The 57671-nt window shown below is 72.4% G+C and carries 51 protein-coding genes and 1 tRNA gene (1 of these 52 running past the window's edge); 33 read left to right on the top strand and 19 right to left on the bottom strand.

Going from position 1 to position 57671, the window contains the following annotated elements; genetic code table 11:
• The 8 genes from dmpG to ACFYU9_RS00225 form a co-directional block, all read left to right on the top strand.
• Positions 1-837: the 3' portion of a 4-hydroxy-2-oxovalerate aldolase gene (gene dmpG, locus ACFYU9_RS00260; RefSeq protein WP_389209350.1), read on the top strand. 177 nt of this gene lie to the left of the window's left edge; only the last 837 of its 1014 coding nucleotides appear in the window; the start codon falls outside the window, past its left edge; its stop codon occupies positions 835-837.
• 80 nt (positions 838-917) lie between these two features.
• Positions 918-1784 carry a cupin-like domain-containing protein gene (locus ACFYU9_RS00255; protein WP_389209348.1) on the top strand — a complete coding sequence of 289 codons (867 nt, stop codon included), beginning with the start codon at positions 918-920 and terminating at the stop codon, positions 1782-1784.
• Entirely contained in the window at positions 1784-3037 is a 1254-nt protein-coding gene (locus tag ACFYU9_RS00250; protein WP_389340852.1) for an aminotransferase class I/II-fold pyridoxal phosphate-dependent enzyme, read from the top strand. Before ACFYU9_RS00255 ends, ACFYU9_RS00250 begins: the two co-directional genes overlap by 1 nt.
• Positions 3034-3915 (top strand): HpcH/HpaI aldolase/citrate lyase family protein, encoded by an 882-nt coding sequence (locus ACFYU9_RS00245; RefSeq protein WP_389340849.1) that lies wholly within the window; start codon positions 3034-3036, stop codon positions 3913-3915. Before ACFYU9_RS00250 ends, ACFYU9_RS00245 begins: the two co-directional genes overlap by 4 nt.
• Positions 3912-4877, top strand: a complete 966-nt coding sequence (locus ACFYU9_RS00240) for an ornithine cyclodeaminase family protein (RefSeq protein WP_389340845.1) — start codon at positions 3912-3914, stop codon at positions 4875-4877. The genes ACFYU9_RS00245 and ACFYU9_RS00240 overlap by 4 nt, the downstream gene beginning before the upstream one ends.
• Positions 4864-6240, top strand: coding sequence for a hypothetical protein (locus ACFYU9_RS00235; RefSeq protein WP_389340842.1), 1377 nt, complete (start codon positions 4864-4866; stop codon positions 6238-6240). The genes ACFYU9_RS00240 and ACFYU9_RS00235 overlap by 14 nt, the downstream gene beginning before the upstream one ends.
• Before the next feature lie 52 nt (positions 6241-6292).
• Positions 6293-6781 carry a MaoC family dehydratase gene (locus tag ACFYU9_RS00230; protein ID WP_389209339.1) on the top strand — a complete coding sequence of 163 codons (489 nt, stop codon included), beginning with the start codon at positions 6293-6295 and terminating at the stop codon, positions 6779-6781.
• Between the two features lie 86 nt (positions 6782-6867).
• Positions 6868-8367: an aminopeptidase P family protein gene (locus ACFYU9_RS00225; protein ID WP_389209337.1), complete on the top strand. Its 1500-nt coding sequence runs from the start codon at positions 6868-6870 to the stop codon at positions 8365-8367.
• A gap of 67 nt (positions 8368-8434) precedes the next feature.
• Here ACFYU9_RS00225 and ACFYU9_RS00220 read toward each other — a convergent pair whose 3' ends face one another.
• The 9 genes from ACFYU9_RS00220 to ACFYU9_RS00180 all read right to left on the bottom strand — a co-directional run bounded on the left by ACFYU9_RS00220 (position 8435) and on the right by ACFYU9_RS00180 (position 21300).
• Positions 8435-10534, bottom strand: coding sequence for a BTAD domain-containing putative transcriptional regulator (locus ACFYU9_RS00220; protein WP_389209335.1), 2100 nt, complete (start codon positions 10532-10534; stop codon positions 8435-8437).
• Between the two features lie 81 nt (positions 10535-10615).
• The gene (locus ACFYU9_RS00215; protein WP_389209333.1) at positions 10616-11386 is read right to left on the bottom strand and encodes an SDR family NAD(P)-dependent oxidoreductase; all 771 of its coding nucleotides are present in this window, start codon (positions 11384-11386) and stop codon (positions 10616-10618) included.
• A 61-nt stretch (positions 11387-11447) separates the two neighbouring features.
• The gene (locus ACFYU9_RS00210) at positions 11448-12842 is read right to left on the bottom strand and encodes a cation:proton antiporter (protein ID WP_389209331.1); all 1395 of its coding nucleotides are present in this window, start codon (positions 12840-12842) and stop codon (positions 11448-11450) included.
• Positions 12839-14332, bottom strand: a complete 1494-nt coding sequence (locus ACFYU9_RS00205) for an adenylosuccinate lyase family protein (RefSeq protein WP_389209329.1) — start codon at positions 14330-14332, stop codon at positions 12839-12841. The genes ACFYU9_RS00210 and ACFYU9_RS00205 overlap by 4 nt, the downstream gene beginning before the upstream one ends.
• A gap of 73 nt (positions 14333-14405) precedes the next feature.
• The gene (locus ACFYU9_RS00200) at positions 14406-15590 is read right to left on the bottom strand and encodes a Glu/Leu/Phe/Val dehydrogenase dimerization domain-containing protein (RefSeq protein ID WP_389209327.1); all 1185 of its coding nucleotides are present in this window, start codon (positions 15588-15590) and stop codon (positions 14406-14408) included.
• Complete coding sequence (locus tag ACFYU9_RS00195) at positions 15583-17010, bottom strand: pyridoxal-phosphate dependent enzyme (protein WP_389209325.1); 1428 nt, start codon at positions 17008-17010, stop codon at positions 15583-15585. Before ACFYU9_RS00195 ends, ACFYU9_RS00200 begins: the two co-directional genes overlap by 8 nt.
• Positions 16997-18760, bottom strand: a complete 1764-nt coding sequence (locus ACFYU9_RS00190; protein WP_389209323.1) for a thiamine pyrophosphate-dependent enzyme — start codon at positions 18758-18760, stop codon at positions 16997-16999. The genes ACFYU9_RS00195 and ACFYU9_RS00190 overlap by 14 nt, the downstream gene beginning before the upstream one ends.
• A gap of 29 nt (positions 18761-18789) precedes the next feature.
• The gene (locus tag ACFYU9_RS00185) at positions 18790-20019 is read right to left on the bottom strand and encodes an ABC transporter substrate-binding protein (RefSeq protein ID WP_389209321.1); all 1230 of its coding nucleotides are present in this window, start codon (positions 20017-20019) and stop codon (positions 18790-18792) included.
• Positions 20020-20118: 99 nt separating this feature from the next.
• Entirely contained in the window at positions 20119-21300 is a 1182-nt protein-coding gene (locus ACFYU9_RS00180; protein ID WP_389340839.1) for a sulfotransferase family protein, read from the bottom strand.
• A gap of 448 nt (positions 21301-21748) precedes the next feature.
• Here ACFYU9_RS00180 and ACFYU9_RS00175 point away from each other — a divergent pair, with 448 nt between their 5' ends.
• The 17 genes from ACFYU9_RS00175 to ACFYU9_RS00095 all read left to right on the top strand — a co-directional run bounded on the left by ACFYU9_RS00175 (position 21749) and on the right by ACFYU9_RS00095 (position 40932).
• On the top strand, positions 21749-22000 hold the full coding sequence (locus ACFYU9_RS00175) for a phosphopantetheine-binding protein (protein ID WP_389340836.1): 252 nt from the start codon (positions 21749-21751) through the stop codon (positions 21998-22000).
• Complete coding sequence (locus ACFYU9_RS00170) at positions 21997-25179, top strand: amino acid adenylation domain-containing protein (protein ID WP_389340833.1); 3183 nt, start codon at positions 21997-21999, stop codon at positions 25177-25179. The genes ACFYU9_RS00175 and ACFYU9_RS00170 overlap by 4 nt, the downstream gene beginning before the upstream one ends.
• A complete protein-coding gene (locus ACFYU9_RS00165) occupies positions 25176-25907 on the top strand; it encodes an alpha/beta fold hydrolase (RefSeq protein WP_389340830.1) in 732 nt (243 codons plus the stop codon). Before ACFYU9_RS00170 ends, ACFYU9_RS00165 begins: the two co-directional genes overlap by 4 nt.
• Positions 25904-26644: an SDR family NAD(P)-dependent oxidoreductase gene (locus tag ACFYU9_RS00160; protein WP_389209311.1), complete on the top strand. Its 741-nt coding sequence runs from the start codon at positions 25904-25906 to the stop codon at positions 26642-26644. Before ACFYU9_RS00165 ends, ACFYU9_RS00160 begins: the two co-directional genes overlap by 4 nt.
• 7 nt (positions 26645-26651) lie before the next feature.
• Positions 26652-27938, top strand: coding sequence for a glutamate-5-semialdehyde dehydrogenase (locus ACFYU9_RS00155; protein WP_389209309.1), 1287 nt, complete (start codon positions 26652-26654; stop codon positions 27936-27938).
• Entirely contained in the window at positions 27935-28219 is a 285-nt protein-coding gene (locus tag ACFYU9_RS00150; protein ID WP_389340827.1) for an acyl carrier protein, read from the top strand. Before ACFYU9_RS00155 ends, ACFYU9_RS00150 begins: the two co-directional genes overlap by 4 nt.
• On the top strand, positions 28216-29571 hold the full coding sequence (locus ACFYU9_RS00145; protein WP_389340824.1) for a TrpB-like pyridoxal phosphate-dependent enzyme: 1356 nt from the start codon (positions 28216-28218) through the stop codon (positions 29569-29571). The genes ACFYU9_RS00150 and ACFYU9_RS00145 overlap by 4 nt, the downstream gene beginning before the upstream one ends.
• Complete coding sequence (locus ACFYU9_RS00140) at positions 29568-30788, top strand: acyl carrier protein (protein ID WP_389340821.1); 1221 nt, start codon at positions 29568-29570, stop codon at positions 30786-30788. Before ACFYU9_RS00145 ends, ACFYU9_RS00140 begins: the two co-directional genes overlap by 4 nt.
• Positions 30785-32281, top strand: a complete 1497-nt coding sequence (locus tag ACFYU9_RS00135) for a class I adenylate-forming enzyme family protein (protein WP_389340818.1) — start codon at positions 30785-30787, stop codon at positions 32279-32281. The genes ACFYU9_RS00140 and ACFYU9_RS00135 overlap by 4 nt, the downstream gene beginning before the upstream one ends.
• A complete protein-coding gene (locus ACFYU9_RS00130; RefSeq protein WP_389340815.1) occupies positions 32274-33503 on the top strand; it encodes a type III PLP-dependent enzyme in 1230 nt (409 codons plus the stop codon). The genes ACFYU9_RS00135 and ACFYU9_RS00130 overlap by 8 nt, the downstream gene beginning before the upstream one ends.
• A 59-nt stretch (positions 33504-33562) precedes the next feature.
• Positions 33563-33817 carry a phosphopantetheine-binding protein gene (locus ACFYU9_RS00125; protein WP_389209297.1) on the top strand — a complete coding sequence of 85 codons (255 nt, stop codon included), beginning with the start codon at positions 33563-33565 and terminating at the stop codon, positions 33815-33817.
• Complete coding sequence (locus ACFYU9_RS00120) at positions 33814-34974, top strand: acyl-CoA dehydrogenase family protein (RefSeq protein ID WP_389209295.1); 1161 nt, start codon at positions 33814-33816, stop codon at positions 34972-34974. The genes ACFYU9_RS00125 and ACFYU9_RS00120 overlap by 4 nt, the downstream gene beginning before the upstream one ends.
• Complete coding sequence (locus ACFYU9_RS00115; protein ID WP_389340812.1) at positions 34967-36112, top strand: acyl-CoA dehydrogenase family protein; 1146 nt, start codon at positions 34967-34969, stop codon at positions 36110-36112. Before ACFYU9_RS00120 ends, ACFYU9_RS00115 begins: the two co-directional genes overlap by 8 nt.
• Complete coding sequence (locus tag ACFYU9_RS00110; protein ID WP_389340809.1) at positions 36109-36741, top strand: 4'-phosphopantetheinyl transferase family protein; 633 nt, start codon at positions 36109-36111, stop codon at positions 36739-36741. Before ACFYU9_RS00115 ends, ACFYU9_RS00110 begins: the two co-directional genes overlap by 4 nt.
• On the top strand, positions 36738-37718 hold the full coding sequence (locus ACFYU9_RS00105) for a hypothetical protein (RefSeq protein WP_389340805.1): 981 nt from the start codon (positions 36738-36740) through the stop codon (positions 37716-37718). The genes ACFYU9_RS00110 and ACFYU9_RS00105 overlap by 4 nt, the downstream gene beginning before the upstream one ends.
• A 17-nt stretch (positions 37719-37735) precedes the next feature.
• Positions 37736-39292: an AMP-binding protein gene (locus ACFYU9_RS00100; RefSeq protein ID WP_389209287.1), complete on the top strand. Its 1557-nt coding sequence runs from the start codon at positions 37736-37738 to the stop codon at positions 39290-39292.
• Between the two features lie 89 nt (positions 39293-39381).
• Positions 39382-40932, top strand: coding sequence for an amino acid adenylation domain-containing protein (locus ACFYU9_RS00095; protein ID WP_389340802.1), 1551 nt, complete (start codon positions 39382-39384; stop codon positions 40930-40932).
• Positions 40933-40934: 2 nt separating this feature from the next.
• Here the strand turns inward: ACFYU9_RS00095 and ACFYU9_RS00090 are convergent, their stop codons facing one another.
• Positions 40935-41510 (bottom strand): GNAT family N-acetyltransferase, encoded by a 576-nt coding sequence (locus ACFYU9_RS00090; protein WP_389340799.1) that lies wholly within the window; start codon positions 41508-41510, stop codon positions 40935-40937.
• 35 nt (positions 41511-41545) lie between these two features.
• Here ACFYU9_RS00090 and ACFYU9_RS00085 point away from each other — a divergent pair, with 35 nt between their 5' ends.
• Complete coding sequence (locus ACFYU9_RS00085) at positions 41546-42142, top strand: flavin reductase family protein (RefSeq protein ID WP_389209281.1); 597 nt, start codon at positions 41546-41548, stop codon at positions 42140-42142.
• On the opposite strand, the gene ACFYU9_RS00080 is transcribed toward ACFYU9_RS00085, so the two are convergent.
• Positions 42064-43284: an MFS transporter gene (locus ACFYU9_RS00080; RefSeq protein ID WP_389340796.1), complete on the bottom strand. Its 1221-nt coding sequence runs from the start codon at positions 43282-43284 to the stop codon at positions 42064-42066. The two genes, ACFYU9_RS00085 and ACFYU9_RS00080, sit on opposite strands and share 79 nt — an antisense overlap.
• Between ACFYU9_RS00080 and ACFYU9_RS00075 the strand changes: the two genes are divergently transcribed.
• The 6 genes from ACFYU9_RS00075 (at position 43283) to ACFYU9_RS00050 (ending at position 49495) form a co-directional block, all read left to right on the top strand.
• On the top strand, positions 43283-43450 hold the full coding sequence (locus ACFYU9_RS00075; RefSeq protein WP_389209277.1) for a hypothetical protein: 168 nt from the start codon (positions 43283-43285) through the stop codon (positions 43448-43450). The two genes, ACFYU9_RS00080 and ACFYU9_RS00075, sit on opposite strands and share 2 nt — an antisense overlap.
• A 92-nt stretch (positions 43451-43542) precedes the next feature.
• Complete coding sequence (locus tag ACFYU9_RS00070) at positions 43543-44808, top strand: DUF1015 family protein (RefSeq protein WP_389340793.1); 1266 nt, start codon at positions 43543-43545, stop codon at positions 44806-44808.
• Positions 44801-45361, top strand: a complete 561-nt coding sequence (gene cysC, locus ACFYU9_RS00065) for an adenylyl-sulfate kinase (protein WP_389209274.1) — start codon at positions 44801-44803, stop codon at positions 45359-45361. Before ACFYU9_RS00070 ends, cysC begins: the two co-directional genes overlap by 8 nt.
• Positions 45358-46296: a sulfate adenylyltransferase subunit CysD gene (cysD, locus tag ACFYU9_RS00060; protein ID WP_389209272.1), complete on the top strand. Its 939-nt coding sequence runs from the start codon at positions 45358-45360 to the stop codon at positions 46294-46296. The genes cysC and cysD overlap by 4 nt, the downstream gene beginning before the upstream one ends.
• Positions 46297-47616 (top strand): sulfate adenylyltransferase subunit 1, encoded by a 1320-nt coding sequence (locus ACFYU9_RS00055; RefSeq protein ID WP_389340790.1) that lies wholly within the window; start codon positions 46297-46299, stop codon positions 47614-47616.
• 88 nt (positions 47617-47704) lie between these two features.
• On the top strand, positions 47705-49495 hold the full coding sequence (locus ACFYU9_RS00050; RefSeq protein WP_389340787.1) for an asparagine synthetase B family protein: 1791 nt from the start codon (positions 47705-47707) through the stop codon (positions 49493-49495).
• Positions 49496-49579: 84 nt separating this feature from the next.
• Here the strand turns inward: ACFYU9_RS00050 and ACFYU9_RS00045 are convergent.
• Positions 49580-49653 (bottom strand) — tRNA-Pro (locus tag ACFYU9_RS00045).
• Between the two features lie 595 nt (positions 49654-50248).
• Between ACFYU9_RS00045 and ACFYU9_RS00040 the strand changes: the two genes are divergently transcribed.
• A complete protein-coding gene (locus ACFYU9_RS00040; RefSeq protein ID WP_389209266.1) occupies positions 50249-51457 on the top strand; it encodes an acyl-CoA dehydrogenase family protein in 1209 nt (402 codons plus the stop codon).
• A gap of 102 nt (positions 51458-51559) precedes the next feature.
• Here the strand turns inward: ACFYU9_RS00040 and ACFYU9_RS00035 are convergent, their stop codons facing one another.
• The 7 genes from ACFYU9_RS00035 to ACFYU9_RS00005 all read right to left on the bottom strand — a co-directional run.
• A complete protein-coding gene (locus ACFYU9_RS00035; protein WP_389209264.1) occupies positions 51560-52129 on the bottom strand; it encodes a GAF domain-containing protein in 570 nt (189 codons plus the stop codon).
• Positions 52126-52770, bottom strand: coding sequence for an ATP/GTP-binding protein (locus ACFYU9_RS00030; RefSeq protein WP_389209262.1), 645 nt, complete (start codon positions 52768-52770; stop codon positions 52126-52128). The genes ACFYU9_RS00035 and ACFYU9_RS00030 overlap by 4 nt, the downstream gene beginning before the upstream one ends.
• On the bottom strand, positions 52748-53119 hold the full coding sequence (locus ACFYU9_RS00025) for a DUF742 domain-containing protein (protein WP_389210360.1): 372 nt from the start codon (positions 53117-53119) through the stop codon (positions 52748-52750). Before ACFYU9_RS00025 ends, ACFYU9_RS00030 begins: the two co-directional genes overlap by 23 nt.
• 2 nt (positions 53120-53121) lie before the next feature.
• Complete coding sequence (locus ACFYU9_RS00020; RefSeq protein ID WP_389209260.1) at positions 53122-53556, bottom strand: roadblock/LC7 domain-containing protein; 435 nt, start codon at positions 53554-53556, stop codon at positions 53122-53124.
• Between the two features lie 7 nt (positions 53557-53563).
• Positions 53564-55525, bottom strand: coding sequence for an ATP-binding protein (locus ACFYU9_RS00015; RefSeq protein ID WP_389340784.1), 1962 nt, complete (start codon positions 55523-55525; stop codon positions 53564-53566).
• Between the two features lie 438 nt (positions 55526-55963).
• Positions 55964-57136 (bottom strand): prephenate dehydrogenase, encoded by a 1173-nt coding sequence (locus ACFYU9_RS00010; RefSeq protein ID WP_389340781.1) that lies wholly within the window; start codon positions 57134-57136, stop codon positions 55964-55966.
• A gap of 49 nt (positions 57137-57185) precedes the next feature.
• Positions 57186-57671 (bottom strand): 3-deoxy-7-phosphoheptulonate synthase (locus ACFYU9_RS00005; protein WP_389340778.1); only part of this gene is annotated, 486 nt, incomplete at its 5' end.

The raw sequence follows: 57671 nt of genomic DNA, 5'->3' as shown, positions 1-57671 counted from the left end.
GCCGCCGCGAGCGACGACGAGATGCTCTCGACCGTCCGCGAGGCGCTCGCCCACAGCCGGATGGGCGTCTTCATGCTGCCGGGCTGGGGCACCTCCGACGACCTGCGCAAGGCGATCGCGCACGGCGCCGACGTCGTCCGCATCGGCGTGCACGCCACCGAGACGTCCCTGGCCGAGCGCCATCTGGGCTTCCTGCGGGAGGCCGGTGCCGAGGCCCATTGCGTGCTGATGATGAGCCACATGGCCACCCCGGACGAGCTGGCCGAGGAGGCGGCCCGGGCCGTCGGCTACGGCGCGCAGGCCGTGGGCATCATGGACTCCGCGGGCCACTTCCTGCCGGCCGACGTCACCGCGCGGATCGCCGCCATGGCCAAGGCGGTCGGCACCGTGCCGGTGATCTTCCACGGGCACAACAACCTCGGCATGGCCGTCGCCAACTCGGTGGCCGCGGCCGACGCCGGCGCCACGATCATCGACGGCTGCGCGCGCGGCTTCGGCGCGGGCGCGGGCAACACCCAGCTGGAGGTGCTGGTGCCGGTCCTCGAACGAAGCGGCTTCAGCACCGGCATCGACCTGTACGGGCTCCTCGACGCCGCCGACCTGGCCGAGCGCGAGCTCATGCCCGCGCCGCCGGTGACCGCCTCGATGAGCATCGTCAGCGGCCTGGCGGGCGTGTTCTCCGGCTTCAAGCACCGGGTCGTCGAACTCTCCGCCGCCGCCGGCGTGGACCCGCGCGACGTCTTCTTCGAGCTCGGCCGGCGCCAGGCCATCGCCGGCCAGGAGGACCTGATCGTCGACGTGGTGGCGGAGCTGAGCGGCCGCGGCACGACCGCCTGACCGGCACCTGACCCGGCCCTTTCCGAAGGGCCCAGCGATTTTCCGAAGGGCCCAGCCTTTCCGAAGGGAGGACAGACGACATGGCAGTTCCGGACGCTGTGACCGGGTCGAACGGGTCGGCGGGCGTGGAGGTCGCCCGCATGTCGTTCGACGAATTCCTGGCCGCCGGCCCGCAGGGGCTGTACAAGGCCGACCGACCCGTGGTGATCGAGCTGCCGAAGAGCGTGCAGGGGCTCGGCCGCGACGAAGTGGCCGCGCGGCTCGCCGAGATGACCGTGACGCTGTTCACCGAGCCGGGCGACAAGAACCACCCGGGGCGCTGGGAGACGCGGGACATCAAGCTCCGCGACTTCTTCGCCGACGAGCAGCTGCTGAGCGGCGGCGACACCTGGCACCGGGTGGTCTCCAACATCCGCAGCAGCCCGGCCGACGTGAACGCCGTCATCGGCTTCGACGCCGAGGAGTTCTTCGGCTACGGCAACAGCCTGTACGCGGCCAACCTGTGGATCAGCCACCGCGGCGTGTTCACCAAGAACCACTTCGACGAGTTCGAGAACTTCAACATCGCCCTGGAGGGCCGCAAGCGCTTCATCATCGCGCCGCCCGGCGTGCGGGACTACTACCCGCGGTCCGTGCTGCAGGGATTCGGCGACAAGTCGCAGGTGGTCGACCTCGACGACGTCGACCTGAAGCGCTACCCGAAGCTCGCGGCCAAGCTCGCCCAGCGCCGTGACTTCGTCCTCGAACCCGGCCACATGCTCTACCTGCCGCTCGGCTGGTGGCACCAGGCCGAGTCGCTGGACGAGATGAACATCAACGTCAACTTCTGGCTCAAGTCGAAGAAGATCCTCCGCAGGCCGCACGTGCTCGGCGTCGCGCTGTACACGTACGCCTACCGGAGATTGAAGGGCGTCTACAGCTACCGTCCCACCGAGGTGAACTCCTGATGAGCGACCGCAAGACCATCACCCCCACGCACAAGTACCGCAACAACGACCGGCTTATCGGGATCGGCAACACCTTCTGGAACATGTCCTACGAGCACGGGGTCGCCGGCATCGTCGGCGACCTCGAGGACGGCGTGTTCCACATGCCCGACGGTCACGAGTTCGTCAACTTCACCGTCTGCTCCTACCTGGACCTGGACACCCACCCCAAGGTCATCGGCGGCGCCGTCGACTCGCTGCGCCGCTTCGGCGTGCTCGACCACTGCATCCCGCGCACCCGCGTCCAGACGCCCGTGCTCCTGGAGCTGGAGGAGTCGCTCGGCGAGCTGTTCGGCGCGATGGTGATCAGCGCGATCTCCACCGCGGCCGCCAGCACCGGCCTGCTGCCGATCATCGCGTCGGGCCACCTCGGCAACGGCACCCGGCCGCTCATGGTCTTCGACAAGAACGCCCATGTCTCGATGGCCAACGCCAAGCCGAGCTGCGCCGACGAGACCGAGGTCGTCAGCTGCCGCCACCACGACCTCGACTTCCTCGAGGACATGTGCCGCACCTACGAGCGCGTCTGCTACGTGGTCGACGGCTCGGACAGCCTCGGCGGCTACGCGCCCGTCGCCGAGCTGGCCGAACTGCAGGACAAGTACAACATGATGGTCTTCTACGACGACTCGCACTCGCTGTCCGCGTACGGCGAGCGCGGCATCGGCTACGTCCGCTCGCACTCCCCCGTCCTCGACGAGCGCACCATCACCGTGGCGACCCTGAGCAAGGGCTTCGGCGCCGGTGGCACGGCGATCCTGCTCGACGGCTATCCGGAGGAGACGCGCCGGCTGATCGAGCGCTTCGCGGGCCCGCTGGGCTACTCGCAGAAGATGAACGCCGCCGCCGTCGGCGCCGCGATCGCCTCCGCCGAGATCCACCGCACCGACGAACTCACCCACCTGCAGGGGAAGCTGCGCGCCAACATCGCGCTGTTCGACTCGCTGGTCACGACCGAGCAGGCCGCCAGCACGTACCCGATCCGGGTCGTGCCGATGAGCGACGAGACCGTCGTCGGCGCCGCCCAGCAGGTCTTCGCGGCCGGGTTCTACACCTCGCCGGTGTTCTTCCCGATCGTCGCCCGCGGCACCGCCGGACTGCGCGTGATGCTGCGGGCCGGCCAGACCGAGGACCAGATCCGCCGGCTCGCCGCCGCGCTCATCGCGGCCGGGGCGCGCCCGGCGGCCGGGGCGCCCGAGTCGGTGGCCCGGTGACCGCCGGCGTACGGGCGGTCCCGCGCAGCATCCTGTACACGCCCGCGAAGTCCCTCGACCGGGTCGTGAAGGCCTGGTCGTACGACGCGGACGTGCACCTGATCGACCTGGAGGACTCGGTCCCGCCGGCCGAGAAGCCGGCCGCCCGCAGGGTCTGCCGGGAGGCGCTGGAGAAGGCGCCGCGGCCGGCGAACGTCGGCGTGCGCATCAACGAGCTCGGCAGCATGGCGGCGGTGCACGACGTCCTGATGCTGGCCGAGAGCGCCGTGAAGCCCGGCATCGTGGTGATGACCATGGTGACCACCGGCGCCGAGATCGACCTGCTGCGGCGCATGCTGGCGTCCGGGGGCGCGCACCCGGAGATCTACGTGACGGTGGAGACGGTCGAGTCGGTCACCGCCGTCGACGAGATCGCGCGCGCCGCCGACGGCCTGGTCCTCGGCTCGGCCGACCTGGCCGCCACGCTGGGCGTCGAGATCACCTGGGAGGCCATGCAGGCCGCCCGTCAGGCGATGGCCATGGCCTGCGCCCGGTACGGCACGGCGTGCATCGACACCGCCAACTTCCGGCTCGCCGAGCCGGAGGTCCTCGCGGAGGAGACCACCCGGGTCAAGGGCCTCGGCTTCCACGGCAAGGTGACCGTGCACCCGGCCGAACTCGACGTGATCAACCGCATCCTGGGGCCCCGCCCGGACGAGCTGGCGCTGGCCCGTCGGGTCGCGGCGGCCGTGGCGGCGGCCGACGGCGGGATCGCGGTCGTCGACGGCAACATGGTCGGCCCGCCGTTCGCCCGGCGCTCCCGTGACACCGTGGCCCGCGAGGACGCCTGGACGAGCCGCTTCGGCGGCGACGGCGACACCGGTGAGGGACTCGCATGACGGCACCGCTCATGGTCAGCGCCGCCGACATGGCCGGCGTCCGGCGGATGACCCGGGTCGTCGACGCGCTCGACGAGATGTTCGCGGACCTCGCCGGCGGCCTGACCCGGTCCCCCGCCCGCACCGTCGTCGAGCACGGCGACCAGCGGGTGCTCCTGGTCAGCCCCGCCGTCTGGGAGCGGCGCGGCGTGGGCAGCGTCAAGGTCACCACGCTCACCCCGGACAACCCGGGCCGCGGGCTGCCGCTGATCCACGGGATCGTCGCGCTCACCGATCTGGAGACGGGGCGGATCACCGCCCTGCTCGACGGCGCCGAGCTCACCGCCGTGCGCACCGGCGCCGTCGCCGCCCTCGCGACCCGCCGCTGCACCGCCGAGGACGCCGAGGACCTGGCGGTCATCGGCGCGGGCGTGCAGGCGGACGCGCTGATCCGGGCCGTGTCGGCGGTACGGCCGATCCGTACCGTACGGATCCACTCGCGCACCCGCGCCGGCGCCGAGAAGCTCGCCGACCGGGTACGGGACACCGCGCCCGGGCCGCTGCGGGTGACGGTCTGCGACACCGCGAAGGACGCCGTCCGCGACGCGGCGATCATCTGCACGGCCACCTCGACCGCCGACGCCACCCCGGTGGTGGAGGCGGACTGGGTGGCCGCCGGGGCGCATGTGAACGTGATCGGCGGCACGCACCCGGACGCGATCGAGATCGAACCGGCGCTGCTCGCAGGTGCGTTGACGATCGTCGAGGACAGGGCCGCGGCCCTTGACGGCGCGGGCGAGATCCGGGCCGCGCTGGCCGGCTGTCTGCTCACGGCCGACGACCTGTACGAGCTGGGCGGCCTGGCGGGCGCCGCGGCCGATGTGACCGGCCGGACGACGGTGCTGCGCACCGTCGGCATGGCCATCGAGGACACCGCCGCCGCGGTGGCGCTGTTCGAAGGAGTGGCCGATGCAGACGCGTAGGGACACGGGCCGGGTCGAGGAGCTCGGCGCGGGCCACGGGCATCCGTGGTTCGGCCGGCACCGGCTGCGGCCGGCCGCGCCGGCGGAGACGATCCGCCGGATGCTGCGGCACGAGCTGCGCGACACCGGCTGGCCGTACCAGCGGGTGCTGCCCGCGGCTCCGATGGCGATCCCGCGCGCGTCCTACGCCGAGGTGTTCCGGGTGGGCGCGGCGCTGACCGAGCTGCTGCGCCGTACCGCCCTGGAGACCGCGCCCACCACCGCCGGCCGGCTCGCGGCCTACCGGATGCCCGGCACCGAGGACCGGCTGTGGCTGGCCGACCCGTTCACCGAGGAGCGGTACGCGACCAGTGTGGTCCGGCCGGACCTGGTCATCGGGCCGGACGGGCCGCGGTTCCTGGAGTTCAACGTCAGCGGCGCGCTCGGCGGCGTGGTCGAGACGCAGAGCCGGCTCGCGGTGTGGCGCAGGCTGCACGCCGACGAGAACGGCCGGACGCCGTTCCACTCGCCGAGCCCGTTCGCCGCACGCGCCGAGATGTTCCGCGCGCTCGGCGCGGAGCTCGGGGTGGCGCCGCGGGTGGCCGTCGTCGGCAGCGCCCGGGTGAACGGCGTGGAGCGGCGGTACTTCGAGATGGAGGCCGAGTACGCCGGCCATCACGGTCTGACCACGCGCTTCTTCGAGCCGGAGGAGCTGCACGAGGCCTGGGACTGCGCCCCGCACCTGCGCTACGGGATGGGGCTGCGGAACTTCACCATCCCGGACTGGCTGGAGGTGGGCCTCGACACCGCGCCCGTCCAGGGCGCCCTGGACCACGGCTGTGTGCTGGTGGGCACCCAGACGTCGACCTTCCTGCACAGCAAGCTCACCATGGGCCTGCTCTCGGAGGGACGGCCCTGGATGACCGAGGGCGAGCGCGCGCTCGTCGACCGGTATCTGCCGTGGACGCGGATCCTCGCGGACCGCAAGACCGAGCGCGAGGGCCGGCGGGTCGACCTGCTCGCGTTCGTCCTGGAGAACCGGGAGAGGCTCGTGCTCAAGGCAGGGCTCGGCGAGTGCGGCAAGCAGGTGGTCATCGGCCGTGAGGTCGAGCAGGCCGTCTGGGAGTCCGCGGTCGGCGAGGCCGCCGCCGACGGCACGAGCATCGTGCAGGACTTCGTGGAGCCGCGGACCACCCGGGTCACGCTGATCGCCGACGACCGGGACGAGCCGTACGAGGCCGAGGTCGCCCCGGTGCTCGGCCCGCTGCTGTTCGGCGGGCGGCCCGGCGGACTGTTCTGCCGCTTCTTCGGCGACGGTTCCGCCGGGATCGTCAGCGTCCGGGGGCACACCAGCAGCTCGGACAACGTGATGGTGGCCGTCTGACGGCCGCACCGCCCCCGCAAGCCCTTCCCTCATCTCACCGGAGTGACACCGCATGACCCTGCGCCGCGTCAAGGACAACGAGTACGTCGAGGAACACGGCGGGGACTACGAGGACTTCGAGCCCGGCATGGTGATCCGGCACTGGCCGGGCCGCACCCTCTCCGAGGCCGACAACACCTGGCTGACCCTGCTCACGATGAACCAGCACCCGCTGCACTTCGACCAGCACTACGGCGCCGGCGCCGAGTACGGGAAGGTGCTGGTCAACAGCGGCATCACGCTGTGCCTGATCGGCGGGATGACCGTGCAGGCGCTGTCGGCGCGGGCGGTGGCCAACCTGGGCTGGGACCGGGTCCGGCTGAAGGAGCCGGTCTTCGTCGGCGACACGCTCTACGCGACGAGCGAGATCCTCGGCAAGCGGCTGTCGAAGTCCCGGCCGGGGCAGGGGATCATCACGGTGGAGACGACGGGCACGAAGTCGACGGGCGAGACCGTCATCGTCTTCGAGCGGTCGTTCATGGTTCGCTGCCGCGAGGCGTAGGGCTCCGGCGAAGCGCTACGGTTTTGTGATCGTCAATCTGATCGTCAGGGGCTCGTGAAGTCGACGGGCCTGACAGGATGTTGGGCATGCCGAGCGAGAATCAACCCAAGGCCGGCCACCGCGGTATCCCCGCGAGCGCCGAGTTCCGCGAGTTCATCGCCTCCGGGTGGGCCACCGACGACCGCCCGCCCACGCCCCGTGACGAGGTCGCCGACCCCGCGGCCCGTCGCCGGGCGGCCCTCTCCGAGCGGTTCCCCGGTGAACGGCTCGTCCTCCCCGGCGGTGGACTGAAAGTACGCAGCAACGACACCGACTACACCTTCCGGCCGCACACGGCCTTCGCCCACCTGTCCGGGCTCGGCGCACAGGCCGAGCCCGACAGCGTCCTGGTCCTCGATCCCCGGCCCGAGGGCGGTCACGAGGCCGTCCTGTACATCCGCCCGCCGGCCCCGCGGGACAGCGAGGAGTTCTACGCCGACTCGCGCTACGGCGAGTTCTGGGTCGGCGCCCGCCAGACCCTCGCGGACGTCGAGTCGCAACTCGGCCTGACCGCCCGCCACATCGACTCGCTCGCCGACGACCTGGCCAAGGACGAGGCCGCCGCCCGGCTGCGGGTGGTCCGGTCGGCCGACGCGGGGCTCGCCGAGCTGGTGGACGCCACCCGCACCCAGGCCGGCTCCGCCCTGACGGCACCGGAGCGGGAGGAGGCCGACGAGGAGCTGGCCCGCCACCTGTCCGGGATGCGGATCGTCAAGGACGCGTGGGAGGTGGGCGAGATGCGCAAGGCGATCGCCGCCACCCACCAGGGCTTCGAGGCGATCATCACCACCCTGCCCGAGGCGGTGCGCAAGGGCCGCGGCGAGCGCTGGGTCGAGGGCGTCTTCGGCCTGTACGCGCGGCACGAGGGCAACGGCGTCGGCTACGAGTCGATCTGCGCGTCCGGCGACCACGCCAACACCATCCACTGGACGCGGAACACCGGCCGGGTCCGCGAGGGCGATCTGATCCTGGTCGACGCCGGCGTCGAGGTCGACTCGCTGTTCACGGCCGACATCACCCGCACCCTCCCGGTGTCCGGGCGCTTCACCGACGTCCAGCGCAAGATCTACGACGCGGTCCACGAGGCGCAGCAGGCCGGCATGGACGCGGTGAAGCCGGGCAACCGGTTCAGCGACATCCACGCGGCCGCGAACAAGGTCATCGCGCGCAAGCTGCACGAGTGGGGGCTGCTGCCCGAGGGCGTCACCCTGGAGCAGACCCTGGACCCGGAGCGCGGCGGCTGGCACCGCCGCTGGATGGTCCACGGCACCTCGCACCACCTGGGCATGGACGTGCACGACTGCCAGCTGCTGCTGCGCTCGGAGTACATGGACGGCGAGCTGAGGCCGGGCATGATCCTCACGGTCGAGCCGGGCCTGTACTTCAAGGCCGACGACCTGCTGGCGCCGGAGGAGTTCCGCGGCATCGGCGTGCGCATCGAGGACGACGTGCTGGTGACCGAGGACGGTTACGAGAACCTGTCCGCGGCGATGCCGCGCGGTTCGCACGAGGTCGAGGAGTGGATGGCGCGCGTGTCGGCGCGCTGACCCCTCGGTGACGTGTCCGTGCCCCTGCCGCGTGTTCCGGCAGGGGCACGGCCGTGTCCGGGGCCGCTCAGGCCGACCGGCGGACGGACTCGGCCAGGCCGGCGGCCGGGCTGCCGGTCAGCTTCTCGCGCAGTTCGGTGAGCCGGCCGAGCAGGCGGCCGGTCGGGTCCTGGCCGGCCAGGACCCGCAGCAGGTCGAGCTCCTGGCGGTACCAGGCCAGGGTGCTCTCGCGGATCGGGCGGTGGTCGGCGAGTTTCGTCTGCGCGACCAGGACGCCGGTGTAGTGGTCCACCAGCCGCTGGACGTCCTTGCCGGAGTCGGCCGGGTAGGGGCCGAGGACGGATTCCGGCCAGTCCTGGCAGAACAGCCGGACCAGCTGCGGGATCCGGTAGCGGTCGCCGTCCAGCGCCTCGATGAGCCCCGCGTGGATGAGCGACTCCGCGACCGTGTCGGCCTCGGCCCTGGACGCCAGGAGCCCGGACAGGGTGTCGCCGCTGACCACGGGCACGTCCAGCTCGCTGAGCACGCACAGCGCGCCGAGGGCGGCCGGTGTGCCGATGCGGCGGACCAGCCGCACCCCGGCGCAGATGCTGGCGCGCATGCTGAACCGGTCGAAGGTCAGCAGGTCGAGGCGGTCCTTGGGTTCGGCCAGGCGGGTCGCCAGGACGTCCACGGACCAGTCGGGCCGCCGGGCGAGCCGGGCGGCGGCGATGCGCAGGGCGAGCGGCAGGTACTCGCACATCCGGGCCACGGCCGCCAGGGCCGCGCGGCTTCCGGCGCGGTTCGGGCCGGCGTAACGGCGCAGCAGTTCACCGGTGTCGGCGATGCTGAGGCGGCCGAGCCAGATCTGGTTCATGCCGTCGGCGACGGCGAGCGCCGGGCGGCCCACGACGACGACCGCGCAGGTGCCGCCGCCCGGGAGCAGGGGCCGTACCTGGTCGGCGTCCACGACGTCGTCGACGAGCACGAGGATCCGGCGGCTCGCGGCGAGCGCCTGCCAGCGGGCCGCGGCGCCGTCGAGGTCCGCGGGTATCTCCCGGGCCGGCAGGCCGAGGGCCCGCAGCAGCCGGTGGAGCGTGTCGAGGGGGGTCGCGGGCGGCCGGGGCGCGCTGCCGCCGAGGTCGAGGTAGACCTGGCCGTCGGGGAAGCGGTCGGCGACCAGGTGCCCGGCGCGCAGGGCGAGCGCGGTCTTGCCGACGCCGCCCGAGCCGTGCACCGCGCAGAGCGTCTCGCCGGCGCGCAGGCGCTGCACCAGGGTGGCGAGCTCGTCGTCGCGGCCGATGAGGAAGGTGGGGTCGGGGGGCAGCCGGGGCGGTTCGGCGCCCTCGGCCCGTAGTGCGGGACCGGGCTCCGGCCGGTCCGGGAGCAGCAGCGAGGGGTCCTCCTGGAGGATGCGCTGGTGCAGGTCCCGCAGCGGTTTGCTGGGCTCGATGCCGAGTTCCTTGACGAGCAGATGGCGCAGGTCGTGGTAGGTGCCCAGGGAGTCGGCCTGCTGGCCGGTGCGGTAGAGGGCGAGCATGAGGTGCTCGTGGAGGCGCTCGCGGAGCGGGTACTGGGAGACGATCTGCTTGAGGTCGGGCAGCACGGCCTCGTGCTGCCCGAGGCCGACCTGGGCGCCGAGCCGGGCCTCCACCACGGAGAGCCGGGACTCCTCCAGGCGGGCCGTCTCCGCCATGACCGTCGGGGTCAGCGGGACGTCGAGCAGGGGGCTGCCGCGCCACAGTTCGAGGGCGGCGGTGTAGCTCTCGACCGCCGCGTCGAGGCTCTGGGCCTCCATCTGGCGGCGGCCGGCGCGCACCAGGCACTCGTACTCGTGGATGTCGACGGCGCCCGGCGACACGACCAGCTGGTAGCCCGGGGCCCGGGTGACGAGGTGTTCGCCGAGCGGGTCGCCGAGCAGCCGCCGCAGCCGCCACACGTATCCGGCGAGCAGCCGGTTGGCGCTGCCGGGTGGGTTGTTGCCCCAGAGTTCGGAGATGAGCTGCTCGGAGGGGACCACCCGGTTGCCGTTGAGTACGAGCAGGGTCAGGAGGGTGCGCTGCTTCGCGGCGCCGATGCCCGTCCATTCCCCGTCGGTGTACACCTCGAAGGGTCCGAGGACCCGGAAGCGGTGTCCGGTGGTGCCGTTGTCGGTGCGGGTGCTGCTGTGGGGGGTTGGAGCACTCATCGACTTCTGCCTTCAGTGGCGTGCTTCAGTGGTTTCGTGGGGAACGGGACGGGCGGGTCGGATCGTCGCCTGGTGCGGGGGTCATCGGCCGAGCATCGCCCCGCCGTTGATGTGCAGGATCTGGCCGGTGACGTACGCGGCCTCGGGCGAGGCCAGGTAGCGGATGGCGGCGGAGACCTCCTGCGGGGTTCCGCCCTGCTTGGTGAGGGTGGCGTCCACCCGGGAGGCGACGAACGCGGGCGTCGCGCGCTCCCCGAAGAACTCGGTGTCGGCGACGTAGCCGGGTGCCACGGCGTTGACGGTGATGCCCTCGGCGCCGACGCGCTGGGCCAGTTCGTAGACGTGGGCGTGCAGGGCGGCCTTGGATCCGCCGTAGGAGCCGGGGCCGCGTACGGCGGCGATCGAGGAGAGGTGGACGATGCGGCCGCCGGGGCGGCGCATCGCGGGCAGCAGGGCCTCGGTGAGCAGGACGGCGGTGAGCGTGTTGGCCTTGAAGTTGCGCAGGTAGCCCTCGGCGATCTGCTCCAGGCTGCCGCCGGCGTCCGGGGCGACGTTCCCGCCGGCGTTGGTGACGATGACGTCGACGGGGCCGTCGGCACGGATCCGCGCGGCGGCCTCGGCGGTGTCGGCCGGGAGGGACAGGTCGGCCCTGATCCAGCCGACCCGGTCGGTGTCGTAGCGCTTGTTCACCGCGGCGGCGGCGTCGCGCAGGACGTCCTCGCGCCGGCCGATGATGATCACCTGGTCGCCGGCGGCGGCGAAGTCCTCGGCCGTCACCAGGCCGATGCCGGTGCCGCCGCCGGAGATCACCACGCGGCGGGGGGTTCGGCCGGTGTCGTTCAGAGTGTTCACGTCTGCTCCTCGAAGGGGCCCGGTCCGTTGTCCCGGACCGGGCCCTTGTGGTCTTTCCGGGTCATTCGGCGGCGCGGCCGGCCGCGAGCGGTTCCGCCCGTTCGCGCAGCGGCGGCGTGTCCTCGATGTGCCAGGCGGCCAGTTCGCGTTCCCGGCCCAGTTCCAGCTCGGTGGGTACGGTGCGGCGCATCGCCGCCCGCAGCATGGGCGCGGCCATGATCGAGGTGACGACGGCGACCAGCACGAGCAGGGTGTAGACGGCGGGGCTGAGGATGCCGCTGCGCAGGCCCACGTTGGCGACGATGATCTGCACCACGCCGCGCGCGTTGAGTCCGGCGCCGATGGCGAAGGCGTCCCAGCGCGGGACACCGCTCAGCCGGGCCCCGAGGTACGCGCCGCCGAGCTTGCCGACGATGGCGATCGCGAGGACGGCGAGCCCGGCGAGCAGCACGGTGGGCCGGGCCAGCGCGGTGAGGTCGATGCGCAGGCCTGCGGTGGCGAAGTACAGCGGGGCGAACACGGACATGACGATGGTCCGCAGCGGTGCGAGGCTGGCGGCGGGCAGCAGCGAGATGGTGGCGAGGCCGACGACGAAGGCGCCGAACACCGCCTCCAGGTGCAGCGACACGGCCGCCGCGGCGCCCAGGAGCAGGAGGATCACCAGGATGGCGCAGTTCCGGCCGGTGGTCCCGCCGGCGCCGGCGTCGCGGGCCGGCAGCCGCTTGAGCAGGGGCGCGATCAGGAGCTTGACGGCCAGTGCGACGCCGCCGGTGAACAGGACCAGCGACAGGGCGGAGTTGCCGAGGGCGGCCGCCATGCTGCCGCCGGTGCCCATGGCCACGATCGCCGAGAGCGCGAACCACGCGGCGGCGTCGTCCACCATGCCGGCGGCCAGGGTGAGCTGGCTGGTGTTGCGGTGCAGCAGCTTCATGTCGGCGAGGGTCTTGGCGATGACCGGCAGGGCGCTCACGGCCAGCGCCACGCCGATCATCAGGGCGAACACGGTGCGTCCGCCGTGCGTCGCCAGGCTGTCGGGCATCAGGCTCTCCGGCGCGAGGTAGCCGGCCGCGACGCCGAGTCCGAAGGGCAGGACCAGGCCCGCGACGGCGGTGATCGTGACGGACTTGGTGTGCCGTTTGATCATCGCCATGTCCAGGTGCCCGCCGGTCATCCCGACGAGGAGGATCACCCCGAGCTGGCCGACCCCGTCGAGCAGCGCGGCCTGCTCCGGGCCGCCGGGGATGAAGCTCCTGGCGAGGTCCGGGAAGGCGCTGCCGAGGACGGAGGGGCCGACGAGGACGCCGACGAGGAGTTCGCCGACGACGACGGGCATGCCGAAGCGTCCGGCCAGGCGCCCGAGGAGCAGGGCGAGGGTGAGCAGGACGGACACCTGGAGCAGGAAGACCATGAGCTGGGGGCCCGGCAGTCCGGGCATCGTCACCGTGGCGAGGCTCATGAGTGCGCGACGCCCTTCTGCGCGGGGACCGTCGCGCCGGCCCTGCCCTGGAGGTAGTCGGCGGCCTTGCGGGTGACGTCACGGGTCAGCGCCACGGAGGCCCCGAGGTGTTCGGCCGGGTCGAGCACATGGTCGAGGTCGAGGTCGGCGAGCTCGGACACGACCTTCGGGTGCCGCTCCAGGACCTCGCGGAAGGGCACGCCCTCCTCGCGCGCGGTCTGGCTGATCTCGTACACCACGTGGTGCGCGGCCTGCTTGCCGAGGCGCTGGGCCAGGGTGAGCATGAGGGCCTCGGTGGTCACCTGGTGGGCGACGGCGGTGACGTTCTCCCGCATGCGGTCCTCGTGGACGATGAGGCCGCTGACGATCTGCCGGAAGATCTCGCAGGCGGCGAGGGTGTGGTGGGCCACGTCGGGGACGCAGGCCCACTCCAGGCGCAGCGAGCGGGAGTCGCGCTCGTGGTCGCCGATCATCGCGGTGAGGGCCGTGGACACCTGGGCGGCGGCGAGGCGCGCCATGACGACGACCTGCTCGCAGCGCTCCGGGTTGCGCTTGTGCGGCATGGTGCTGCTGCCGACCTTGCCGAAGCTCCAGGCCTCGGAGACCTCGCCGAACTCCTGCCGGGACAGGGTGCGGATCTCGTCGGCCGCGCGGCCCATGGTGCCGGCGACCATGGCGAGGACGGAGGCGTACTCGACGATCCGGTCGCGGGCGACGTGCCAGCCGATCAGCGGGGCGTGCAGGCCGAGGCGTTCGGCGAAGCGGACGAGGAGCTCCTGGCTCTGCTCGCCGAGGCCGGCCATCGTGCCGGCGCCGCCGAAGAGCTGGGCGACGAGGACGCGTTCGCGTGCCTCGCGCAGCCGCTCGGTGTGCCGGAGCAGTTCGTCCAGCCAGCTGGCCGCCTTGAGGCCGAAGGTGATGGGCAGGGCCGGCTGTGCGTGCGTACGGCCGAGGGCGAGGGTCTCGGCGTGCTGGTCGGCGAGCCGCGCGACGTGCGTGATCGTCTCGTCGAGGAGCCGCTCCAGCTCGTCGAAGACGTCCCGCAGTTCCAGGGACTGCGCGGTGTCCTGGATGTCCTGGGTGGTGGTGCCGAAGTGGATGTACTGGCCGGCCTCGCCGTCGCAGGCGCGTTCCAGGACGCGCAGCAGGCCGACGAGCGAGTGGCCGGATTCCAGCGTGGCCTTCTTGACCTCCTGCGGGTCGACCCGCTCCACGGTGGCGGCTTCCGCGATGCGCTCGGCGGCCCAGGCGGGGATGATGCCGAGGTCGGCCTGGGCGAGGGAGAGCTGGGCCTCCACGGTGAGCCAGCGCTGGAGGCGACAGGTGTCGCAGAAGATGGCGCGGCTCTCGGGGGTGGCGTAGCGGTCACCGAGGAGGAAGGAGTCGGTGATGTGCCCCCGGTCGTGGGAGCAGGGGGTCGTGGCGGGCTCGGCCTCGATGGCGGCTTCGAGCAGGGTCGACATGGCCGGGGACTGGGCTGACAGGGACATTTCCGTCTCCAGATAGCGACTGTCTTCGAGGGGGGTGGGGTCGTCCGGCGGGAGGCCGGACGGCATACGGGTGTCAGACCACGGAAAGCGCCCTGGCCAGCAGCGGGCTGTTGCCGTAGGCGCGTGTGCCGCCCACGGCGTCGGCTGCCGTCTCCTGCATCGCCTGTCGTTCGGCGACTTCGCGTACGAGCGTGTTCTCGAGCCTGCTGGTGCTGATCAGCCGTCCGGTGAGATCGTGCATCATCGCGGCGATCAGATCGAGGGTGTACTGGGGCGTGGCGATGCGTTCCGGCCCGAAGAGCGCCTCCATGGACGCCGATCCGCCGATGCCGCCGATGAAGTCCGGTACGACGAGCACACCGCGCGCGTGCAGGGCGCGTTCCACCGGCTCGCTGAGGCCGTTGTTCGCGCCGACCACGACGACGGACGCGGGCAGCCGCTCCGCCTGCTCCGGGGTCATCGCGTTCTCGGCCGCGGCGAGGACGAGGACGTCGCACGGCCGGGTGAAGACGGCGTCGGCGGGCAGTGCCGCCGCGTCCGGGGCGGTGTCGGTCACGCGCGATCCGTTACGGGCGGCCAGCATCGTCTTCATGTCGAGGCCGGTGTCGTCGGGGCCGGCGACGCAGGCGAACTGGTCGGCGACGGCGCCGAAGGCGGCGCCTTCCTCGGCGAGCGTGTAGGCGGCGGCCCGGCCGAGGTTGCCGAATCCCTGGAGGGAGACGGAGATCCGGCCGGTGAGGCCGGCGGCGCGGGCGGCCGCGAGGGCGGCGTGGCCGACGGCGTGCCCGGCCCGGCGTTCGCCGAGGGTCAGCGCGCCCGCCGGGGCGTCCAGGAGCCGGAAGCGGGCGAAGAACTCGTCGTCGCTCAGGCCCTGGGCGCTTTTGATGGCGTACTTGATGGACGGGATGCCGAGCCGGCGTGCGGCCGCGTCGAGTTCGTCGAAGCGGGTGCCCATGTCGCAGCCCATGCTGAACCTGGTCATCAGCTGCTCGCGCAGGAAGGCCAGGAAGCGTTCCATGGCCGCCGGGGCGCCGGGCGCGGCGGGGTCGTAGTCGACGCCGCACTTGGCGCCGTCCACCGAGATGCCGAGCACCCGCTGCTTCAGGGTCATGCGCGCGGCCAGCGAGGACAGCGTCCGCGCGGTGAGGCCGGGCTGCATCCGGCAGCCGCCGGCGGCCATCCGCGCCGACGTCCTGTCGTACACCAGCCAGCCGGTGAAGCCCTCGACGGGGTCGACGTACTCCAGGATCTCACTCACTGACGGCGTCCTCTCGGTTCGGCGACGGGGCGCCGGCGGCCGGGACTTCGGTGGCCGGGGCGGCGAGGAAGGCGGCGATGTCCGCGCGGGTGACGATGCCCTCGACCAGGCCGTCGCGCAGAACGAGGACGGTGTCGTCACCGCCCGCCTGGGCCAGGGCCCGGGCGACCGGCTGTCCGGCGCCGGCGAGGGGCAGGGGCGGCTCGGCGAATTCGCCGACCGGCCGCCCGAGTGCGCGGACGTCCGCGGCGAGCGCCTCGGTGACCGTCCGCGCGGTGATCGTGCCGGTGACCTCGGCGAGCCGGACGGGCGCGGTGGCCCGGGTCACCGGCAGGGCCGGCAGGTGGTGCCGGCCCATCAGGGCGAGGGCGGTGGCCAGGGTGTCGTCGGGGGTGACGGCGGGCAGCGCGGGGCGCGCGGTGACGCCCGCGAGCACCTCGCCCAGCACCGGTCCCGCGCCGTCGTCGGTGCCGAAGCCGCGGGTGGCCATCCAGGTCTCGTTGAAGATCTTGGAGATGTAGCCGCGGCCCGAGTCGGGGACGAGCACCACCACGACGTCCCCGGGGCCGAGTCCGGCCGCGACCTGCAGGGCGGCGGCGACGGCCATGCCGCCGGAGCCGCCGACGAGCATGCCCTCCTCGCGGGCGAGCCGGCCGGTCATCTCCAGGGCGTCCGCGTCGGTGACCGCGATCAGCCGGTCCGCCACCTCCGGGTCGTAGGAGGCGGGCAGCGTCGGCTGTCCCACGCCCTCCAAGAGGTAGGGCCGCAGCGCCGGCGAGGTGTAGATGGAGCCGTCCGGGTCGGCGCCGACCACCGTGACGCCTCCGGAGGAGACCTCCTTGAGATAGCGCCCGGTGCCGGAGAGGGTGCCGCCGGTGCCGACGCCGGCGACGAAGTGGGTCACCCGGCCGTCGGTCTGCTTCCAGACCTCGGGGCCGGTGGTCTCGTAGTGCGTGCGCGGATTGGCCGCGTGGGAGTACTGGTCGAGCAGCAGCCCGCCGGGGATCTCCGCCGCCAGGGCTCGCGCCTTGTTGCGGTAGAAGTCCGGGTGGTCGAAGGGCGCCGTGGCCGGGCAGACCACCACCCGGGCCCCGTACGCGCGCAGCAGGTCGATCTTCTCCGGGGACACCTTGTCGGGGCAGGTGAACACCACGGAGTAGCCGCGCTGGGCGGCCACCATGGCCAGACCGACGCCGGTGTTGCCCGAGGTGGGCTCCACGATCGTCGCGCCGGGCCGCAGGGTGCCGTCCGCCTCGGCCGCCTCGATCATGCCGAGCGCGATGCGGTCCTTGCTGGAGCCGCCCGGGTTCAGGTACTCCAGCTTCGCCAGCACGGTCGCCGGCACGTCCTTCGCCACCCGGTTCAGCCGCACCAGCGGGGTGCCGCCCACCAGGTCGAGGAGCGAGTCATACGCTTCCACGGGCACCCCCGGGCTCGGCGCCCCCGTCCGCCGCGACGTCGATGCGCCGGTACGGGGAGGTGTGGGCGAGGCTCGTGCGGACGTGCAGCAGCGACGGGCCGTCGTGCTTCAGCGCGGTCATCAGGGCGTCCTCGACCGCGGCCGGGTCGGTGACGCTGATGCCGAGCGCGCCGTACGCCTCGGCGAGCCGCGCGAAGTCGGGGTTGCGCAGGTCCGTCGCGATGGCCCGGCCGGGGAACTCGCGCTCCTGGTGGAGGCGGATGGTGGCGTAGCTGCTGTTGTCCGAGACGATCACCACGAGCGGCAGGTTCGCCTCGACGGCGGTGATCAGTTCGCTGCCGTTCATCAGGAAGCCGCCGTCCCCGACGACGACCACCACCGGGTGTCCGGGGGCGCGCAGCGCGGCGGCGACGCCCGCGGGGACGCCGAAGCCCATGGGGCTCGACGTGACGCCGAGCAGCCGGCCGGTGCCGGTGAAGCGCAGGTAGCGGTAGACCCAGCTGGTGAAGGTGCCGGAGTCGACCACGACGGTCGCCTCGCCCTGGGTGCACGTGTCGAGGGCGGCGACCACGTCGCCGAACACGATCCCGTCGGGCGCGTCCTGGCCCTGCCAGACGGCCTTGTCGGTCTCGATGCGGTGCAGGCGCTCGCTCCACGCCTCGCGCGCGGCGTCCCGTGCGGCGGACCGGCCGGCGGACTCGTCGTCCGGTGCGCCGGCGAGCGCGGCGAGGAACGCGGCGGGCGAGCACGCCAGGCCGAGTTCCGTCCGGCGTCCGGCGCCGAGCCGGGCCGGGTCGCCGTGCACGTGGACGAGCGGCTGGGCCGGCACGGGCGCGCCGGGGAAGGCGCCGCCGCGGGTGGTGGTGTCGTCCAGGCGGGTGCCGACGGCCAGGACCAGGTCGGCTTCCTGGAAGGCGGCCAGCTGCGGCTTCTGGGTGGCGTTGTGCAGGTGACCGGCGTACCGCGGGTGCCGGTTGTCGAAGAGGTGCTGCTGCTTGTTCGCGGTCACCACCGGGATGCGGTGCCGATCGGCGGCCTGACGCAGGCGCAGCCGGGCCTCGTCGGTGTCGAGTTGCTCGCCCGCGAGGATCAGCGGGCGCTCGGCCGTGGCGAGGAGGGCGAGCACGGCGGCGAGGTCCCCGGCCGAGGGCGCCGTCTCGGACACCGGGGTGCGGCGCGAGGGGATGCCGTTCGGGTCGGGCTGGCCGATGACGTCCTCGGGCACCTCGATGATCACCGGTCCGGGGGTGCCGGACTCGGCGACCCGGAAGGCGCGGGCGACGAGCGCCGCGGCCGACGCCGGGTCGTTGAGCACCCAGGTGGCCTTGCTGAAGCCGCCGAAGAAGCCGGCGCAGTCGAGCTCCTGGAACGCCTCGCCGCTGCGCCGGGTCCGCTTGACCTGGCCGACGATCAGGATCAGCGGGGCGGCCTCCTGCCAGGCCGCGTGCACGGCGATGCTGGCGTTCGTCGCTCCGGGGCCGCGGCTGACGAGACAGATGCCCGCCCGCCCGGTGAGTCTGGCGTCGGCCAGGGCCATGAAGCCGGCCGACGCCTCGTGCCGGGAGGTGACCACCTCGACGGCGTCCTCGCGGCCCTGGGTGGCGTACAGGGAGTCGAGGATCGGCAGGTAGCTCTCGCCCGCGACGCAGAAGACCCGGTCGACGCCGTGGCCCTGCAGGCTCGCCACCATCGTCGCGGCCGCGCTGGGTACCGGTGTGCGGGAGGCCGGTGCGGTGTTCCGCTCCGTCATGAACTGTTCCTCTGGTTCAGGTGCAGCGATCAACGGAGCTCGTCGGCCGGCACGTACTCCGCGTTGGCAAGGGAGTCCGGGTAGACGATCGCGGACTCGTCGAAGGTCTGGCCGACCTTCTGGTACTGCATCATCTGGAGGCGGGGCATGTTGTGGTGCCAGTGCTCGGCGCCGCGCTCGAACCGCAGCGGTCCGCGCCAGGTGTCGAACTCGTGGGACTCCAGCGCCTCGATGACGGCGTCGTACTCGGTGGTCCCGGCGATCTCGATGGCGCGGGCCAGGATGGTGACGTCGGTGAACGCGCTGAGCGTGGTGTCCGGCGCGTAGCCGCCGTACATCGCCTCGTAGCGCTCGGTGAACCAGCGGCCGATCTCGGTGAGTCCGTCCCAGGTGGGCCGGTACTGAATGCCCGCCCACATGATGCCGACGCCGGCGTCGCCCGCCTCGCGCCAGAAGTCGTGGGAGCGGGTCGGGAAGCCGAAGGTGACCATCATGGGGACCTGGGGCCGCAGGCCCAGCTCGGCCGCCTGCTTGATCATCAGGTAGTTGGTGCGGATCACACCGTCGTTGATGATGAGGTCCGGCTCCCACTCCTTGACCGCCTTGAGCTGCTCGCTCAGGTCGGTGGTGGTCTCCTGCGGGAAGTCGAAGCGCAGGAATTCCATGCCGTGGACGGACGTGCCGTATTCCTGGATGGTGTCGGCGGTGGTCAGGCCGAAGACCGTGTCGGCGGCCAGCAGCGCGATGCGCCGGAATCCGAGGCTCGCGGCGTAGTCCATCATCAGCGGGACGCGGTCGGCGATGGAGAAGTACTGCCGGAATATGGAGCGGTATCCGGAGGACGTGACGTCGCTCTGGCCGTTCTCGATGAACGTCGGAATACCGATCTTGTCGGCGAGTGCGGAGACGTACTTCGACGTGCGCAGATGCCACTGGCCGAAGACGCCGGCCACCTCGTCGATCTGGGCGAGTTTGGCGAGCTCGCCCACGGAGGACCGCGCCATTCCCTCGTCGTAGGCAGTGGCCTGATCATTGCGCAGGACGAAGTCGATCTGGCGGCCGCCGAGAATTCCGCCCCGCTCGCGAATGTATTCGGCACCGATCCGGGCACCGCGGGAAACGATCACACCGGCGACGGAGTCACCGGGACCGGTGAGGGGCGTGAGAATTCCGAGCTTCACCGGGTTCTCCCCGGCGAGCTTGCTCACCTCCGCGATTTCCGCGCGCGCCATCTGCTCATGGGTCATCGACTCGGACATGCGGTCTGATACCTCCGTCGTTGAGTGATCATGCGTGTGGGGCTGATGATCGATGCGCGCGGGTGTGCACTCGCACGCATCACCTGCAGAAATCTGCGGTCAGAGGTCGAAGGCTCGACGGTATGCGGCGAAGCGCTCGTCGAGTTCACGGGGATCCAGGCCGAACTCCTCGGCCGAATAGCTGTGCTTGCCGTGCTTGTCCTTGGGATTTCCGGCGAGGAATCCACGGACCCGGTCCTCGGCGGCCGGCGACCACGCGATGCCGGCGAACCGGCACACCCGCGCCACCGTTCCGACCGGATCGGAGACGAGGTCCGAATAGCGGAGGTCCAGGACCGGGAGTCCGGACTCCAGTGCCTCCGCGGGGCGGGTTCCGGCCAGGGCGCGGCCGACGTGCCCGGCCCAGTACGCGCCGATCTCGCGCTTGTCGACCTCGCCGGACCTGGCCCCCCTGACGACGCCCGTCAGGCTGCACAGCGAGGGCAGGCACGCCTTGGGGTCGCGGTGCAGCCGGACGATGCGGGCCTGCGGATAGACCTGGGCCAGGGTGTTCAGGTGCCACATGTGCGAGGGGCACTTGAGCACGACGTGCTCGGCCGGCTCGGCGCGCAGCAGGCAGCCGAGCAGGGTGCGGTGGTACGCGTAGCTCGGGCGCATGTCCTGCTCGCGCAGCCAGGCCACATAGCTCGGGACGCGGTAGCGCAGGGCGTAGATGTCGGCGCGGAAGGTGCCGCCGGTGAGCCGGTGGCACTCCTCGGGCCGGTGCGCGTCCAGCGGATGGATCGCCTTGAAGAGCGGCGCCTTCTCGTAGTACTCGGCGACGTACTCCTCGGCCGCCTTGACGGCCGCCGAACGCTCGGGGCCTCCCGCCGCCGCGGCGGCGGGCGCCAGCATTTCCCACAGACGGGGCGCGCGGACCGAAGGGATTTCGGCCATCAGATTCTGCAGCAGCGTGGTGCCGCTGCGGAAGATTCCGGTAATGAAAACAGGGCCGGGAATCTGCTGCTGCGCAATCTCTGGATTCCGCCGGATTAACTCGTTCACACGCGAACGAGTGACCAATTGATCAGTCAGGGCTTTACCCACGGCGGCGGCGCCCGAAACAGTGATCCGCGCTTCGCTCTGCAGGGCCGAGGTCAACTGCCGAAGAGCGGGAAGAATATGTTCCGTGTCATGAGATCGTTCTTGGCCGGAGCCGCCGATCTCGATACCCGCCGCATCGATGATCTTTTCCGGAGTCAGGCGGGCCAGGTGTTCATGTTCGGCAAACGGCGACGGCAACGAATCTCCCCCTGTCGCTCGCGATCGTTCTGCGTAACTGAACTGGTCTTCGATCGTTGGGAGACCGTACCAACATGATCACGCGTTGCGCAATGGCTGTGATCATCTGTGATTTTTGATCAAACATTGCACGAGTATTGCGGGAGTATTACAGGGGAAAGCCTGACATTCGCCGCAAAGTGTGCGGCATGTCACGGTTTGTCCCTTGCGAAGGCCGGCTCACCTGCGCCGTTACGACTCCCGTTCCTGTGCGCTGACCTGCGGATACAACGCGCGAACAATCGTCAGCGAATACTGAATACATCGGGAGTACACACCCTCGGCAGATGCTGTTGCCCAGGTCCTCGCGGCATCTCTGCTCACAGTTCTGGGCTATCGCCATTTTCCAGCCACTCGCCCGACGCGTGCGGCCGATTCTCGATCCCTCTGACATGACTGGAGAGCATCGATGGAGACGTCTGTCGACTTCGACGCCATCATCACCAAGTACGCGACCTTCGCGTTCGACGACAGCACCCCACTCCAGGACGCCGGCCTCGAGTCGCTGTCCCTCATCCGCCTCGCCGTGGAGGTGGCCGCCGACGACGACGCCGAGATCGACGCCACCCGGCTGGCCGATCTCCGCACCATCGGCGACCTGAAGGCTTGGCTGCGCGATGTCGCGGCCGGCGGCGACGCGGACGGGAAGGCCGACGCGTGAGCGCACCGACGGACACGGACACCGTCTCCGCGGCCGCTCCCGAGCCGCTCCCGCTGACCGACTCGCAAAAGGGCCTGCTGGTCGTCAACGACCGCGTGCCCACCCCCGAGATCTACAACCAGGTCATGCGCTTCGACATCGACCCGGCCTTCGGCTTCGACGCCGTGGCCGAGGCCCTGATCACGCTGGTCACGGTGCAGCCGTCGATGCGTCAGGTCTTCGCGCTGCGCCCCGCGCCGCAGGCCCGGTTCGCCGAACCGCCGGCCCGCGCGCAGCTGCCGCTGGAGCTGGTCGAGGCCCCGGCGGACCGCTTCGACCAGACCATCACCGAGTGGGCGGTGCGCCTCGGCCGCCCCGCGTTCGCCCTCACCGAGGAGTCGCCCTGGCGGGCCGGTTACGTGCGCGCCGCCGACGGCTCCCAGGCGGCGATCCTGCTGGTGATGCACCACATCATCGGTGACGGCGTGTCCCTCGGCCCGGTCGTGCGGGACATGGAGTCCGCGCTCGACGGCTCGCTCACGCCCGAGCGCACCTCGGAGCTCCGCGCCACCCGGGAGCGGGCGTTCCTGCGGGAACTGCGCGCGCAGAACTCGGTGACCACCGCGGACAAGACCGTCGAGCGGGCCCGGCAGTGGGCCGAGCGGCTGCGCGAGGTCCCCGCGCAGGTGCTCTTCCCGCGCCCGAACCGGCCGGCCGAGACCGACTTCGAGGGCGCGCGCCTGGAGTGGCTGCTCGGCCAGGAGGAGTCCGACGCCGTCGCCGCGACCTGCAAGCGGCTGAGCGTGACGCCGTTCGTCCTGTTCAGCGCCCTCTACAGCGCGGTCGTCGCCCGGCACGCCGCGGTCGAGACCGTGCTCATCGGCAGCCCGTTCATGGCCCGCCGTACCGTCGGCGCCTTCGACCTGTGCGGCTTCTTCGTCAACACCCTGCCGGTGGCGATCGACGTCGACTGGACCCTGCCCTTCGACCGGCACGCCGGCGAAGTGGTGCGCGAGGCGGTCGACTACTGCCGCTCCAACGTCGACGTGCCGTTCAACCAGCTCGTCGCCCACGCGCAGCCGGACCGCTCGACCAACCGCAACCCGCTGTTCGCCTGCATGCTCGCCATGCAGGACACCTTCGACGGCGACAGCTCCGGGGTCATCCGCGGCGTCGGCGAACCCAGCAACGGCACCGCCAAGTTCGACCTGTGGCTCGGCGCCACCCCGGTCGACGGCCGCTGGCTGCTGGAGCTGGAATACGACACCCAGCTCATCGCGCCCGTCGTCGCCGACGGACTGCTCACCTCGCTGCGCTCGGCGCTGCGCCGGGCCGTGACGGACGGATCGCGCACGCTCGCCGACCTGTTCTCCGACGCCTCCGCGGTCGACAGCCGCCGCACCGACGGCTACCCGGCCGACGTGCCCGCGCGGACGCTCACCGCGTGGCTCTCCGACGTCGCCGCCGGGCAGCCCGGGGCGGTGGCCATCGCGGACGAGGCCGGCGACGTCACGTACGGCGAACTCGCCGCGTCCGTCGACGCCGTGGCCGCGGGCCTGGTCAAGGCCGGAGTGGCCGTCGGCGACGTGGTCGGCATGTGCCTGGACACCCTGTCCGACACCACCGTCACCCTCCTCGCGATCATGCGCTGCGGAGCGGCCTACCTGCCGCTCGACCTCAGCCTCCCGGCCGAGCGCCTGCGCTACATGGCCAAGACGGCGGGCATCCACGTCACCGTCGGCGCCGAGGTCGACCTCCCCGGCGTGCGCCGGGTGACCCTGGACGAACTGCGGGCCGACGGCGCGCCGTTGCCCGCGCTCACCGAGGCCGCCGCGCCCGCGTACGTCATGTTCACCTCCGGATCCACCGGCCGCCCCAAGGGCGTCCTCATGGGCCAGGGCCCGCTGCTCAACCTCTCCGGCTGGCAGATCGCCGCGCTCGGCATGGACCGGGACACCCGCTTCCTGCAGTACGCGCCGCTGGGCTTCGACGTCTCGTTCCAGGAGATCGTCCCCACGCTCGCCGCCGGCGGCACCGTCGTGTCGCGCGAGCCGGTCGACCGCCGGGACTTCCCCGGCCTGGTGCGGCACGTCGTCGACGCCGAGGTCACGCACGTCTACCTGCCGGTCGCCGCGCTGCGCCCGTTCGTCCAGGCCGCCCGGTCCCGCGGGACCCGCTTCCCGGCGCTGCGGTACGTGTGCGTCTCGGGCGAGCAGCTCCTGGTGGACGAGCAGATCCGCGCGTTCTTCGTCGACCACCCGTACTGCGAGCTGGTCAACCTCTACGGTCCGACCGAGACGCACGCCGTGACCACCCAGCGCCTGTCCGGCGCCGAGGAGCGGTGGGCGGGCCACGTGCCGATCGGACTGCCGCTGGCCGGCGTCCACGCCTACGTGGTCGATGTCACTGGTCACCTGGCGCCCGCGGGTGTGCCCGGCGAGCTGTTCCTCGGCGGCGCGTGCCCGGCCGAGGGGTACATCAACGACCCGGAGCGCACGGCGGCGAGCTTCGTCGAGGACCGCTTCGCCGGCACCGGGTCCATGTACCGCACCGGCGACCGGGTGCTGCGCGACCAGCTCGGGCAGCTCGTCTTCCTCGGCCGCGGCGACACCCAGGTCAAGATCCGCGGCTACCGCGTCGAGCTCGGCGAGATCGAGATCGCCGCCACCGACCTGCCCGAGGTCCGCCAGGCGGTCGTGGCCGTCCGCGGCTCCGGCGCCGACCGGGAGCTGCTGCTCTTCGTGGTGCCCGAGGGCGACGCCACCGTGGACGGCGAGCGCGTCCGCCGTCACCTCGCCGAGGCCCTGCCGTCGTACATGGTGCCCGCGCAGGTCCTGACCGTCGACACCGTGCCGACGACCGGCACCGGCAAGACCGACCGGGACGCGCTGCTCGCCCGTGCCGACCGGCTGATCGCGGAGCGCCAGGACGCCGCGGGCCCGGCGCCCGCGGAGTACGCCGACGAGCTGGAGCGGGGTCTGGCCGCGGTCTGGGAGGAGGTCCTCGGTGCCTCCGGCATCGTGCGCGACCGCACCCTGCTCGACTACGGGGCGCACTCGCTGAACATCCTCTCCGCGCTCGCCCTGGTGGAGGAGCGGTTCGGCGCCGCCGTGCCGATCGTCGACTTCTTCCGTCTGCCCACGATCGCCGCACTGGCCGGACTCGTCCGCGAGTACGGCGAAGAGGAGTCCACGTCATGACCAGCGCTTCCCCCGCGTCCAGCCGGCTGGTGATCCTGGTGCGGCGCAAGAACCGGCCGACCTGTGTCGTGCTGCCCGGCGCCGGCGGCGGCCTGCAGCCGTACCTGCGGCTGGCCGGCTACCTCGGCGGCCGGTACAACGTGTACGGCGTGCGCACCCTGGGCATGGTGGCCGGCGAGGAGCCGGAGACCACGGTGCCGCAGATGGCGGACTCGGTGCTCGCCACCCTCGACGAGGCGGGCCTGACGCCCGATCTGGTCGTCGGCTGGTCCATGGGCGGCACCATCGGCTGGGAGCTGTCGACCCGGCTCGCCGAGCGCGGGCACCGCCCCGACCTCGTCCTGATCGACACCTCCCCGCTGCTGCGCGAGTCCACCCCGGACGCCGACGGCGACATCGAGGACAACATCGTGCGCCAGCTCGGTCCGCACGCGGACGAGGCCACCAGGGCGCGGGTCCTGAAGACCTTCCGCCGGCAGGTCGAGGCCCTGACGGAGTACGAGACGACGACCCCGTACGAGGGCCGGGTGCTCCTGACGATGTGCACCGGCGACCGGATGGGCCCGCGCGAGGCGGCCACCGAGCGCTGGCGGGAGCTGGCCCCCGACCTGCGCACGGCGACCATGTCGGCCACCCACTTCGGTGTCTTCGACGCCGAGCACGTCACCGAACTCACCGAGCCCATCGGCAAGTTCCTCGACCTGACCGACGAGGAGACGGCCAGGTGACCGCCCCGCTCGCGGTGGTCAGCGGCGGTACGCGGGGCATCGGCCTCGCCTTCACCCGCCGGCTGCACAAGCTCGGCCACCGTGTCGTCGCCCTCTACCGCTCCGACGAGGCGGCCGCCCGCGAGGTCGCGGACCCCGGCTCCGGCATCCACGTCCTGCGCGCCGATCTGGCGGACCCGGACTCCGTGGCCGCGGCGGCCGGCACGATCGCCGCGGCCCACGGGACCCCGCGGGTCCTGGTGAACAACGCGGGGCTCAACATCGACCGCCCGTTCCTGGAGATGAGCGTCGACGAGTGGCGGAGCGTCGTCGACACCAACCTGTCCGGCGTCTTCTACCTGACCCGCGCCCTCGCGCCGGCGATGGTGGAGTCCGGCCAGGAGGGCTCGATCATCAACATCGGCGCCACCACCGGCATCCGCCCCCGCCTCAACGGCGCCAACTACTGTGCGAGCAAGGCGGGTCTGCTCCAGCTGACCAAGTGTCTGGCCCTGGAGCTGGCCCCCCGCATCAGGGTGAACTGCCTGATCCCCGGGATGACCGAGACCGAAGAGCTGGTCACCCGTTTCCGGTTGGACGACGACGCGTCCCGCGCCGCCGTGGTCGCGGAGATTCCGCGGCAGCGGATCGGCACGGTGGACGACATCGCGGACGCCCTCGAATTCCTTGTCGGCCCTGGCTCTGCCTACATGACGGGTCAAAAACTCGTCGTGGACGGCGGCCAGTTCATGTGGTAGGTGACCCATGCTCGATGAGATGCTCACGGCCGCCAAGGCGGCCCGGCTCGCAGCCCCGCCGCCCGGCGAGGCCAACTATCTGTCGTACTGCAAGGAACTCGCCGCCTCCCTCCACACCCACTGGGACGCGGTGCTCGCCGCCAACGCCGAGGACATCGCGGCGGCCCGCGCACGCGGACTGTCCGAGACGCTGATCGACCGGCTCGCCATGGGCACGCCCCAGCTCGACTACCTCGTGGGGCTGACCGAGCGGGTCGCCGCGGAGCTGCCCGAGGTCACCTCGACGAGCGAGGCGCACACCGCGGCCGGAGTGATGGCCGTGCGCCGCATCCCCAAGCCGCTCGGCCTGATCCTGATGATCTACGAGGCCCGGCCCACGGTCACCGTCGAAGGCGCCCTGCTGCCGGTGGCCACCGGCAACTGCGTGCTGCTCAGGGGTGGTTCGGAGATCGCGCACACCGCCGGCGCGCTGCGCACCGTGGTCGCCCACGCGCTCGACGCCGCCGGGCTGCCGACGGACATGGTCCAGATCATCACCGACCCGGACCGCAAGCTGGTGCGCGAGCTGCTCAAGCGGCCCGACGCGATCGACGCCCTGCTGCCGCGCGGCAGCGCCGCCCTGGTCGACTACTGCCAGAGCACCTCCACCATTCCGGTGATCGCCAGCGGTGGCGGCGTCAACCACCTGTACGTCGACAGCAGCGCGGACGTCGATCTCGCCGCCCGTGTCGTGCTCGACAGCAAGCTGGCCGAGCCCACCGCGTGCAACACCCTGGAGATGGTGCTCGCCCACTCCGACGTCGCGGGCGAGCTGGTGCGCCGGCTCGTCTCGCTCGGCGGGGAGAGCAGCCACGCCTACGCCCTGCGGGTCGGCCCCGGCCTCGCCGAGGAGACGCCGGCCGGCGCCGGAGCCGGCGTGACGGTGGAGCCGCTGTCCGACATGGACAACGGCCGCGAGTTCCTGGACCGCACCCTGGGCGTCCGCGCCGTCGACGGCCTGGACGAGGCGGTCGCGCACATCCAGCGGTATGGCTCGAAGCACACCGAGGGCGTGGTCGCCGCCGACGGCGAGGTCGTCGACCGCTTCCTGCGCACCGTGGACGCGGCCGCGCTGGTGGTGAACGGCTCACTGCGCCTGCACGACGGCCCGACCATGCGCCTGGGTCCCGAACTGTCCATCAGCACGGCCCGGTTGCACGTGCGGGGCCCGGTGAACCTGGCCGCCCTGATGACCTACAGCTGGGTCGTCGAAGGCAACGGCACGCTGCGCGGCGCCGGAGAGGAGGAGGCGTGAGCGAGGCCACGGAGGCGACCCGGAGCGAGATCAACCGGGTCGTCAAGGAGATCCTGATCGCGGAGGCCCGGCTGTCCGTCGGTCCCGACGCGCTCGCCGACGACGAACCGCTCAACGGCGAGATCCTGAAGGTCAATTCGCTGGGCTTCCTCGGCATGCTCATCCGCCTCGAGGACGAACTCGACGTGACCCTGCCGGACGACCTCTTCGTCGGTCACACCTTCCACACGGTCGCCGACCTCGTCGCCGTCATCGAGCGCGCAACGGAGATGAACCAGTGACGAAGCCCCCGACCCGCTGGCGCAGCGTACTGCCGCACCTCGGCTACCAGCTGCCGCCGGACATCACCCCGCCGGCGGCGAACGGGCCGGTCACCGCCCACCTTCCGCTGGAGCTGGTCCGGCAGAGCATCTCCGGCCGCGAGTGGTGGGACATCCCCGACGAGGTCGCCGACCACTACCGCAAGTTCCGCCCCACGCCGCTGTGGCGCGCCCGCCGCCTGGAGCAGGCCGTCGGCGCCAAGGCCCCGCTCTACGTGAAGTACGAGGGCGGGAACCTCTCCGGCAGCCACAAGTTCAACACCGCACTGGCGCAGGCGTACTACTACAAGCGGGCCGGCGTCGAGGAGCTGGTGACCGGCACCGGCGCGGGCCAGTGGGGCACCGCGATGGCCGCGGCGTGCGCCGCGTTCGGCCTGAAGTGCACGGTGTTCATGGTCGGCCGCAGCCTGCACGACAAGCCGTACCGCGGGACGCTGATGCGCCTGCTGGGCGCGGAGCTGCACGCCAGCCCCAGCCAGGCCACCGAACTCGGCCGGCGCGGCGACACCGGCTCCACCAACGCCCTGGCCCTGGCCATCGGCGAGGCGGTCGAGTACGCCAAGGAGGGCGAGCGGGACGGCGTCAAGCGCGCCTTCTGCATCGGCAGCGGCGAGACCTACAGCATCCTGCACCAGTCGGTCATCGGCCTGGAGGCCATCGACCAGCTGCAGGAGGAGCGGGCCGAGGTCGACACCGTCGTCGGCTGCGTCGGCGCGGGCTCCAACTTCGGCGGCATCGCGCTGCCGTTCTTCAGCCGGCACACCGACGAGGGCACCGAGGTCCCGACGCTCCTCGCGGCCGAGTCCAGCGCCACGCCGAAGCTGAGCCGCGGCGTCTTCGCGTACGACGTCACCGACGCGACGGGCACCGGTCCGATGGAGGCGATGTACACCATCGGCAGCAGCTACGCGATCCCGCCCGCGCACTCCGCGGGCCTGCGCTTCCACGGCGCGGCCAAGGTGATCTCGGCGATGCGCCACCGCGACCAGGTGGCCGCCGTGGCGGTGGGCCAGCGCGCCGCGCTCGAGGCCAACCGGCAGTTCGCGCTGACCGAGATGATCCTGCCGGCCCCGGAGTCGGGGCACGCGCTCGCCGCCGCCCTCGACGTCGTCACCGGGCGCGACGAGCAGCGGGCGCCGGGCCGCGGTGTGCTCGTGGTGGTGAGCGGCCACGGGCTGCTCGACCTCGCCGCCTACGGGCAGCTGCTCGACGGCACGATCGAGGACGGCGGCCACGACGAGGAGCAACTGCGCCGCGCGACGGACGGGTTGCGCCGGGTGCCGGACGAGCTCCTTCAGGAGCGGGCCCGATGACCGCTGACACGCCCGTCGAGGCGTCGTCCGCGCGGTGGTCACCGGCGCTGGCGTCCGTCCGGGCGGACGCGCTGGACTGTCTGCAGGCCAATCTCGCCGTGCTCGCCGACGACGCCCACGGCGCCGGCGCCCATCTGGCGCTCGGCGCGCCGGCCGGCTTCGCGACCACGCGGACTCCGAGCGGGCTGCCCACCCCGGCCGCCGGCCCCGAGCGCCGGCTGGCCGAGGCCGAGGAACTGCTCGGCCTGCGGACGACCGCCCGCTGGGACGGCGTCGACGGTCCGCGGCTGCGCGAACTGCTGCGTGACAACGCGGTGCTGTACGTGATCGGCGACGCCTACACGATGCCGTGGGTGCCCTACGCGGGGCACGACCACATGGAGCACAGCTTCCTGCTCACGGCGGACGACCACGGTGACGCCGGCGACGCCGGCGACGGCACGGTCCTGGTGATCGACGCCTACCACAACGACACCCCGTGGGGCAGTGCCCGGCCCGGTGTGTGGCAGCTTCCCGCCGCGGACCTCGACGCCGTCCTCGCCACGAAGGGCACCGCCCTCGCACTGGAGGCCACGGCCCCGCCGCAGCTCGACGCCGCGGCGGTGCTGACCGCCAACGCCACCGCGATGTCCGCGGCCGGACCGCGGATCGACGCCTATGTGACGGCGATGCGCGAGGCGGTCGGCGACCCCGACGCGCTCGACGCGCTGGTCCTGGACGTGTGGGTGCTCGGCAGGGCCCGTACCCTGCACGCGGCCTGGCTCGGCACCGTCCCGGGCGTGTCCGCGGACGCGGCCGAGGCCCGGGCGCAGGCCTGGCGGCGCTACGCCGCGCACACCTACGTGGCCGCCCGCCGGGCCCGGCGCGGCGGCGCCGTACCGGCCTCGGTGATCGACCAGCTGGACCGGCTGCTCCGCGACGACGTGGAGACCGCCCGCCGGCCGGCCGTACCGCAGGCGCCGTCGGATCCGCGCGCCGTCGTCGTCGAGGAGCTGACCGCGGTCCTCGGCGCCGACGTGGCGGGCCTGCCGTCCGGCGCGCCGCTGCGCGACCTGCCCCAGTTCAACTCGTTCCGGCTCGTCGACGTCATCGAGCGGGTCGAGAGCCGCCTCGGCACGACGATCGACCCCGAGGCCCTGCGCGAGGACAGCTTCGACACCGTCGACACGCTGTGCCGGCTGTTCTCGGCCACGCCCGCCGTGGAGGAAGCATCGTGACCGCACCCACCCTGCTGCATGAACTGCTCGACACCACCGCCCTGGAGCACCCCGACTCCCCCGCCGTGAGCTGCGGCGACACCGTGATGACGTACGACTGGCTGCGCACCGCCAGCCGTCGCGTCGCGGCCTGGCTGGCGGACCTCGGCGTCCGGCGCGGCGACCGCGTCCTGATCTGCCTCCCGGCGGACGTCCACGGGCCGGCCCTGGTCTACGGCTGCTCCCGGCTCGGCGCGATGTTCGTCGTCACCGCGGAGGGGGCCCCGGCGGGCCTGATGGAACACCTCCTCGGCGACGCCGAACCCGCCCTGCTGATCAGCGAGGACGCCGGGAGCCGGCGGCTCGCCGAGGAGCGCGGGATCAGGACCGCCGTGCTCGCCGACGTCCACGCGGCCGTGGCCGCGGGCGACGCGGAGTTCACGGCGGACGGTCCGATCGCCGTGGACCCGGTCTGCCTCATCTACACCTCGGGCAGCACCGGCCGGCCCAAGGCCATCGTCTCGACGCACGGCCAGGTGGTCTTCGCCGCCCGCGCGATCCAGCAGGTCCTCGGCTACCGCGCGGACGACGTGGTGTTCTGTCCGCTCCCGCCCTCCTTCGACTACGGCCTCTACCAGCTCTTCCTCACCACGCTCGCCGGCGCCCGGCTCCACCTGGCGTCCGCCGCCGAGGCCGGGACGACGCTGCTGCGGCACCTGCACGCCACCGGCGCGACCGTGCTGCCGGCCGTGCCCTCGCTCGCCGGCACGCTGGCCCGGCTGCTGCGCCGCCCGCAGGCCCAGCCGCCGCGGATCCGGCTGATGACCAACACGGGCGCCGCGATGCCCGAGGACATCCCGAACACGCTCCGCTCGAAGATCCCGGGCCTCAGGATCCAGCTGATGTACGGCCTGACGGAGTGCAAGCGGGCCGCGATCATGCCGCCGGACGGCGACCTGGAGCGCCCCGGCGCCAGCGGCCGCGCCCTGCCCGGCACCGAGATCTTCGTCGTGGACGAGACCGGACAGCGGCTGCCCGCCGGCAAGGACGGCGAGATCGTGATCCGCGGACCGCACGTGATGGCCGGCTACTGGCGCCGTCCCGAGGTCACCGCGCAGCGGTTCCCCCGGGTCGAGGGCCTGCTGCCGCAGCTGCACACCGGAGACTACGGACGGCTCGACGAGGACGGCTTCCTGTACTTCAGCGGCCGTCGCGACGACCTGTACAAGGAGCGCGGCTTCCGGGTGAGCGTCACCGAGGTCGAGGCCGCCGCCCACCGGCTGCCCGACGTCGAGGCCGCCGCCGTGCTGCCGCCGGCCGAGGGGCGCGACGGTGCCGTCCTGTTCGCGGTGACCGAGCTCAAGGCACATGACGTGCTGACCGGGCTGCGCACGGAGCTGGAGGACTTCAAGGTCCCCCAGAAGTGCGTCGTCGTCGCCGAACTGCCGTACATGGCCAGCCGGAAGGTCGACCGGGCGGCGCTCGCCCGCCTCCTGGAGGAGTCCCGTGTCTGACCTGCCCGACGACATCACGGCCGGGGCCATGGCGACCCCGAGCTACCACTACGACCTCGACGAGGTCCGGCGCTCCCACGCCCGGCTGCGCGCGGCCCTGCCCGAGCCCAGCGAGGTGTACTACTCGCTGAAGGCGAACCCGCACCCGGCGATCGTCTCCGCGCTGCACACGGCGGGCTGCCGGGCCGAGGTCTGCTCGCCCGGCGAGCTCCAGGCAGCCCTCGACGCCGGCGTGCCGGCCGGGAAGCTGCTCTACACCGGCCCGGGCAAGCAGGACCGCGCCGTCGAGGACGCGGTCAAGGCGGGCGTCACCGAGTTCTCGGTGGACTCGCCGCACGGCCTGGACCAGCTGGACGAGACGGCCCGCCGCCTGGACGCGCCGGTGCGCGCCGTGCTGCGGGTCAACGACTCCACGCCCGCGCCCGGACAGGGCCTCACCATGACCGGTGTGGCCTCGCCGTTCGGCGCGGACGCGGAGTGGATCCTGGCCGAGCCGGAGCGCTTCCGCTCCCGGCCGATGGCCCGGCTCGTCGGCTTCCACCTCTACATGGGCACGAACGTCCCCGACGAGGACGCGCTCATGGCGCAGTTCACCCAGTCGGCCGCCACCGCCCGCACGCTCGCCGACGTGCTCGGCATCGAGGTCGAACTCCTCGACCTGGGCGGCGGGTTCGCGGCGCCGTACGCCCGCGAGGGCGAGCTCGCCTCGTACCCCACGCTGGCCGGGCGGCTCGCCGAGCTGCTCGACGACGGCTTCCCCGGGTGGCGCGAGGGCCGGCCGGCGGTCGCCTTCGAGTCCGGCCGTCACCTCGTCGCGACCTGCGGCACGCTCTTCACCCGGGTCCTGGACGTCAAGCGCTCGCACGGCCGGCGGGTGCTCGTCCTGGAGTCCGGCATCAACCACCTGGGCGGCATGTCCGGGCTGCGCCGGCTGCCGCAGATCGCGCCCGCCGTGCTGCACGGCGAGCCCGGCGGCGAGCCGCTGGCCGACGCCATGGTCACCGGGCCGCTGTGCACCCCGCTCGACACCTGGGCGCGCGCCGCCGAGGTGGCCGACGTCAGGCCCGGCGACGTGGTGCGGGTGCCGAACGTCGGCGCGTACGGGCTCTCCGCGAGCCTGCTCGCCTTCCTCGGGCACCCGGCTCCGGTCGAGGTCGTCGTCGACGGCGGCCGGATCGTCCAGGAGTCCCGCCTCACGCTGCAGCGCCAGCCGTCCAACTGACCCCCGAAGTCGGCCCCGTAGACGGACCCGACGTCCGACCGGAAGGAAGTGACCCGGATATGAACCCGGAGTTCGAGGGAATGCTCCGCCCGTTCCTCAAGTACGCGGGCGAGCAGGAGCTCACCGCCGAGTCCCGGCTGCGTGAGCTCGGTCTCGACTCGATGCAGGAGATCGAGCTGCTCTTCGCCATCGAGGACACCTTCGGTGTCCAGCTGCCCGACGAGCTGCTCACCGAGACCACGTTCGCGACGGCGGGCAACCTGTGGCAGGCGATCTCCGACCTGAACGGCGCCGAGGGAGCCGCTCGGTCATGACGCTACTCAGCGAGGAGCCGCGCCGGCTGTCCGACGTGCTCGACGTGGTCGCGAAGGAGGCGGCCGAGTCCGACGAGAACGCCGGCTTCCCGGTGGCCGCGCTCGACGCGCTGCGCACGCACGGCCTGCTCGGTCTGCTCGTGCCGGCCGAGTACGGCGGTCTCGGCGGCACCGCGGCCTCCATGGTCGACGTGGCCCTGCGGCTGGCCCGCGAGGACCTGTCGGTCGGGGTGATCTTCGCGATGCACTGCCAGCAGGTCGCCACCCTGGTCCGCTACGCCTCGCCCGAGCTGCGCGCGGAGCTGCTGCCGGCGATCGGCCGGGGCGAGTCGTACCTGGCGTCGGTCACCACCGAGGCCGGGACCGGCGGCAGCCTGCTGGCCGCCGAGTCCACCACCGAGGCCGGCGACGGGCTCGTGCACATCGACCGCAACGCGCCGATCGTCACCGGGGGCATCCACGCCGACGCCTTCCTCATCACCGCGCTCGCCCCCGGGGCCACCTCGCCGAACCAGGTGTCGCTGGTCTACGCGCACCGCGACCAGCTCCAGGTGGAGGTACGGGGCGACTGGCAGCCGCTCGGCATGCGGGCCACGTCCAGCGTGCCCATGCGGCTCGTGGGCGCGGTGCCCGAGCACCAGCTGGTGGGCCCGTCGGGCGACTTCCGGTCGATGGTCACGGCCCTGTTCGGCCCGTACGCCCACCTGGGCTGGGCCGCGTGCTGGCTCGGCGCCTCGGCGGGCGCCCTGTCCCGGGTCATCCGGCACGTCCGCAGCCCGCAGGGCCGCAAGCGCTACGACACCCGTTCCGACCTGCTGCTGCGCCGGCTGGCCAAGGTCCGCGGCAGCCTGGACACGGTGCACAGCCTGCTGCGCCACACGCTCGACGTCCTGGAGCGGACCGAGGACCTGTCGCAGACGCCGGTGCAGCTGCTGCTCAACACCCTGAAGACCGAGGCGGCGGAGCGCTGCTTCGGCGCGGTCGACGAGCTCGTGGAACTGGTCGGCATCCAGCACGGCTACCTGCGCAACTCGCCGCTGTTCCTGGAGCGGACCTTCCGTGACCTGCGCAGCGCCTCGCTGAACTACAGCAACGACCGGCTCTACCGCGCCAACGGCTCGCTGTCGCTGCTCGACGCGGAGGTGCGCCTTGTCTGAGGCCACCGCCCTCACCGGCGGCACCGGGCTGCGCCCGGCGATCGCCTCGGCGCTCGACCGGGTCGCCGTGCCCGGCGACACCGCCACGCTCTGGCGGGAGCTGGGACGGGCCGGCGTGCTGCGCGCGCTGAGCCCGTCGGGCGCGGGGCAGCCGCCGGCGCGGGGTGGGACCGCGGATCCGTGGGCCCTGGAGGTGCTGCTCACCGAGCTGGACGCGCGCCATCCGACCGGCACGGTCCTGTCGGCCTGCGTGCAGCTCGCCACGGCCCTGCCGATCCTGGCCGAGGGGCTCGGCAGCGACCTCGTGCGTTCGGTGTACGAGTCGGTGCTCGACGGCGAAGGCCGGGTGGCGCTCGCCGCCACCGACCTGGGCGCGGGCGGCTCGGACCTGATGGAGGCCACGACCGTGGCCGAACTCGGCGAGGACCGGGTGGTGGTCAACGGCGGCAAGCGGTGGATCACCGACGCGACCACCGCCGGCCACGCCCTGGTCCTCGCCCGGCACCGGCCGGCCCGGCACTTCACCAGCTTCGTCTGGGTGCTGGTGCCGACCGACGCCCCCGGCGTCACCGTGGAGGCCACCTCCACCCGGCTGTTCCTCGGCTCCGGCGTCGGGAACCTGCGCTTCGACGACGTCACCGTCGGCCGCGACCACGTCGTCGGCCGGCCCGGCCGGGCCCTGCCGAGCTTCGCCCGGCACATCGGCACCGAGCGCCTGGCGTCCGCGCTGTGGGCCCGGGCGATCTGCCGGCGGGTGCTCGACCGGACCCGCGAGCGGCTCGCCGAGCACCCGCTGCACGGCAGGACGGCCTGGGACAACGACGCCGTCCGGGCCCGCTTCGCCACGTGCCTGGTGGAACTGCGCCGGATGGACGCGCTGTGCGAGACGATCCGGGGCGGACCGGACGAGCAGCCCACGGCGGTGGACGGCATGATCGCCAAGGCGGCCGTGGCCGAGAGCCTGCAGTACGTGGTCGGCGAGTGCGTCCAGCTCCAGGGCGCGGCGGCCTTCGGCGACGACGGCATCGCCCATCTGCACACCGAGGCGGCGGCGTGGAGCATCGCCGGCGGCGCGACGGGAGCCATGCTCGCCGGGGTCGCCGACCACGCCGCGGACGTCCTCAAGGCGACCCGGTGAGGACGCCGGGCCTGGTCCCCGTCGCCGACGGCGTCACGCTGGCCGTGGCCCGCATCGACGCGCTGCTCCCGCACGCGGGGCGCTGCACGGCGGCCGACCGGTCCGCGATCGCCGGACTGCCGCCGTGGCGGGCCCGGCAGTCGCTCGGCGCCCGCACGCTGCTGCGGCTCGCGCTCGCGGAGACGGCCGGCGCCCGCGCGGCGCGGGCCGGGATCGACGTCCGCGCGGGCGGGAAGCCGTATCTGCCCGACCGGCCCGACCTCGGCATCAACTACTCGCACGACGGCGAGTGGGCGGCCGCGGTCGTCGGGGCCGGGCACGCCGTCGGCGTGGACGTGCAGGAACCGCGGGCGGTCGGCCCGGGGATGCTCCGCCGCTGCTGCACCGAGGCGACCGCGGCGCGCCTGAGCGCCCTGCCCGCTGCCGACCGGGAGTGGGAGTTCGCCCGTATCTGGACCGTGCAGGAGGCGTGCGTCAAGGCGTCCGGGGACGGCCTGCCCGGCCGCCCCTGGACGATCCGCGTCGACCTCGGCCGGCAGCACGGGGCCTGGAAGTCGTACGAGTGGCGGTCCCTGCGCAAGGAGCAGGGACCACCGGTGAGTTGTGCCTACCGACGGGAGGAAGGGTGACGGACGTACCCGAGTGGCTTCGGCTGTTCGAAGGTCTGAGCTGCTACACGGCGAACCTGGCGGGCTATCTGCACGGCGAGTTCCCGCGGACCGGGGAGCACTTCGCCCGGTCCGTGCGGCTCGCGGTGCGCACCGACCTGCCCGGCGGCGAGCTGTCCTTCTCCCACCACGCCACCCCGCTGGACGAGCTCCCGGACGGCACCCGGCTGCGCTACCGGACGGGCGCCGACGAGGAGTCGACGCGCGCGGAGCTGGCCGCGGAGGCCGGACGGCACGGGCGCGTCCTGGTCGTCACGGACAGCGCGCGGCTGCCCTGGTCGCCGGTGTTCGGCGAGGGCCCGGCGGCGCCGCACTGGCTGCTCGTGGCCGGCGCCGGCGCGGACCGCTGGCAGGCGTACGACGCGTTCGCCGGACTGCTGCCGGCGGGCGAACAGCGCCCGTACTCCGGTACGGTGACGACCGATCAGCTGCTCACGATGATGACCCTGCCGGCCGGCTGGTCCGCCGCGCAGGCCCGGCGCAACGTCCTCGCCTTCGGCTTCCCCGTCCCGGAGCCGGAGCCGTCGGGCCGCCAGTGGCTCGCCCGCGAGCCGGCACCGGAGCCCGGGCCGGACGCGGAATCCGGCGGCACGGCGCCGCTGCCCGGCGACTGGCTCACCGACGGCGTCTCGGCCCTGCCCTTCCTGTCCGGCCTGCTCGCCGCGCAGGAGGCCGACGCCGCCCGTCATCTGGAAGACCTGTGGGCCACGGCCCAGCACCACGTGTTCCGCTACCGGCATTCGGCCCTGCGCACCGGCGCCCGCACGCAGGACGTCCAGCGCTGCGAAGAGGCCGTCGCCGCCTGGGAGGCGCTGCCCAAGGCCGTGCGCTTCGCCGTCGACTCCGCCCGCCGGGGCCGGCCGCGCGCCTCCCTGATCCACAGCACGTTCGAGCGCCTTCTCGACATCGAATCCCGTCGCGCCTCGCTCCCGGTGTGACAAGGAAAGGAAATCCCGTGATCAATCGGTCCCTCTACGACTGGTTCCTCGCCTCGGCCGAGCGCTACGGAGACTCCATGGCGCTGGAGGTCGGCAGCCACGCGCTGACCTACGACCAGCTCCTGAAGGCGTCCGAGCGCATGGCCGCGCTGATCGAGCGGCAGCTCGGCCGGCGCCCCGAGCGCGTGGGCCTGCTGGCCAGCCGCAGTCTGACCACCTACGTCGGCTACCTCGCGATCCAGCGCCTCGGCGCCGCCGTGGTGCCGCTGAACCCGCGCTCCCCCGCGGCCCGCAACCTGACCATCACCAAGGACTCCGGCCTGGAGATCACGGTCGCCGACGAGACCGCGAGCGAGCAGCTGGAGGAGTACGCGGGCAAGGCCGGCGTCGACGTGGTCGACATGTCCGGCGACGACCGCAAGGACCTCGTCGTCCACGGCGGCGACGAGGAGCTGGTCGCCGCCGTCTCCCGGCCGAGCAGCGACTACGCGTACATCGTCTTCACCTCGGGCTCGACCGGCCGCCCGAAGGGCGTGCCGACGACCCACCGCAACATCTCGTCCTTCCTGGAGGACGCCATCCCGCGCTTCCACTTCGCGCACGGCTGCCGGGTCTCGCAGACCTTCGAGGTCTCCTTCGACGGCTCGATCATCGAGATCTTCGGCGCCTGGGGCTCCGGTGCCACGCTCTGCATCCCGCAGCACAGCGACGTGTTCGCGCCGGTGCGGTTCGTCAACGAGAAGCGGCTGACGCACTGGCTCTCGGTGCCGTCGATCATCTCCTTCGCCAAGCGGCTGCGCGCGCTCGCCCCGAACAGCATGCCGACGCTCCAGTACTGCAACTTCGGTGGCGAGCCGCTGACCGCCGAGCAGGCCGACGCCTGGCTGACGGCCGCCCCCAACGCCACGATCCACAACTGCTACGGCCCCACCGAGCTGACCGTCATCATCACCGGCAACCCGGTGCTCCGGGACAAGGACGCGCGCACGCCGACGTCCAACCGCACCATCCCGATCGGCGACATCTACCCGCACATGGAGTGGGTGCTGCTCGACGACGAGCTGCGGAGCACCGACGACGGCGAGCTGTGCGTGCGCGGCCCGCAGCGCTGCCCCGGCTATCTCGACCCCGCTCACAACGTGGGCCGGTTCGTGGACTTCGACGGCGTGCAGGGCCGGTCGTACGACGGCAGCGAGCCGCTGCACGACAAGCACTGGTACTGCACGGGCGACCGGGTCCGCATCGAGCACGGCGAGCTCGTGCACCTCGGCCGGATCGACGACCAGGTCAAGATCCACGGGTACCGCACGGAGCTCGGCGAGATCGAGTCCGTGCTGCGCAAGCACCCGGACATCGCGGAGATCGTCGTGGTGGCCGTGACGGCGGCGGACGAGCAGATCGACCTGCACGCCTTCTACACGGGCGACGAGGTGTCGGCGAAGGACTTCGCGCGCCTCGCCGAGGAGCTGCCGGTGTACATGCGGCCGCGCTCCTACCACCACCGGCAGTCGATCCCGCTGTCCATGGTGGGCAAGGTCGACCGCAAGCTGCTCGCCGCCGAACTGACCGGCTGACGCACTCCCCCGCAGCCGGTCCGGAGAGACCGTTCTCCCTCCGGGCCGGCCCTCCGCAGATCCGCCTCCCCGCCCACGAAAGGCCCGGTGTGGACCAGCACACAGATCCGGACGGAACGCTGTTCACGTGGTTCCGGGACAGCGCCCTGCGTCACGCGCGGCTGACCGCCCTCGAGGTCGGCGGCGAGTCCCTCTCCTACGGCGAGCTGCTCGACCTCGCCGAGCGGCTCGCGCACCGGCTCGTGTCGGTGACCGGCCGCCCGCCCGGGGCCGTCGGCATCCTCGCGGCCCGCACGCCCGCCGCGTACGCCGGCTATCTGGCCGCGCTGCGGCTGGCGGCCACGGTGGTGCCGCTGAACCCGGCCTTCCCCGCCGAGCGGAACGCGTACGTCTGCGAGGCGGCGGGCGTGGACGTGGTGGTGACCGACCAGCCGGGCCCGGAGCGGACCGGCGGTCCCGCCACGGTCCTGCTCGACGCGGGCACGCGGGAGGAACTGGCCGCCGGGCCGCGCTGGTCGGAGCCGGCGGAGGGCTCGGCGGACGACGTCGCGTACGTCCTGTTCACCTCGGGATCCACCGGCCGGCCCAAGGGCGTGCCGATCCGGCACCGTCAGCTGGCCCGGTACGTCCCCTGGTGGATCGAGCGGTACGGGGCGGGGCCGGGCAGCCGGCTCTCGCAGTCCTTCGACCTGACCTTCGACCCGTCGGTGTTCGACATGTTCGTCGCCTGGTGCTCCGGTGCCACGCTGGTCGTCCCGCAGTCGCGCGAGCTGATGATGCCGACGCGGTTCATCGCGGCCAAGGGCATCACGCACTGGTTCTCGGTGCCGTCGGTGATCTCGATCGCCCGGCGGCTGCGCGGGCTCGCGCCCGGCAGCCTGCCGACGCTGCGGCACACGCTCTTCGGCGGCGAGCCGCTGACGCTCGACCAGGCCGAGGCCTGGGCGGCGGCGGCGCCGGGCAGCGTCATCGAGAACCTGTACGGGCCGACGGAGGTGACGATCTCCTGCACCGCGTACCGGCTGCCGGCCGATCCGGCGCGCTGGCCGCGCACGCCCAACGGCACCGTGCCGATCGGCACTCCGCACGACCTGCTGGACGGCGTCGTCCTCGACGACTCGGGCCGCGCCGCCGAGGAGGGCGAGCTGTGCCTGCGCGGGCACCAGCGCTTCGACGGGTATCTCGATCCGCGGCAGAACGTGGGCCGCTTCGTGCACTACGACGGTGACCGGTCGAGCGTCCTGGACGCCGACGCGGTCACGCCGGACAGCTGGTACCGCACGGGCGACCGGGTGCGGGTGGAGGACGGGCAGATCGTCTACCTCGGCCGTCTCGACGACCAGGTGAAGATCCGCGGCTACCGGATCGAGACCGGCGAGATCGAGCACGTGCTGCGCGCCCACCCCGGGGCGCGGGAGGTGGTGGTGCTCGCCGTGCAGGGCCCGGGCGGGCCCGCGCTGCACGCCGTGTACACGGGCCCGGAGGTCCCGGACGAGGAGTTCACCGAACTGGTGACCGCCAAGCTCCCGCCGTACATGGTTCCGGAGCGCTACCACCGGCGCGCGATGCTGCCGGTGAACGCCAACGGCAAGACGGATCGCCGGCAGTTGGCCGCCGAGCTGCAGAGGGCCGACCCGTGAGGTCAGCCGCAACGGCGCTCCATCACCAGCCGGCTGGCGGTGGGCCGGCTCGCCACGGTGAAGCCGTTCCGCTCGAACAGGCCCCGGGTGCCGACGTACAGGTCCGAGGCGGCCGCCTTCGGGCTGGTCGTCGGGTATCCCTCGATCACCTCGGCGCCGTGGTCGCGCGCGTAGTCGCAGGCCGCGGCGAGGAGGGTGTCCGCGCCGCCCCGGCGGCGGTGTCCGGCACGAACGTAGAAGCAGGGCACCGACCAGCGTCCCGGCTCGTCGGTGCCGCCGCGGCCCACCCGCGCGGTCTTCAGCCGGGCGAACGCCGAGCGGGGCGAGACGGCACACCAGCCGATCGCGTGTTCGCCGCCGTTCTCCCCGTCCTCGGCGTAGGCGAGCAGGCCGGTCGGCTCGCCGTCCTTCACCAAGGCGTGGAACGCCTGCCGGTTGGCGTCACCGGACGCGTAGTCGGCACGGGTGAGACGCCAGTACATACACCAGCAGCCGCCGCATGCCCCGCGTTCACCGAAGAGATCCTCCAGGTCCGGCCAGTTCTCGACGGTGAGTGGACTCGTCCGCGTGATGAGCATGTCCGGCTGCACTCCTCCTGTGGAAGGAATCGGGGATGACCCATGGTAATCAGGCGGCCTCAGGTCTGAGCGCAGCCGAGCGGTCGGCCTTCCGGAGCGCCGCGGGCCGTTTCGCGACGGGAGTCGTCGTCGTCACCAGCCTGACGGACGACGTGCCCCTGGGCGTGACGGTGAACGCGTTCTCGACGGTCTCGCTCGACCCGCTGCTCGTCCTGGTGAGCCTGCAGAACACCTCGCGGATGCTGAGCGCGATCGAGCAGTCGGAGATCTTCGCCGTCACCGTGCTCGCCGGCGACCAGAAGGACCAGGCGGGCTGGTTCGCCAACCCGCGGCGGCCGACCGGACTGGCCTCGTTCGGCGGCGAGACCATGTTCGCGGGGCCGGCCACCGGCTGTCCGGTCCTGGCCGAGGGCCTGGCGTTCTTCGACTGCCGGCTGCACGCGGCGCATCCCAGTGGCGACCACGTGATCCTCGTGGGCGAGGTGCTCGCGTTCGACCAGATGCGCCGGGCCGCGCCGCTGCTGTTCGCCAACGGCGAGTTCGGCGTCGGGGATCAGCCCTCGGCCGACGCGGTCTTCGACCGCGGGGTGTCGACGGCGGCCAGGGCCTTGTCGGTCACCACGCGCAGGTAGGGGATGACCAGCAGGGCGCACAGCACGGCGAACAGACCGAACGCCACCTGGTAGCTGACGAACTGGGCCACCAGGCCGCCGACCGCGGCGGCGATCGGGGCCGTGCCCCAACTGATGAGGCGGTACGCGGCATTGAACCGGCCGAGCAGATGGTCCGGCACGAACGTCTGCATGATCACACGGGCGTTGACGGTCCACATGGTGCCGCCGACGCCGGCGACGAACGCGGCGCAGGCGATGGGGATCGCGCTCCCCTTGACCGAGGGAAGCACGGCCGGAGCGGCGACGAGGAAGAAGGAACCGATGATGTCGACGAACATCGACCAGCGCCGGCCGAGCAGCCGGTTGACTCGTCCGACCAGCAGCGTGCCGACGATTCCGCCGACGCCGAGGCAGGTCAGCAGCAGGCCGTACTGCCGGGGGCTGAGCCCGAGCGGTCCCGGAGCGGCGGCGTACGCGGGGATGAGCGCGAGCCAGACGCTCCAGCAGCCGGCCATGACCGCGATGAGCAGGGCCATGGTGCGCAGCAGCCGGTTCTTCCAGAGGAAGTCGAGGCCCTCGCGGATCTCGACCCGGATGGGCTGGCGGGGCCGGGTCTCGGCACCGCCGGCCGGCTTCGGGGAGAAGTTGCCGACGAGCAGGGTCAGCAGCACCATGCCGATCGCGTACACGATGCCGCTGACGCCGAAGGCGAAGACGAAGCCCGTGGCCACCAGGAAGCCGCCGACGGGTGCGCCGAGGAACTGCTTCCAGAGGTACTCCATGGCGGTGATGCGCGCGGTGGCCGGCTCCCAGCGGGCCTTGGGCACGGCCGAGGGAACGATGGACGCGCCGGAGGTGAGGGCCAGCACCTCGGCCAGACCCATGGCGAGCGCGACGACGTAGACGATCGGCAGCGACTTGGCATCGAGCAGGACGGCGGCGAAGAGCGAGGCGATGGCGCAGAGCCGGATCGCTTCCGCGACGACCATCAGGGTGCGCCGGCTGACCCGGTCGACGAGCACACCCACGGGCAGCGCGGCCAACAACCAGGGGAGCGTGATGAGTACACCGACGAACGAGATCAGGCTGGGCGACTGCGTCATCTTCGCGGCCAGCAGCGGCAGCGCCACCCGGGCGATGGCGTCCGCCATGTTCGTCATGGCCGTGAAGAAGACCAGCAGCCATTCGTTGCGGCCGGCCCGGGGAATTGATCCGCCGGAATCTGATTCGCTCGTCGAGGAGCTCGATGTCGAGTGCGCCTGGGGCACTGCCGTTCCCTACTTTCGCTTTTCGATGAACGCCGGAACGACGGCCAATCGTCCATGACCCCTACTTGACATGTCAAGGCCCGATGCCCCTGTTTGCTCAATGGGGCGAAATCCGGACGAAGAATGTCCATTTCCAGCGAGGAGGTGCGAATGGATCTGATACCTTTTCGAGCCACACGATTTGTACAGGACGTGGTCGGCGATCTGGCGAGTGTCACGGCACTTCCCGAGGAGCACCCGAAAGACGGGGGCCGGCCGGCCGGACCGGTCAGCCCGTACAACGTCAGACAGATCATCCAGCCCGACGCGGACACATCCGCGGAAGCGGCGCGGAATGCCGGTGCGCGGGTGACGCTGCGCCGCTGGCTCTCCGAGGGCGTGCTGGCCACCGACGCGGAGCCCGCGCTGTACGTGTACGACCAGACCGAGGCCGGCACGGTGATCCAGCGCGGGCTGATCGGCGCGCTCAAGGTGAGCGACGATCCCTCCTCGGGCGTCCTGCCGCACGAGGAGCATTTCGCCGCGTCCATTCCGGACCGCGCCGATTCCATGCGCACCGCGTCCGCCAACATGGAGCCGATCTTCTGCGTCTACCAGGGCGGCGGCGCGGCGAGCGAGCTCGTCGACGAGGTGGCGGACGGTCGCCGGCCGATGGTGCGGGTGACCACCGAGGACGGCCGGACGCACCGCCTCTGGCGCATCACCGAGGAGTCCGCGCACGCGGCCATCGCGGCGGACCTGCGCGACCGGGCGGCGCTGATCGCGGACGGCCACCACCGCTACGCGGCGTACCAGCGGCTGCGGGCCGAGCACGCCGAGGACGAGGCCTGGCATTACGGACTCGCCCTCCTGGTGGACTCGGCCGTCTATCCGCCGCGCCTGCGGGCCATTCACCGCGTCCTGCCCGGCCTGCCCTTCCCGGAAGCCGTCGAGCGGGCCAAGAGCGTGTGCCGGGTGCAGGAGACGCCCCGCGAATTCGAGTCCGCGCTTCGCGTCCTTGAAAGCACCACGGGCGACGGCATATCTTTTCTGATCAGTGACGGTGATCGCCATTTCCTGATGCAGGATGTCGACCGGCTCGCCATTGAACGGGCGATGTCCGGGGCGACGCCGCCCGAATGGCGAAACCTTGATTCCGCGATTCTGCACCACGTCTTCATCGAGCTGGTCTGGGACCATTCCGGTGAATCCGATATAGCGTATGTCCACGGCGCCCGCGAGGCCGTCGACCAGGCCCGCCGGAACAACGGCACCGCGGTCGTCCTGAGGCCCCCGGACTTCTCCGACGTGCGGGCCATCGCGATGGCCGGCGGGCGCGTTCCCTACAAGTCGACGTCATTCGATCCCAAGCCCCGGAGCGGGTTCGTGCTGCGCGTGCTCGGAGAACCACCGACCGAAGAGAGATCCGATGGATAAGAACGGCATCTGCACCTGCTGGCCCGGCGCGACCGTATGGCTGACGGGCCTGCCCAGCTCGGGAAAGACCACGATCGCCCACGCCATGGCCGAGCGCATGCGCACCGGGGGCCGCCGGGTGGAGGTGCTCGACGGCGACGAGATCCGCACCACCCTGTCCGCGGGTCTCGGCTTCAGCCGCGAGGACCGCAACACGCATGTGCAGCGCATCGGCCTGGTCGCCGAAGTCCTGGCCCGCAACGGGGTGTTGGTCCTCGTGCCGGTGATCGCCCCGTACGCCGACCAGCGCGAGGCCGTCCGCAAGCGCCACGAGGCGTCGGACACGCCGTATCTGGAGGTCCATGTGTCCGCACCCGTCGAGGTGTGCGCCGAACGAGACGTGAAGGGTCTGTACGCCAAGCGCGCGGCCGGCGAGCTGTCCGGCCTCACCGGCGTCGACGACCCGTACGAGGAGCCCAGTTCACCCGACCTGCGCATCGCGTCGCACCAGCAGACCGTGCAGGAGTCGCTGACCGCGCTGCACGCGCTGCTCACCGAGAGGGAGCTCGCATGACCACGACCACGTCCGCCCCGGCGCGGGAGGCCGACCGCCCCGCCACGCTCGGCCACCTGGACGCCCTCGAGTCCGAGGGCGTGCACATCATCCGCGAGGTGGCGGGCGAGTTCGAGAAGCCGGTGATCCTGTTCTCCGGCGGCAAGGACTCCATCACCATGCTGCACCTGGCGCTGAAGGCCTTCGCGCCGGCGCCGCCGCCCTTCGCCCTGATGCACGTCGACACCGGGCACAACTTCCCCGAGGTCATCGAGTACCGCGACCGGGTCGTGGCCGAGCACAAACTGCGGCTGTACGTGGCATCGGTGCAGGAGTACATCGACCGCGGTGTCCTCAAGGAGCGCCCCGACGGCACCCGCAACCCGCTGCAGACCGTCCCGCTGACCGAGGCCATCCGCGAGCACGGCTTCGACGCGGTCCTCGGCGGCGGCCGGCGCGACGAGGAGAAGGCCCGCGCCAAGGAGCGGGTGTTCAGCCTCCGCGACGAGTTCTCCCAGTGGGACCCGCGCCGCCAGCGGCCCGAGCTGTGGCAGCTGTACAACGGCCGGCACGCTCCCGGTGAGCACGTCCGGGTGTTCCCGCTGTCCAACTGGACCGAGCTGGACGTGTGGCAGTACATCGCCCGTGAGGGCATCGAGCTGCCGGAGATCTACTTCGCCCACAAGCGCGACGTGTTCCGGCGCTCCGGCATGTGGCTCACCGCGGGCGACTGGGGCGGCCCGCGCGAGGACGAGCCGGTCGTCACCCGCCAGGTCCGCTACCGGACCGTGGGCGACATGTCCTGCACCGGCGCCGTCGAGTCCGACGCGTCGACCGTCGAGCAGGTCATCACCGAGATCGCCGCCTCCCGCGTGACCGAGCGCGGTGCGAGCCGCGCCGACGACAAGCTGTCCGAGGCCGCCATGGAAGACCGCAAGCGTGAGGGGTATTTCTAAATGACCACGTCCACCGACCAGATGGAGCACTCCTCCGACTCCGGCCTCGGCCCGAGGACCACGACGCTGCTGCGTTTCGCGACCGCCGGTTCCGTCGACGACGGCAAGTCCACCCTCGTGGGCCGTCTCCTGCACGACTCCAAGTCGGTCCTCGCCGACCAGCTCGAAGCCGTCGAGCACGCCTCCCGCTCGCGCGGCCAGGACGCGCCCGACCTCGCGCTGCTCACCGACGGCCTGCGCGCCGAGCGCGAGCAGGGCATCACCATCGACGTGGCCTACCGCTACTTCGCCACCCCGCGCCGCCGCTTCATCCTCGCCGACACGCCGGGACACGTGCAGTACACGCGCAACATGGTCACCGGCGCCTCCACGGCCGAACTCGCCGTCGTCCTCGTCGACGCCCGCAACGGCGTCGTCGAGCAGACCCGCCGCCACGCCGCCGTCGCCGCGCTCCTGCGCGTCCCGCACGTCGTCCTCGCCGTCAACAAGATGGACCTGGTCGACTACCAGGAATCCGTCTTCGCCGCCATCGCCGAGGAGTTCACCACCTACGCCTCCGAGCTCGGCGTCCCGGAGATCACCGCGATCCCGATCTCCGCGCTCCTCGGCGACAACGTGGTCGACCCGTCCACGTCGATGGACTGGTACGCGGGCCCGACGGTCCTGGAGCACCTGGAGACCGTCGAGATCAGCCACGACGTCGCCGGCCACCACGCGCGCTTCCCCGTGCAGTACGTGATCCGGCCACAGACGTCCGAGCACCCCGACTACCGCGGCTACGCGGGCCAGATCGCCGCCGGCGTCCTGCGCGCCGGCCAGGAGGTGACCGTGCTGCCGTCCGGCAGGACGTCGACGATCACCGGGATCGACCTGCTCGGCACGCGGGTGGAGACGGCGTGGGCGCCGCAGTCGGTCACGCTGCTCCTCGCCGACGACATCGACATCTCGCGCGGAGAGCTGATCGTGCCGTCCGACGCCGTGCCCGGCAGCAGTCAGGACGTGGAGGCGACGGTCTGCCACGTGGCCGACACCCCGCTGACGGTCGGCCAGCGGGTGCTGCTCAAGCACACCACCCGCACGGTCAAGGCGATCGTCAAGGAGATCCCCTCCCGGCTCACCCTGGACGACCTCTCCCAGCACCCGAACCCGGGCCGGCTCGTCGCCAACGACATCGGCCGCGTCAAGGTACGCACCGCCGAACCGCTCGCGCTGGACTCGTACGCGGACTCCCGCCGCACCGGCTCGTTCCTGCTGATCGACCCCGCCGACGGCACCACACTCGCCGCCGGCATGGCCGGCGAGTCGTTCGTGAAGGCCTGACGCCCGGCGTCCGGCGCCTGACGTCCCACGGATCTCGATGTGCGCGCCCTCGGACGGGGCGGCGAGGAAATGAGCCGAAGGAGAGTGTGTGTCCAGGATCTTCGGGGCGTTCGGCGCGCCGAACACCGCGGTGGAACTGAACGCTGTCGCCGGGCGGCAACTGCACGGCGGCCGCGACGGCACCAGCGTGCTGCGCGGCGACACGTGGTCCCTCGGCTGCAACAGACTCGCCGTCCTCGATCCGTGCGGGGGCGCCCAGCCCTACCGATGTCCGAGGCTCCCGGGCATCGCGGTGGTCTTCGACGGCGAGATCTACAACCACCACCAGCTGCGCCGCAGGCTGCGGGCCCGGGGGCACGTCTTCACCGGCACCTGCGACGGTTCCGTCCTGCCGGCGCTGTACGCCGAGTACGGCACGCGGTTCGCCGAGCACCTGGAAGGCATGTTCACCATCGCGGTGATCGACCTGCGCCGCCGGCCGCTCCTGGTGCTCGCGGCCGACGACCACGGCATGAAGACGCTGTACTACCACACCGGTCCCGACGGATCGGTGCGCTTCGCCTCCGAGCTGCCCGGCCTGCTCGCCTTCGGCCAGGTCCCCGCGACGGAGCGGGCCGCCGCCCTGGACGAGTACCTGTCCGTGGGCACGTACGTCGACGACCGCACGGCCCTGGAAGGCATCAGGACCCTGCCGCCGGGCACGACGGCCCTCGCGACCGGACGCGACGGGCTGCGCGTCCAGCGCCGTACGGCACCGCTGCCGGCGTCCGACGGGCCGGCGGACCTCGGCGATCTGCTGTACGGCGAGATGGCCCGGCTCACCAGCGCCGACGTGCCGCTCTGCGGCGTGGTGACGGAGGGCGCGGACTCCCATCTCGTCAACGCCATCGCGACGCGCCAGCTCAGGGAGCTGGACGACAGTCCGCTGCGCGGCTTCCACGTGGTGTACCGCGGCCGCTGGCACTCCTCGGTCTGCGCGGCCGCCCGCCGCAGCGGCACCCTCCACCACGACGTCCTCCTCGACCCGGACGAGCTGGTGGAACTCCTGCCCCGTACCGTCTGGCACCTGGGCCAGCCGCACGCGGATCCCGCCGCGCCGGGCCGCTACGCCCTCTTCCGTGCCATCCGCGGCGCCGGCTACACGGTCGCGCTGACGGCCGCCGGGGCCGGCGAGCTGTTCGACGGGCACGAGCGCGTCCAGCGCGCGCTCACCACCCCGCCGGAGCTGCCGTGGATCGGTCCGTACCTGGACTCCCTGGCCTCCGTGCCGCGCACCGTCCGCGCCTCCCTCTACAGCGCCGACTACCGCGACTACCTGCGCTTCCGCGGCACCGCCGCCGACCGCCTCGCCGAGACCCTGCACGCCGGCCGGGCGGACCGCGCCGCCGCCCTGTCCGCCGTGGAGACCGGCTGGCGGCTGCCCGCGCACCAGCTCCGCCAGATCGACCACGTCAGCACCGCGTGGTCGGTCGAGGCCCGCTTCCCCTATCTCCAGCCCGCCGTCTCCGCCTTCGCCGGCAGCCTCCGCGCCCGCCCCGCGACCGGTGACACTCCCCTGTTCACGACGGCCCAGCGCTATCTTCCGGCCGGCACGCTCCGCCGCAGCGCCCGCAGCACCGACGTCACCGCCGACGAACTGCTGCGCCCCGGCTCCGCGCTGATGGACCTCGCCCAGGACATCCTGCGCGAGACCCATCTCGACGAGCGCTGGGACCGCACGGCCGTGTCGAACCTGATCTCCGCCCAGTCCCGGCACCCCGCCCCGGACACGGCCGCCGCCCTGTGGGCGGTCCTCGTCCACGAACTCTGGCGTCAGGAACTCCGCGTCCTGCGCCCGGCGACCGTGCACCTGTCCCTGCCCGAGCCGGTCGCGGCGTAACGCACCGGCGCCGGCGCCGCCGGACATGCGAAAGGCCGCTCTCCCATGGATGAGAGAGCGGCCTCCGACTGCGTTTCCGCACAGTCGGGACGACAGGATTTGAACCTGCGACCCCTTGACCCCCAGTCAAGTGCGCTACCAAGCTGCGCCACGTCCCGATGCCCGTCTGACCTGGGGTTTCCCCGGCTGGACGCGCATGAGAACAATACCGCACTTCCACGGGTGCTCACGAACCCGTTTACCGCCGGCCACGGCGGCGTACGCCCGCGTACACGCTCGGTGACCTCCCGCTCTCACTCTCCGTAACGCGCCCCCACGCCACCGCCGCGCTCCCACACGCCCCCACAAGGCCCTCTCCCGGCGTGCGCGCGGGCCGGGAATCCGTGCGGTTCCAGCGCACCGGGGGTCTGACACGCTTCCGGAATGTCACCCATTCGGGTGCTGAAGTGACGTATGAGATGACCAGAAAGCTCTGCGATCCATATGCCCGAGAATCTCTTGCCGTTGGCATGTGGCAGAAAGATGCCCCTGGGGAATGCCCTTCCCGCCGGACCGAGCAGGCCAAGACCACGCGAAACACAGTCAGAATGAAACGTCAACCAGGCCTGTTTCGGACAACCTTGGTGGCGATATTGATCCGTCTCGTAAAGATCAACACCATGAAGTGTCGGCCTGTTCGGGACGGGACCACTGCCGATGCACCACCTGCTCGGACCAAACGACGAGCAGGCTTTTCGCAGGGGAGGTACTCGAATGGACGCCTACTTCAGCAGCCGGCTGCATCATCAGCTCCGCGCGGAGGTCCGCGACTTCGCGGAGCGTGAGGTCCGGCCACGGATACCGGAGATGGAAGCCTCCCGCACCGTGCACCACGAGCTGTCCCGGCTGATCGCCGAGCAGGGCTGGCTGGGGGCGACGATCGGCCACGAGTACGGCGGCATGGGCGCCGGCCACCTGGCCAAGACGATCATCATCGAGGAGCTGTCCCGGGTCAGCGGCGCGATGGGCGCCATGGTCCAGGCGTCGCAGCTGGGCACCGCCAAGATCGTCCACTTCGGCAGCGACGAGCAGCGCAAGACGTGGCTTCCGGCCATCGCCGCCGGCGAGTGCCTGCCGACCATCGCGGTCACCGAGTACGAGTCCGGCGGGCACGTCCTCGGTATGGAGGCGAGCGCGGTCCGCGACGGCGACGACTACGTCCTCAACGGTCAGAAGGTCTACGTCGGCAACAGCCACGTGGGCGATCTGCACGGCGTCGTGGTCAGGACCGGCCCCGGTTCGAAGGGCCTGACCGCCTTCCTGGTCGAATCCGATCGCCCGGGGTTCAGGACCGGTCCGCAGCAGCCGGCGATGGGTCTGCACGGCTTCAGCTTCGGCGAGCTCATCTTCGAGAACTGCCGGGTGCCGGCCGCCAACCGGCTCGGCGACGAGGGCGACGGCCTCGCCGTCGCGTACTCCTCCAGCGTGCTCTACGGCCGCGCCAACCTCACGGCCGTCTCGCTCGGCATCCACCAGGCCATCCTGGAGGAGACGACCCGCTTCGCCACCGAGCGCATCCGCTACGGCGAGCCGCTCGCCGCGCTGCCCACCGTCAAGCTGAAGCTCGGTCAGATGCAGTCGCGGCTGATGACGGCCCGGCTCGCCGCGTACCACGCGGTGCATCTGCTCGACCAGGGCCTGTCCTGCGACACCGAGCTGATGAACGCCAAGCTGGTCAACGTCGAGTCCGCGATCGACTCCGGCCGCAACGCCATGGAGATCCACGCCGCCGCCGGCCTCTTCACCGACCGGGCCATCGAGCGCTACCTCCGCGACGCGCACCACATCTTCGCGCCCGCGGGCACCTCCGACATCCAGCTCCTGCGCCTCGCCGAGGTCGCCCTCGGCCAGGACAAGGGCAGCTGGTCCGAGCGGCTCTCCGAGGTGGTCCGCACGCCGGAACCGGAGCCCGTCCACGCCTGACGCCCCGGCAGGCACCGGCAGGCACCGGCAGAAACAACGCGCCCCGGAGTCCGGCGAAGACGCCGAACACCGGGGCACCCGTACGACACCCGCGTGAGGGCGTCAGATCAGGCCGTCCTCACGGCGGTTGATCTGCTCCACCAGCTCCGCGGCCATCGCCTTGATCGTCTCCAGGCCCGCCCGGCCCCACGGCCGCACGTCCGTGTCGACGACACAGATCGTGCCGAGCGCCACGCCCGTGCGGTCTATCAGTGGAGCGCCCATGTACGAGCGGATGCCGATCTCGTCCACGACCGGGTTGCCCGCGAAACGCGGGTAGTCGCAGACGTCCTCCAGGACGAGGGCCTTGCGGCGCACCACCACGTGCGGGCAATAGCCGTGGTCACGGGCCATGAAGCGGCCGACCCCGCCGCCGGCCGCGTTGGCGCCGAGGTCGGAGCCCGAGTGCGTACCGGCGGGGGTGTGCAGGCCGGCGAAGAACTGCCGGTTCTCGTCGATGAAGTTGACCATCGAGAACGGGGCTCCGGTCACCTCCGCCAGACGGTGGGCGAACTCGTCGAACGCCGGGTCCGGCTGCTCGCCGAGGCCCAGTTCGCGCAGCCGGCGCACCCGGGCGGGCGCGTCCCGGTCGATCGGGGTCAGCAGCATGTGACCGGTCGGGTCGTAGGTCATGGCGTTGCTCCGTAGCTCGGCACGGCGGCCGGGATGGTGGTGAGCAGATGCTGGACGAGGGTCAGCAGGGTGCGGATGCCGGAGCTGGAGATCCGGGCGTCGCAGAGCACGACCGGCACCTCGGGCCTCAGGTCGAGGGCCGACCGTACCTCGTCGGGTTCGTAGCGGAAGGCACCGTCGAACTCGTTGACCGCCACCACGAAGGTGATGCCCCGCCGCTCGAAGAAGTCGACGGCGGAGAAGCACTCCTGCAGGCGGCGGGTGTCGGCGAGGACGACCGCGCCGAGCGCGCCCTCGGAGAGCTCGTCCCACATGAACCAGAAGCGCTCCTGGCCCGGGGTGCCGAACAGGTACAGCACGTTGCGGTCGTCGAGGGTGATGCGGCCGAAGTCCATCGCGACCGTGGTCGTCGTCTTCGACTCCACGCCCTCCAGACTGTCGGTGGCCGCGCTGACCGAGGTCAGCAGCTCCTCGGTGCTCAGCGGTTCGATCTCGCTGACCGCGCCGACGAAGGTGGTCTTGCCCACCCCGAACCCGCCCGCGACCAGGATCTTGAGCGCGGTGGGGAAGGGGTCGGTCGCGAAGCCGTCGTGACCGTCGGGGCCACGGTCGTGGCGCTCAGAGCCGTTGTCGTAGGCCATCGAGCACTGCCTCCAGCAAGGAACGGTCGGTTGGGTTGGCGTGGAAGCGGGGTGCTCGGGCGGTGAGCGCCCCGCAGTCCACGAGGTCGGAGAGCAGGACCTTGGTGACGACGGCCGGCAGCCTTAAGTGCGCCGCGATCTCCGCCACCGAGGTGGGTCCGCCGCACAGCCCGAGAGCCAGGCTGTGCTCGGGACCCATGTGCGGCTGCGGTGCCGTTCCGGTGGCCATCACCATCGAGAGCAGGTCGAGCGCGGCGGTGGGCTTGGTCCGTCCTCCGCTGACGGTGTAGGGCCGGATGAGCCGGCCCGCCGCGTCGTCGAGCCAGGGTCCTTCCTGGTGGGACCCGATCGTCACTGTCCCGTGCCGCCCACCATGCCGGCGGCCTGCCTGGCCGGGGTGACCAGATACGGTCGCACGCTCTTGACGAGCATGGCCATCTCGTAGCCGAGGACGGCGGCGTCGGCCTCGCGGCCGGCGAGGACCGCGAGACAGGTGCCGGAGCCGGCGGTGGAGACGAACAGCAGCGTGGAGTCCAGCTCGACCACGACCTGGCGGACCTCGCCGCCGTCGCCGAAGCGCGCGCCGGCGCTGCGGCCGAGCGAGTAGAGGCCGGAGGCCAGTGCGGCCATGTGGTCGGCGGCGTCGGGGTCGAGCCCGTGGACGGACTTGACCAGGCCGTCGGAGGAGAGCAGTACGGCGTTGCGGGTGTAGGGGACCCTCTGGACCAGGCCGCTCAGCAGCCAGTCGAGATCCGCGGAATGGCCGTTCGGCGCATTGCTCGCCATGGTGCATCTACTCCTTGTGCGCGTCGCCGGGACGCAGCGGTTCGCGGGGGGCGGGGGGCTGGGATTCTGCGAGGCCGATACCGCGCTGGAAGGCGGCCATCAGGCCCGGGTCGTGCAGGGCGTGCTCCTCGGGCTTGCGCACCGCGGGCTCGTCGCGCAGCTGCGGGACGAGGTGTTCCTGGGCGCGTCGCTTGGGGAGGTCGGGCCTGCCGGGTGCTCCGGAGCGCGGGGCCGGGGGGACCTCGCCGGGGGCCGGAGCGGAATGAGCGGTGCCGGGCCGGACGGGCTCGGCGGGGAGGGGCTGGGCCGGGACGCCGGGCAAACCGGGTCCGGCCGGGGTGCCGCCGCCGTACGTGGAGTCGGCGTGGGCCGCGAACGGGGCGGTGAGCGGGGCCGCGGCCGGCTGGGGGGCCGGCCGGTGCGCGGGGGCGTGCGGCTGGTGGTGCGGGGTGTGCGGCTGGTTGTGCGGGGTGTGCGCGTGGGCGTGGACCGGCGCCTGTCCCGGTGCCGGTGCCTGTCCCGGCGCCTGTCCCGGTGCCTGCGCGGGTACGGAGGCGGGCGCGGGCAGGGGCGTCGGCGCGGCGGGCGCCTGCTGGGGGGCGGGGGCCGCGGCCGGGGCGGGGTCGAGCGGGGCGGCGGCCTGGTGCTGGGTCTGCACGCCCTGCATCTGGGCGTGCACCTGTGCCTGGTCCTGGGCCTGGCCCTCGCGGCGGGCGAGGCCCTCCGGGTCGGCGCCGAGCAGGCCCTGCGGCAGCACGAGCACGGCCTGCACGCCGCCGTAGATGTTCGACTGGAGACGGACGGCGATGCCGTGGCGGCGGGCGAGCGCGGAGACGACGAAGAGTCCGATGCGGCCGTCCTGGAGCAGGTGCGCCACGTTGACCTGGTCGGGGTCGGAGAGCAGCGCGTTCATCTTGTTCTGCTCGTCGAGGGGCATGCCGAGGCCGCGGTCCTCGACCTCGATGGCGAGGCCGGCCGTGACGTACTGGGCGCGCAGCAGCACCGTGGTGTGCGGCGCGGAGAACAGCGTCGCGTTCTCGACGAGTTCGGCGAGGAGGTGGATGACGTCGGCCACGGCATGGCCCCGGAGCGTACCGTCGATCGGCGGCACCAGCTTGACGCGGGGGTACTGCTCGACCTCGGCGATGGAGGAGCGCAGCACCTCGGTCATGGTGACCGGGTTCGACCACTGGCGGCGGGAGATGGCGCCGCCGAGGACGGCGAGGTTCTCCGCGTGCCGGCGGATGCGGGTGGCGAGGTGGTCGACGTGGAAGAGGCCCTTGAGCAGCTCGGGGTCCTCGACCTCGTTCTCCAGTTCGTCGAGGAGCTGGATCTCGCGGTGGACGAGGGACTGGAGGCGGCGGGCGAGGTTCACGAAGACCTCGACCTTCTGCTCGTTGCCGACGCTGCTGGAGAGCTGCGAGGCCTGCACCACGGAGGCCACGGCGGCCTCGTGAGAGCGCGTCAGTTCCTGTGCCAGCTTGTCGAACTCGTCGCCGGCGGCGCCGGAGGGCAGCACGGGGCGCGGGGCGAGGTTCTCACCCCTGCGCAACTGTTCGACGATCGTGCGCAGTTCGCTCTGGTCGCGGGCGGTGGTGCGGCGCAGCGTGCTGGCGCGGTCGAGCACCGCCTTGGCGGCCCGGTCGGCACCGAGGGCGGCGGCGGTCACCGAGGCGACGGTGAGCGCGGCGGCACCGGTCAGCGCGGCCCACAGGCCGGGCGTCATGTCGGCTCCGGTGGAGCGGATCGTGAACAGCACGGCGGCGGCGCCGCCGAGCGCCACCGCGACCGCCGGAAGGACGGAGGTACGCAGGAGTTGGGGTCGTATGCGTGCCTCGGCGGCGAGCGGCGCGGGCTGCGATGCGGGACCGGTGCCGGTGGGTCCGGCGGCGACGCGGGCGCCTGACCGGCCGTGCCGCCCGCCCTCGCGGCGGTCGGACCGCGCGGCGGGTGCGCGAAGTTGAGACATGAGTGTCCTTGGTACGTGCCCAGGATCGGCGTACTGGCGGGGGTGCACTACGGGGGAGGTGTCCTACGTGGGTGTGATGAGCCTACCGATGATCACCGAGCAGTCACTGTAGTCGTCAACCGTTCGGGTGCGGTGCGCAGTTGGCAAACTTACCCGTAGAGCGCGGGAGTCTGGTATCACCCACCCCGCGGCAGGCCGAGAATGATTGGCCGAAACTCGTTCCCCCTGGCGTGAATACGAGCCGGGCGGGTTCGGAGCGGAGTGCCCCGAACCCGCCCGAATGCCGCCTCGGCGCGGGCGAACGCCCGCTGAGCGGAATCCCGCCACCGGGGCGTGAACCGGCGCGCGCCCGCCGCCCGGCCGCACGCCGTCCGGCGCCCTTCACACCACCTTGTCCTCGACCGCCCCCGACCCCTCGCCCGTCCCTCTTCGCTTTCGTTACGTACGTGCCGGCTCGCCGCTGCGCTCCTCGGCGCGGCGCCGGCCGGCCGCGGGCGGCCGCGGATGCCGCTGCGGCGGAGCCGACATGTCCTCGGCCTGCCAGCCGCGCTCGCCCAGCAGGCGGTGCAGCTGCGGGGCGGCGAGGAACGGTACGGCGAACTCGACCGTCAGCCGGTCCTGCTCCGCCTCGACGCGGGTGACCACGTCGTCGACGCCGACGCCGTGCTCGGCGACGGTGTCCAGGAGCCGGCTCAGCTCCCCGGGCTTCTCGTCGATCGGCACCCTGAAGGGGCGGCGGCCGGCGGCCGGCCGGGACGGCGCGGGCCGGATGCCGCGCAGGCCCTCGGCCCCGCGTTCCAGCAGGTCGACCACGGGACGCACGTCCGGGTCCGCGGGCCCGTCGCCCTCCGCGAGCCCCTCCAGCGTGACCAGCAGCGCCGCCAGGTCCTTCTCGACCTCGCGCAGCACCCGCGCGACGGGCTCCGCGTTGGCGCGCAGGATGTCGGCCCAGAGGTGGACGTCTCCCCCGGCGATCCTCGTCGCGTCGCGCAGCCCCTGGCCGACGAGCCGGAGCGCGTCCTGCGGGGCGTACTCGAAGCGCGCGGCCATCAGACTCGCCACCACGTGCGGCGCGTGCGAGGTCAGCGCGACGGCCCGGTCGTGCGCCTCGCCGTCCATGACCAGCGGGACCGCACCGCACTGGGCGACCAGTTCGAGCACGTGGTTCAGCGTGGACTGCGCGATCTCCGGCGCCGGCGTGAGGACCCACGGGCGGCCCTCGAAGAGATCGGCCCGCGCGGCCAGCGGCCCGGACCGCTCCCGCCCGGCCATGGGGTGGCCGCCCACGTAGCGCGAGGGGTCACCGATGCTGCCGCTGACCTGCCGGGCCGGGAGCGCCTTCACGCTGGCCACGTCGGTGTAGCTCCGGGCCAGGCCCCGTGCGCACTGCTGCGCCAGGACGCCGGCCACCGCGCCGGGCGGAACGGCGATCACCGCCAGGTCGACCGGCCCGGCCGGGGCGTCGGTGACCCCGGCCCCGAGCGCCGCCGCGGTACGGGCCGACGAGGCGTCCCGGTCCAGCAGGTGGACGGTCGTGCCGTGACGGCTCATGGCGAGCCCGATGGACGTCCCGATCAGCCCGGTCCCCACGATCGCCATCGTGCGGATCACCGGCTCCCCCTCCCCGCCGCGGCGATGGCCGCGCGGACGGCCCGGACCGTCATGCGCGTCCTCCGCGTCGCTCGGGCGACCCGCCCGGGGCGGCCGGTCCCCGGTACATCTCGGCGACGAGGAAGGCCAGGTCGAGGGACTGGCTGCGGTTGAGCCGCGGGTCGCAGGCCGTCTCGTAGCGCTGGTGGAGGTCGTCGACGAAGATCTCGTCGCCGCCGCCCACGCACTCGGTGACGTCGTCACCGGTCAGCTCGACGTGGATGCCGCCCGGGTGCGTACCGAGCTCCTTGTGGACCTCGAAGAAGCCCTTGACCTCGTCCAGCACGTCGTCGAACCGGCGGGTCTTGTGCCCGGAGGCCGCCTCGAAGGTGTTGCCGTGCATCGGATCGGTCACCCACGCGACCGTCGCACCCGAGGCCGTGACCTTCTCCACCAGCTCGGGGAGCTTGTCGCGGACCTTGTCGGCGCCCATCCGGACGATGAACGTCAGCCGGCCCGGCTCGCGCTCCGGGTCCAGCCGGTCGATGTAGGTCAG

This window comes from Streptomyces sp. NPDC004327 (assembly GCF_042873935.1).
In the GTDB taxonomy this organism is placed as follows: domain Bacteria; phylum Actinomycetota; class Actinomycetes; order Streptomycetales; family Streptomycetaceae; genus Streptomyces.
The sequence above is the reverse complement of the archived record's forward strand: the minus strand, read 5'-3'. Positions and strand labels throughout refer to the sequence as shown.

What these genes read in the sequence shown, in the direction of transcription:
- ACFYU9_RS00240 (WP_389340845.1), top strand. Translation starts at nt 3,912, where the DNA reads ATGACGGCACCGCTCATGGTCAGCGCCGCCGACATGGCCGGCGTCCGG.
- ACFYU9_RS00120 (WP_389209295.1), top strand. Translation starts at nt 33,814, where the DNA reads ATGACGCTACTCAGCGAGGAGCCGCGCCGGCTGTCCGACGTGCTCGAC.
- cysC (WP_389209274.1), top strand. Translation starts at nt 44,801, where the DNA reads ATGGATAAGAACGGCATCTGCACCTGCTGGCCCGGCGCGACCGTATGG.
- ACFYU9_RS00040 (WP_389209266.1), top strand. Translation starts at nt 50,249, where the DNA reads ATGGACGCCTACTTCAGCAGCCGGCTGCATCATCAGCTCCGCGCGGAG.
- ACFYU9_RS00175 (WP_389340836.1), top strand. Translation starts at nt 21,749, where the DNA reads ATGGAGACGTCTGTCGACTTCGACGCCATCATCACCAAGTACGCGACC.
- ACFYU9_RS00190 (WP_389209323.1), bottom strand. Translation starts at nt 18,760, where the DNA reads ATGACGGAGCGGAACACCGCACCGGCCTCCCGCACACCGGTACCCAGC.
- ACFYU9_RS00015 (WP_389340784.1), bottom strand. Translation starts at nt 55,525, where the DNA reads ATGTCTCAACTTCGCGCACCCGCCGCGCGGTCCGACCGCCGCGAGGGC.
- ACFYU9_RS00090 (WP_389340799.1), bottom strand. Translation starts at nt 41,510, where the DNA reads ATGCTCATCACGCGGACGAGTCCACTCACCGTCGAGAACTGGCCGGAC.
- ACFYU9_RS00055 (WP_389340790.1), top strand. Translation starts at nt 46,297, where the DNA reads ATGACCACGTCCACCGACCAGATGGAGCACTCCTCCGACTCCGGCCTC.
- ACFYU9_RS00125 (WP_389209297.1), top strand. Translation starts at nt 33,563, where the DNA reads ATGAACCCGGAGTTCGAGGGAATGCTCCGCCCGTTCCTCAAGTACGCG.
- ACFYU9_RS00075 (WP_389209277.1), top strand. Translation starts at nt 43,283, where the DNA reads ATGGCCGTGAAGAAGACCAGCAGCCATTCGTTGCGGCCGGCCCGGGGA.
- ACFYU9_RS00020 (WP_389209260.1), bottom strand. Translation starts at nt 53,556, where the DNA reads ATGGCGAGCAATGCGCCGAACGGCCATTCCGCGGATCTCGACTGGCTG.
- ACFYU9_RS00165 (WP_389340830.1), top strand. Translation starts at nt 25,176, where the DNA reads ATGACCAGCGCTTCCCCCGCGTCCAGCCGGCTGGTGATCCTGGTGCGG.
- ACFYU9_RS00030 (WP_389209262.1), bottom strand. Translation starts at nt 52,770, where the DNA reads ATGGCCTACGACAACGGCTCTGAGCGCCACGACCGTGGCCCCGACGGT.
- ACFYU9_RS00235 (WP_389340842.1), top strand. Translation starts at nt 4,864, where the DNA reads ATGCAGACGCGTAGGGACACGGGCCGGGTCGAGGAGCTCGGCGCGGGC.
- ACFYU9_RS00255 (WP_389209348.1), top strand. Translation starts at nt 918, where the DNA reads ATGGCAGTTCCGGACGCTGTGACCGGGTCGAACGGGTCGGCGGGCGTG.
- cysD (WP_389209272.1), top strand. Translation starts at nt 45,358, where the DNA reads ATGACCACGACCACGTCCGCCCCGGCGCGGGAGGCCGACCGCCCCGCC.
- ACFYU9_RS00035 (WP_389209264.1), bottom strand. Translation starts at nt 52,129, where the DNA reads ATGACCTACGACCCGACCGGTCACATGCTGCTGACCCCGATCGACCGG.
- ACFYU9_RS00210 (WP_389209331.1), bottom strand. Translation starts at nt 12,842, where the DNA reads ATGAGCCTCGCCACGGTGACGATGCCCGGACTGCCGGGCCCCCAGCTC.
- ACFYU9_RS00205 (WP_389209329.1), bottom strand. Translation starts at nt 14,332, where the DNA reads ATGTCCCTGTCAGCCCAGTCCCCGGCCATGTCGACCCTGCTCGAAGCC.
- ACFYU9_RS00185 (WP_389209321.1), bottom strand. Translation starts at nt 20,019, where the DNA reads ATGTCCGAGTCGATGACCCATGAGCAGATGGCGCGCGCGGAAATCGCG.
- ACFYU9_RS00155 (WP_389209309.1), top strand. Translation starts at nt 26,652, where the DNA reads ATGCTCGATGAGATGCTCACGGCCGCCAAGGCGGCCCGGCTCGCAGCC.
- ACFYU9_RS00140 (WP_389340821.1), top strand. Translation starts at nt 29,568, where the DNA reads ATGACCGCTGACACGCCCGTCGAGGCGTCGTCCGCGCGGTGGTCACCG.
- ACFYU9_RS00070 (WP_389340793.1), top strand. Translation starts at nt 43,543, where the DNA reads ATGGATCTGATACCTTTTCGAGCCACACGATTTGTACAGGACGTGGTC.
- ACFYU9_RS00080 (WP_389340796.1), bottom strand. Translation starts at nt 43,284, where the DNA reads ATGACGAACATGGCGGACGCCATCGCCCGGGTGGCGCTGCCGCTGCTG.
- ACFYU9_RS00230 (WP_389209339.1), top strand. Translation starts at nt 6,293, where the DNA reads ATGACCCTGCGCCGCGTCAAGGACAACGAGTACGTCGAGGAACACGGC.
- ACFYU9_RS00220 (WP_389209335.1), bottom strand. Translation starts at nt 10,534, where the DNA reads ATGAGTGCTCCAACCCCCCACAGCAGCACCCGCACCGACAACGGCACC.
- ACFYU9_RS00225 (WP_389209337.1), top strand. Translation starts at nt 6,868, where the DNA reads ATGCCGAGCGAGAATCAACCCAAGGCCGGCCACCGCGGTATCCCCGCG.
- ACFYU9_RS00085 (WP_389209281.1), top strand. Translation starts at nt 41,546, where the DNA reads ATGACCCATGGTAATCAGGCGGCCTCAGGTCTGAGCGCAGCCGAGCGG.
- ACFYU9_RS00250 (WP_389340852.1), top strand. Translation starts at nt 1,784, where the DNA reads ATGAGCGACCGCAAGACCATCACCCCCACGCACAAGTACCGCAACAAC.